Below are 57671 nucleotides of genomic sequence, written 5' to 3'. Positions count from 1 at the left end.
GAGGCGATACCCTGGAGTTGTTCGAGACGATCACCAGCTTGGGCGGTGCCAGTCATCCTTCGACGATATCGGTCTTGAACACTTCGGACACCAGGGCGTCCACAGCAATGAAGATGCCACTGCTCGGCTGCTCGGCCTCCTCGATATGCACCTGGGTGACCCGGCTTTCCCAGAAGGCGGTCTTCGGATCCGCCGGGTAGAAGCGCAGGCTCAAGTCGCCGACCCGCATCGGCTCTGTGTCGTTAACTTGCGTAAGGGTGAACCCGAGGTCGCGGATGCATTGCTTGACCGGTTCGACAATGGTCGCCCCCACCACGAACCGGGCGGAACGTGGCAACAGGTTCAGCGACTGGATATCGAAATGATCGGAATGTTCGTGACTGAGGAAAATCAGGTCTACATCGGATAGTGCGGCGGCATCGACAGTACGCGGCGGATAGATCTCGATCCGGTGCTCGTCGACCAAACCGAAGTCTTCACATAACAGCGGGTCAATCAGGATCCTGGTGCTTCCATGTTCCACAAGCCACGTTTGATGGCCGATAAAGATCGCCCTCATTTCCGCCTCCCTGGAAGACAACTGAATACTCACTACCCAAAAAGTGAAAAAGCAAGAAAGGGCTTTCTTGCTTTTTCGGGGTCAGCTCAACGATGGTAGGCGCAGCTCGCCGCCTTGGTTTCGGAAGCACGGGTCTTGGACTTCTTGATGGCGTCGCTCAAGACCTGCAACTCTTCCTTGCTGAAGAGTACTTTTTCGCTGTCTTGATGGTTGGGCGCGGTCGCACCCTGCTGGATCTTCTGGTTCATGACTTGCTCCTTGTCTAAGTGTTTCCAGGTACGCCAAAAGAGTAATGGCAACCTGCAAAAGCCGAGTCGCTGATATGCAGCGACATGCCAACACTAGAGCCCCGATAGGGTGCCCGCAACGAAAAATAGGCGGAAACAGTATCTTTGGGAAACGTCCTACACGAAGGCGAAAAATTCTAATTTTTCGAGGCAAATACACATCACACATGCGTACCAACAAACCTTGTCTACGTTATTTCTCTTTTTACACAACCGACATTTCTTGTAGTACAGGGCCTAATCCCGTGGTAGGTCACTACCCCGCCAGACAGCCATCGTAACCTGTCTACGGAGCAATCCTTAAAATTCGCGAGCAGATTACGGTCGACGTACGAGCGGAGAGATTCACCGGGTTGGATGCGCAGCAGCATGACTGAAACGGCTCTTCCGCCGCCTCGGTGGGCGGTCGATCAGCATGGTTGCCAGTGGCCGGGGTCTGCCACCCCCGGCCGCTTGTGACAGTTTTAATCCTCTAAAACCAGGGTTGGATTTTGAGAATTAAAGCTGTCGCAGCCTCTGCGCAAAATTGAGGCTTCCAGGTCACCTTCAAAACCACGCAAAACTGTCGCAACCCCGCAAATCGCCACCTAAGCACCTTACGTTTGAGAAATAAAACTGTCGCAACATTCGATCGGGATGACCGTCTGTCACCAGTAAGGAGGCAGTGAGATCCTCGAGCGCTGGCGATAGCGCCTTCTACCCGACCGGCTTAAATCCTCTGCGACAGTTTTAATTCTCAAAAGCCACCTGATGCCCGCCTGTGGATAACTCACTCCACTGTTACAGATTTCGCCAGGTTACGCGGCTGGTCAACGTCCGTGCCTTTGAGCACAGCGACGTAGTACGACAGCAGTTGCAGCGGGATGGTGTAGAGGATCGGCGACAAGATGTCATGGATGTGCGGCATGTTGATAACGTGAGTGCCTTCGCCATTGGTCATCCCAGCCTGTTCGTCAGCAAAGACGATCAGCTCGCCGCCACGTGCACGAACTTCCTGCAGATTGGATTTGAGTTTCTCCAACAGCTCGTTATTCGGCGCTACGGTGACCACCGGCATGTCGTTGTCGACCAGCGCCAATGGGCCATGCTTCAGCTCGCCGGCCGGGTAGGCTTCGGCGTGGATGTAAGAGATTTCCTTGAGCTTGAGCGCACCTTCCATTGCCACTGGGTATTGCGCCCCACGGCCGAGGAACAGGGTGTGGTGCTTTTCGGCGAACAGCTCGGCGATTTTCTCGACTTTGCTGTCCATGGCCAGGGCTTCGCCCAAGCGAGTCGGTAAGCGACGCAGCTCTTCAACCAGCTCGGCTTCCATACCTTTGGCCAACGTGCCACGTACCTGGCCCAGGGATAGGGTCAGCAGCAACAGCCCGACCAACTGAGTGGTGAAGGCTTTGGTCGAGGCCACGCCAATTTCGCGACCGGCCTGGGTCAGCAGGGTCAGATCGGACTCACGTACCAGTGAGCTGATACCAACGTTGCAGATCGCCAGGCTGGCGAGGAAGCCCAGCTCTTTGGCGTTGCGCAGCGCCGCCAGAGTGTCAGCGGTTTCGCCGGACTGCGAAATGGTCACGAATAGGGTGTCCGGCTGCACGACTACCTTGCGGTAGCGGAATTCGCTGGCGACTTCGACCTGGCACGGAATCCCGGCCAGCTCTTCCAGCCAGTAACGGGCAACCATGCCGGCGTGATAGCTGGTGCCGCAGGCGACGATCTGCACGTTACGGACTTTGGCAAACAGCTCGGCCGCTTGTGGGCCGAAGGCCTGAACCAGCACCTGATTCTGGCTGAGACGGCCTTCCAGAGTGCGCTGCACCACGGACGGTTGCTCATGGATTTCCTTGAGCATGAAGTGGCGGAACGCGCCCTTTTCGGCGGCCTCGGCGCCATCACGGTATTGGACGGCTTCGCGTTCGACCGACTTACCGTTGACGTCCCAGATCTGCACGCTGTCGCGATGGATCTCGGCGATGTCGCCCTCTTCCAGGTACATGAAACGGTCGGTGACCTGACGCAACGCCAACTGATCGGAAGCCAGGAAGTTTTCGCCCAGACCCAGACCAATCACCAGCGGGCTGCCGCTACGTGCCGCCACCAGACGATCAGGTTGATGGGCACTGACTACCGCCAAACCATAAGCGCCGTGCAGCTCTTTAACGGTCGCTTTGAGTGCCACGGTCAAATCACGTAGATCTTTGAGTTTGTGGTTGAGCAGGTGGGCGATGACTTCGGTATCAGTGTCCGAAGTAAACACGTAACCCAGCGCTTTCAATTGCTCGCGCAGGGCTTCATGGTTCTCGATGATGCCGTTGTGCACCACCGCCAAATCACCGGAGAAATGCGGGTGGGCATTGCGCTCGCACGGCGCGCCGTGAGTCGCCCAGCGGGTGTGAGCGATACCAAGACGTCCCATCACCGGCTCACCGGCGAGGGCTTGTTCCAGTTCACTGACCTTGCCCGGGCGGCGAACGCGCTCAAGCTTGCCAGCATTGCTGAAAACCGCCACGCCCGCGCTGTCGTAGCCACGGTATTCCAGGCGCTTGAGGCCTTCGAGCAAAATGGCGGTGATATTCCGTTCAGCGACCGCGCCAACAATTCCACACATGCTATTTCTCCTGGCTGACTGCCGCGCAAATCAAGTTAATGCCGCGGGCCTGAATTTGTTCGCGTGCCTCAAGCGGCAAACGATCATCGGTAATAAGGGTATGGACGCTGCTCCATGGCAGCTCCAGATTAGGAATCTTGCGGCCGATCTTGTCGGCCTCGACCATCACGACCACTTCACGGGCCACTTCCGCCATCACCCGGCTGAGACCGAGCAGTTCGTTGAAGGTCGTGGTGCCACGGATCAGATCAATGCCATCGGCACCAATGAACAGCTGGTCGAAATCATAAGAGCGTAGTACCTGCTCCGCGACCTGCCCCTGGAAAGACTCGGAGTGCGGGTCCCAGGTTCCACCGGTCATCAGCAGCATCGGTTCATGCTCCAACTCGCTCAAGACGTTGGCAACGTGCAGGGAGTTGGTCATCACCACCAGACCTGGTTGTTGGCCGAGCTCCGGGATCATCGCGGCGGTGGTGCTGCCACTGTCGATGATGATCCGCGCATGCTCGCGAATCCGCGTAACGGCGGCGCGAGCGATGGCTTGTTTGAATTTTGAGACGGGCTGGCCGATGTCGCTGACCAACTCTTGCGGCATGGTGATCGCGCCACCGTAGCGGCGCAGCAACAGACCGTTGCTCTCAAGGGCCGCCAGATCCTTGCGAATCGTGACTTCCGAGGTTTCGAAACGTTTGGCCAACTCATCCACACTGACTTCGCCCTGCTCATTGACTAAGGCGAGGATATTGTGGCGACGTTGTGGTGTATTTCGTTTCGACATGGAGTTATAAGTTTCGTTTCGAAAGATAACGAAGGCAATCAAAACCTATTGGAAGAAAATCGTCAAGCAGGCGGAATAAAAAAGATCTGTGGATAAACCAAAAGATCGTCCGAGCGCGGCCCGAACCTCCGGCAGCTCCTACGAGATTTGCGTTCACCCAATATTGTGGACGGACCCAATCCAAGGAGCTCCCGAAGGCTGCGATCTGTTGCGGTATTCAGACCTGTGGATAACTCAGTCCTTCTTGATTTTCACCGGACGCTTCCAACCGTCAACATTGCGCTGACGGCCACGGGCAATCGCTAGTTGTGACTTATCCACATTTTGATTGATAGTCGAGCCGGCAGCGGTCGTTGCACCGTCAGAGATATCCACAGGCGCGACCAACGAATTGTTGGAACCGATGAACACGTCTTCGCCCAACACGGTCATCCACTTGTTGGCGCCATCGTAGTTGCAAGTAATAGTGCCAGCGCCAATATTGGTGCGAGCACCGACTTCAGCATCACCCAGATAGGTCAAATGACCAGCCTTCGCGCCTTCACCCAGATGGGCATTTTTCAGTTCGACAAAGTTACCCACATGGGCGCGGGCTTCCAGCACGGTCCCCGGACGCAGACGAGCAAACGGGCCGGCATCACTGCCCTCACCCATGACGGCACCTTCGATGTGACTGTTAGCTTTGATCACCACGCCTTTGCGCAAAGTGCTGTTTTTGATCACGCAGTTCGGGCCGATGACCACCTCGTCTTCGATGATTACCCGACCTTCGAGAATCACGTTGATGTCGATCAGCACATCACGACCGACACTGACTTCACCCCGCACATCAAAGCGCGCCGGATCACGCAGAGTCACGCCTAGCGCCATCAAACGACGGCCTTCACGCAATTGATAGTGACGCTCCAGCTCAGCGAGCTGCTTACGGTCGTTGGCGCCCTGCACTTCCATGGCGTCATGGGGTTGCTCGGTGGCGACAACCAGACCGTCCTTGACCGCCATCTCGATCACATCCGTCAGGTAGTACTCGCCCTGGACGTTGTTGTTCGACAAGCGGCCCAGCCAATCAGCCAAACGTGCACCAGGCACCACGAGAATCCCGGTGTTGCCTTCACAGATGGCCTTCTCGGCGTCAGTGGCGTCCTTGTGTTCGACGATGGCAGTGACTTTGCCATTGGCATCGCGGACGATCCGGCCGTAACCGGTAGGATCAGCCAGGGTTACGGTCAACAGACCGAGTTGTTCTGGGGTGGCTTTCTTCAGCAGACGCTGAAGCGTTTCAACTTCAATCAGCGGAACATCACCGTAGAGGATCAGTACGTTTTCAGCCGTCAGAAAAGGCAACGCCTGAGCTACGGCGTGGCCCGTGCCGAGTTGCTTGTCCTGCAGGACGAAGTTCAGGTCATCAGCCGCCAGGCGCTCACGCACTGCATCAGCACCATGACCGATCACCACGTGAATGCGCTGTGGATCAAGTTGCCGGGCACTGTGGATAACATGACCGAGCATGGAGTTGCCCGCTACGGGGTGAAGAACCTTCGGCAGCGCCGAACGCATGCGAGTGCCTTGACCGGCGGCGAGGATAACGATTTCGAGAGACATGACTGGCTACCAATCCTGGGTGGTCAGCGGTTGCGACCAAGAAGTGAATTGTGGAAAAAGAAAAAGGGTAGCCGAGGCTACCCTTTTTAATCAATCACACAAAAAGCTGATGGCTTAGCCGCCAAACTTCTTGCGGATCTGCTGGACGGTGCGCAGCTGAGCTGCAGCCTCGGCCAGACGTGCGGCAGCGGAACCGTAGTCGAACTCGGCGCCTCTTTCATGCAAGGCCTTCTCGGCAGCCTTTACGGCTTCCTGAGCGGAGGCTTCGTCCAGGTCGGCAGCACGTTGCACGGTGTCGGCAAGAACCTTGACCATGTTCGGCTGAACCTCGAGGTAACCACCGGAGATGTAAAACACCTCGGTTTCCCCACCCTGCTTGATCAAGCGGATCGGACCTGGCTTGAGTTCAGTAATCAGCGGAGCGTGACCTAGAGCGATACCAAGATCACCCAGGCTGCCGTGCGCGATCACCATCTCGACCAGACCGGAGAAAATTTCTCCTTCCGCGCTGACGATATCGCAATGGACTGTCATAGCCATCTGCTTGCCTCAACCTGATTAGCGCCCGTTGCCAGGCGCCTGGATTACAGTTTTTTGGCTTTCTCGATCGCTTCTTCGATGCCGCCGACCATGTAGAACGCTTGTTCTGGCAGGTGGTCGTAGTCACCGTTGAGGATGCCTTTGAAGCCAGCAATGGTGTCTTTCAGGGAAACGTATTTGCCCGAAGCACCCGTGAAGACTTCAGCCACGAAGAACGGTTGCGACAAGAAGCGCTGGATCTTACGAGCACGGTTTACCAACTGTTTGTCGGCTTCCGAAAGCTCGTCCATACCCAGGATCGCAATGATGTCCTTCAGCTCTTTATAGCGCTGCAACACATACTGTACGCCGCGAGCGGTGTCGTAGTGTTCCTGGCCGATAACCATCGGGTCCAGCTGACGCGAAGTCGAGTCCAGTGGATCGACCGCTGGGTAGATACCCAGGGAAGCGATGTCACGGGACAGTACGACGGTAGCGTCCAAGTGGGCGAAGGTCGTCGCAGGCGACGGGTCAGTCAAGTCATCCGCAGGTACGTATACCGCCTGGATCGAGGTGATCGAACCGTTTTTGGTCGAAGTGATGCGCTCTTGCAGAGTACCCATCTCTTCGGCCAGGGTCGGCTGGTAACCTACTGCAGAAGGCATACGGCCCAGCAGTGCGGATACTTCAGTACCGGCCAGGGTGTAACGGTAGATGTTGTCAACGAACAACAGTACATCGTTACCTTCGTCACGGAACTTCTCGGCCATGGTCAGGCCGGTCAGTGCTACGCGCAGACGGTTACCCGGCGGCTCGTTCATCTGACCGTAAACCAGTGCCACTTTGTCCAGAACGTTGGAGTCCTTCATCTCGTGGTAGAAGTCGTTACCCTCACGGGTACGCTCACCCACACCGGCGAACACGGAATAACCGCTGTGCTCGATGGCGATGTTACGGATCAGTTCCATCATGTTTACGGTTTTGCCTACACCGGCACCACCGAACAGACCGACTTTACCGCCTTTGGCGAACGGGCAAACCAGGTCGATAACCTTGATGCCGGTTTCCAGCAGGTCGTTGCCGCCCGCTTGTTCAGCGAAGGTTGGCGCAGGACGGTGAATGCCCCAGCGCTCTTCGGTGTCGATCGGACCAGCTTCGTCGATCGGGTTACCGAGGACGTCCATGATCCGGCCCAGGGTCGCTTTACCGACTGGTACGGAGATGGCAGCGCCAGAGTCAGTGACTTCCAGACCGCGCTTCAAGCCTTCGGTGGAACCCATCGCAATGGTACGAACCACGCCGTCGCCCAGCTGCTGCTGAACTTCCAGAGTGGTTTCAGCCGCGCTTACAACTTTCAGCGCGTTGTAGATGCTCGGTACGCTGTCGCGTGGAAATTCCACGTCGATCACGGCGCCGATGATTTGAACGATACGTCCGCTACTCATAGCTGGATCCTCTGAATATTTGAACCGTTAAACCGCGGCAGCGCCGCCGACGATTTCCGAGATCTCTTGGGTGATCGCAGCCTGACGCGCCTTGTTGTAGATCAGCTGCAAATCGCTGATCAAATCACCGGCGTTGTCGGTAGCGTTCTTCATCGCGATCATCCGCGCAGCTTGTTCAGCCGCGTTGTTCTCGACCACCGCCTGGTAGACCTGCGACTCCACGTAGCGAACCATCAAGCCGTCAAGCAGCTCTTTGGCGTCCGGTTCGTAGAGATAGTCCCAGTGGTGCTTGAGTTCTTGATCCGGGGTTGCCACCAGTGGAATCAACTGCTCCACGGTAGGCTGTTGCGTCATGGTGTTGATGAACTTGTTGGACACAACGCTCAGACGGTCGATACGGCCGTCCAGGTAGGCATCCAGCATCACCTTGACGCTGCCAATCAGATCATTGATCGATGGCTCTTCACCCAGGTGGCTGATAGCTGCTACGACGTTACCGCCGAAGTTGCGGAAGAAAGCCGCACCCTTGCTACCAACAACACACAGATCGATCTCGACGCCGTTTTCACGGTTTTTCGCCATGTCCTTGACCAAGGCCTTGAACAGGTTGGTGTTCAAGCCACCACACAGACCACGGTCACTGCTCACTACAACATAACCAACGCGCTTGATTTCACGGTCGATCATGAATGGGTGGCGATATTCCGGGTTAGCGTTGGCCAAATGACCAATAACCTGGCGGATGCGCTCCGCATAAGGACGGCTAGCAGCCATGCGCATTTGTGCCTTGCGCATTTTACTGACCGCCACTTTTTCCATGGCGCTGGTAATCTTTTGCGTGCTTTTGATGCTCGCAATCTTACTGCGAATCTCTTTTGCGCCTGCCATGTAACACCTATCAGGTTAGCAAGCGGGAGCCTTGCGGCTCCCGCTGCGGCTTACCAGGTTTGGGTGGCCTTGAACTTCTCGATACCGGCTTTCATGCCAGCGTCGATTTCGTCATTGAAGTCACCCTTCACGTTGATCTTCGCCATCAAATCGGCGTGATCGCGGTTGAAGAAAGCAATCAGCGCTTGTTCGAAGCTGCCGATCTTGGCGATTTCAACGTCAGTCAGGAACCCACGCTCAGCGGCATACAGCGACAGCGCCATGTCAGCGATCGACATTGGTGCGTATTGCTTCTGCTTCATCAGCTCGGTAACGCGCTGACCATGCTCAAGTTGCTTACGGGTCGCTTCGTCCAGGTCAGAAGCGAACTGGGCGAATGCCGCCAGTTCACGGTACTGAGCCAGAGCGGTACGGATACCACCGGAGAGCTTCTTAATGATCTTGGTCTGAGCGGCACCACCCACACGGGATACCGAAACACCGGCGTTCACAGCAGGACGGATCCCGGAGTTGAACATGGCCGATTCCAGGAAGATCTGACCGTCGGTGATGGAAATCACGTTGGTCGGAACGAACGCGGAAACGTCGCCAGCCTGGGTTTCGATGATCGGCAGTGCGGTCAGGGAACCGGTTTTGCCGGTCACTGCGCCGTTGGTGAACTTCTCTACATATTCTTCCGAAACGCGGGATGCGCGCTCCAGCAGACGGGAGTGGAGATAGAACACGTCGCCTGGGTAAGCTTCACGGCCTGGTGGACGGCGCAGCAGCAGGGAAATCTGGCGGTAAGCCACTGCTTGCTTGGACAGATCGTCATAAACGATCAGCGCGTCTTCACCGCGGTCGCGGAAGAATTCACCCATGGTGCAACCGGAGTACGGTGCCAGGAATTGTAGTGCAGCGGATTCGGAAGCACTGGCGGCCACGACGATGGTGTTAGCCAAGGCGCCGTTTTCTTCCAGCTTGCGAACCACGTTGGCGATGGTCGATTGTTTCTGACCGATTGCCACGTAGACGCAGAAGATGCCGCTGTCTTTCTGGTTGATGATCGCGTCGATCGCCAGAGCGGTTTTACCGATCTGACGGTCACCGATGATCAGCTCACGCTGGCCACGGCCGACTGGGATCATGGCATCGACAGCCTTGTAGCCAGTCTGTACAGGCTGGTCTACCGACTTACGCCAGATCACGCCTGGAGCAACTTTCTCGACCGCGTCGGTCTCGGTGTTGTTCAGCGGACCTTTGCCGTCAACTGGGTTACCCAATGCATCGACAACGCGACCCAGCAGTTCCTTACCAACCGGAACTTCGAGGATGCGGCCAGTGCACTTGGCGCTCATGCCTTCAGCCAGAGTCTGGTAAGAGCCCAATACAACGGCGCCTACAGAGTCTTGCTCCAGGTTGAGGGCCATACCGAAGACGCCGCCCGGAAACTCGATCATCTCGCCGTACATGACGTCGGCCAGACCGTGAATCCGCACGATACCGTCAGATACGCTGACGACAGTGCCTTCGTTACGGGCTTGGGAGGTCACATCGAGCTTGTCGATGCGGCCCTTGATAATTTCACTTATTTCGGAAGGATTGAGTTGCTGCATTGCTCTGCTGCCCCTTCAAACTCAAGATTTCAATGCTTCGGCAAGGCTCGCGAGTTTTCCGCGAACCGAGCCATCGATAACCAGGTCGCCGGCGCGAATGATGACACCACCGATAAGGGTGGCATCCTCCGCAACTTGCAGGCGCACTTCCCGGTCGAGTCGTGCACTGAGAACCTTGGCGAGTTTGTCTTGCTGTTCTTGGTTCAATGCAAAAGCACTGATGACTTCCACGTCCACCGATTTCTCTTGTTCGGCCTTGTACAGGTCAAACAGAGCGGCGATCTCCGGCAGAAGCGGGAGACGGTCGTTTTCGGCAACGACGTGAATGAAGTTCTGCACTTTCACATCAAACTTGTCGCCACACACGTCGATAAACGTGGCGGCCTTATCTGCGCTCGTCAGTCGCGGGGCCTTGAGCACGCGCTGCATAGTGTCGTCTTGCGACACTGCTGCAGCCAGGCCGAGCATGGCTGACCAAGAGGCCAGTTGCTGGTGGGCCTGGGCGTGCTCGAAGGCTGCCTTAGCGTAAGGTCGGGCCAACGTGGTCAATTCTGCCATGATCGCCCTCGCTTAAATTTCAGCAGCCAGTTTATTAACCAGCTCCGCGTGCGCGTTTTGATCGATTGTGGCGCCCAGGATCTTCTCTGCGCCATTGACTGCCAGGCTACCCAATCGGGCGCGCAGCGCGTCTTTGACGCCGTTCAGTTCCTGTTCGATCTCGGCCTGAGCCTGCGCCTTCACACGTTCAGCTTCGACGCGAGCCTGATCTCGGGCTTCGTCGACGATCTGAGAGCCGCGTTTCTTGGCTTGCTCAATGATTTCAGCTGCCTGAGCTTTCGCATCGCGCAGTTGTTGACCCGCTTTATCTTGGGCCAACTCCAGGTCGCGAGCTGCTCGGCTGGCAGCGTCCAGTCCATCCGCGATCTTCTTCTGACGTTCGTGCAAAGCCGCGATGACCGGAGGCCACACGAACTTCATGCAAAACAGTACAAAAATGAAGAACGCAACGGACTGGCCAATCAGGGTTGCATTAATATTCACGCCAACACCTCGCTCGTTCGTTGTCCATCACCCAAATCAACTCGAAAAACCGAGTGATTAGTGAGCGAGTTGACCAACGAAGGGGTTCGCGAAGGTGAAGAACAGAGCAATACCAACGCCGATCATGGTTACGGCGTCGAGCAGGCCGGCAACGATGAACATTTTAACTTGCAGCATTGGAACCATTTCTGGTTGACGCGCTGCGCCTTCCAGGAACTTGCCGCCCAACAGGCCGAAACCAATTGCGGTACCCAGTGCGCCCAGGCCGATCAACAGTGCAACAGCGATAGCGGTTAGACCAACTACAGTTTCCATCTTTCCTCCCGACTTTTACGTCGTATGGTTTAGGTTTTTTAGATTAAAGCGGTAAAACAAAATCGTTTGATACATCACGCTTGCAGCACCCTCTCACGTCAGCGAGAGGGTCATCAGACACGCCAGGCGGGTCTTAATGGTTCTCTTCGTGCGCCATCGACAGATAGACGATGCTCAGCATCATGAAGATAAACGCTTGCAGGGTGATGATCAGGATGTGGAATACAGCCCACGCCCATTGCAGCACCACGCCCAGGCCGCTAAGCCAGAGCAGGCCACTGCCGAACATGACAGCGATCAGGATAAACACCAGCTCGCCAGCGTACATGTTGCCGAACAGACGCAGTGCCAGAGAGATCGGTTTGGCGACCAGCGTCACGAATTCAAGCAGGAAGTTCACCGGAATCAGCAGGGCTTGAAGGAAAATATTCTTGCTGCCGAACGGGTGCAGGGTCAGTTCGCCGATAAAACCGCCGATACCCTTGACCTTGATGCTATAGAAAATGATCAACGCGAACACCGACAGGGACATGCCCATAGTCGCGTTCGGGTCAGTGGTCGCAACGGCGCGGAAGACCAGATGCTGGTCCCCGGAAATCATTGCAGCCAGTTTAGGAATCCAGTCGACCGGTACCAGGTCGATAGCGTTCATCAGGAATACCCAGACAAAAATCGTCAGGGCCAATGGCGCGATCAACGGATTACGGCCGTGAAAGGTGTCTTTCACGCTGCCGTCGACGAATTCGATCAGAACTTCAACGAAGTTTTGCAAAGCACCTGGCTGACCGGAAGTCGCCTTCTTCGCCGCCATGCGGAAAATCAGGACGAAAATCAGACCCAAAGCCACAGACCAGCCGAGAGTATCGACGTGGAATGCCCAGAAGCCCATTGCTTTGGCTTCTGCTGCGGTGTGGGCAAAGCCCCAGCCGCCGGTAGGTAGCTGACCGAAAGTCAGGTTCTGCAAGTGGTGCTGGATATAGCCCGAAGCGGTTTCTGCTGCCATGGTTGCCTCAAACGCCCTAAGGTCTCGAAAGTCTTGTTTTCATAAGCAGGGGAGCGAACCAGCTGACCAGTTGGGTCAGCACGAAGACGCCAAATACAGCTAGTGGCGCCAATGGCTTCACACCTGCAAACGTCAGTGCAAACAGCACAGCCGTCAAAATCAGTTTGCCCGCCTCGCCAGCATAAAAAGACCGGACGATGGCTTGAGCTGCTCGGGCGCCGGAAAACCGAAATGCCCTGTGAGCGAAATACACATTGGGCAGCAAGGCTATCAGTCCTCCGCAGAGTCCTGAGTACCCGGCTACGACTCCATGCCAGTACCAGAGCGCCAAAGCGGCCAGTACCAAAACGACAAATTGAGCCAATAACACCGGAAAAACTGCCAGGCGATGGAACGGCAAGCGGTTTGGCGTGCGGCTTTCCATCGTTATTGCTCCCCAAAGATCGGCTGCCATAAGTCAATAACTTGGCATAATTTGTGCCGACAAAATGCGCGCAGAGTATAGGGGCGGTTCTGCCCCTATTCAACTGCCAGGTAGTGATTTCTGACTGCACGCTACATATGGAATTGTTTCAGCGGATGTGTGCGAGAACGCCTTGCAACTCGTCGAGGGAGTTATAGCCAATGACCAACTGTCCTTTGCCCTTCTTTCCGTGGCGGATCTGCACCGCAGAGCCCAGGCGCTCGGCCAGACGCTGCTCGAGACGCGCAATATCCGGGTCAGGTTTTGTAGGTTCAGCTGGCTCTTGTTTGCCACTCAACCACTGGCGAACCAGTGCTTCAGTCTGGCGCACAGTCAGGCCACGTGCGACAACGTGTCGCGCCCCTTCAACCTGTTGATTTTCCGGCAAACCGAGCAATGCACGCGCATGACCCATTTCCAGGTCACCGTGGGACAGCATGGTCTTGATCACTTCAGGCAAAGCAATCAGGCGCAGCAAGTTGGCCACGGTCACGCGGGACTTGCCCACCGCCTCGGCCACTTGTTGCTGAGTCAGCTGGAATTCCTGCTGCAAGCGCTGCAGGGCGACCGCTTCCTCGATAGGGTTGAGGTCTTCGCGCTGGATGTTCTCGATCAGCGCCATGGCGATGGCGGTTTCATCCGGCACATCGCGGACCATCGCCGGGATGGTTTCCTGGCCAGCTTGCTGACTGGCACGCCAGCGGCGTTCGCCAGCAATGATTTCAAAGCGACCGCCACCGATTGGGCGAACCACGATCGGTTGCATCACACCCTGGGCCTTGATCGACTGCGCCAGTTCTTCCAGCGCCTGTGGATCCATGTCCCGACGCGGTTGGTATTTGCCGCGCTGGATCAGGTCCAGCGGCAAATGCTGCAACTCGCGCTGGTCGGCCTGCACCGCTTGTTCTTCAAGCGAAGTGACAGTCGGACCACTCAGCAGTGCATCCAGTCCACGTCCTAGACCTCGTTTCTTGACGGCCATGGGGATTCCTTAAGTTGGCTGGGCTGCAGCGGTGCGTGAGTTGCGACGTTGACGGCGAACCATCTCGCCCGCCAGGGCCAGATAGGCCTGCGCGCCACGGGATTGTTTGTCATACGCCAGTGCCGGCATGCCATAACTCGGGGCTTCGGCCAGGCGGATGTTGCGCGGAATGATCGTGTCATACAACTGATCGCCGAAGTGTTCCTTGAGCTGCGCCGAGACGTCGTTCATCAGGCTCAGGCGCGGGTCGTACATCGTCCGCAACAGGCCTTCGATTTTCAGGTTCGGGTTGAGCAGTTCAGCTATGCGCTTGATGTTATCCACAAGGTCACTCAGCCCTTCCAGGGCAAAGTACTCGCACTGCATCGGGATAATTACCCCATCAGCGGCGACCAATGCGTTCAGCGTCAACATCGACAACGACGGCGGGCAGTCGATCAGAATGTAGTCGTAATTCTCGCGAATCGGCGCCAAGGCGCTGCGCAGACGGCTTTCCTTCATCTGCATTTCCAGCAGAACGACTTCCGCCGCGGTCAGGTCGCGGTTAGCCGGCAACAGCTGGTAACCGCCGTGTTCGGAGAAATGCATGGCCTGGGCCAGATCGCATTCACCGATCAGCAGGTCATAGACCGAGTTTTCCAGGCCGTGTTTATCCACACCGCTACCCATGGTGGCGTTGCCCTGTGGATCGAGATCGATCAACAGCACCCGGCGCTTGGTCGCGACCAGGGATGCTGCGAGGTTGATGCAGGTGGTGGTTTTGCCCACGCCACCTTTCTGGTTCGCTATCGCGAATACCTTAGCCATTCTTGCTTGTGTTCCCAATCATGCCGTGCGGCGCAGTATCAGCAGATGGCGTTGGCCTTGGCAACCGGGTACGGCCAAGGCGTGTTCGCTATCGAGGTGGAAGTCTGCCGGCAATGCTACCAGCTCATCGGCGGGATGAACGCCCTTCATTGCCAGCCAACGGGTATCGCGATCGCCTAGGTGGCGGGTCCAGTTGCTGAAGTTTTCCATGCTGCTGAAGGCCCGGGAGACGATCCCGTTGAATGGCTGTTCAGGCTGGAAGGTTTCGACGCGACTGTGGATAACTTGCAGATTATCCAGTTTGAGTTCGAGTTTGACCTGGGTCAGGAAGCGGGTTTTCTTGCCGTTGCTGTCCAGGCAGGTCACTTGCGACTCCGGAAACAGGATCGCCAATGGAATACCCGGCATGCCACCGCCGCTGCCCACATCCAGCCAACGACCGTTTTCGATGAACGGCATCACGCTCAGGCTGTCGAGCAGATGGCGCGAAACCATTTCGTCAGGGTCGCGCACTGCAGTGAGGTTGTAAGCCTTGTTCCATTTGATCAACAGGGCCAGATAACCCAGCAGCAACTCATGCTGGGCTTCAGTCAGGTTGACACCGAGCTGGCGAGCACCTGTGGATAACTCTTCGGCGTGTTGCGAGGTGACCAACGAACTCAAGCGCTTTGCTCCAACTGACGGCCCGCGCCGCGTTTTTTCAAATGAATCATCAACAGCGAAATCGCTGCCGGGGTGACACCAGGAATACGCGATGCCTGGCCCAGGGTCTCTGGACGAGTTATCCCCAGCTTGCTTTGGATCTCTTTCGACAGACCTGAAATATTTGTGTAATCGATATCCACAGGCAGTTTCGTGTCTTCACTGGCCCGCAGGCGAGCGATTTCGTCTTGCTGACGGTCGATATAGCCCGCGTATTTGGTCTTGATCTCGACCTGTTCGGCAACTTGCGGATCTTCGGCGCCGTCGCCAGTGATCGCAATCAAGCCAGCGTAGTCGATTTCCGGACGCGTCAGCAGGTTCAACAGGTTGTATTCGTGAGTCAGTGGCGTGCCAAATTTTTCGGCAATTGCATCTCCCTGCTCAGTACCTGGGCGAACCCAAGTACTTTTCAGGCGCTGCTCTTCCAGATCAATGCTTTCGCGTTTTTTGCAGAATGCTGCCCAACGAGCGTCATCAACCAAGCCCAGCTCGCGGCCTTTTTCGGTGAGACGCAGGTCGGCGTTGTCTTCACGCAGAATCAGACGGTACTCGGCGCGGGAGGTGAACATCCGGTACGGTTCTTGGGTACCGAGGGTAATCAGGTCGTCAACCAACACCCCGATGTATGCCTCATCCCGGCGCGGGCACCAGCTGTCTTTGCCTTGCGCACGCAGTGCGGCGTTGGCTCCGGCCAGCAAACCTTGGGCACCGGCTTCTTCGTAACCGGTGGTGCCATTGATCTGCCCGGCAAAGAACAAGCCGCCGATCACCTTGGTTTCCAGGCTGTACTTCAAATCGCGCGGGTCGAAGTAATCGTATTCGATGGCATAGCCAGGGCGAACGATATGAGCGTTTTCCATCCCGCGAATCGATTGCACGATCTGTATCTGCACGTCAAACGGCAAGGAAGTAGAGATTCCGTTCGGGTACAACTCGTGGGTCGTCAGGCCTTCGGGTTCGATGAAGACCTGATGGCTTTCCTTGTCGGCAAAGCGATGGATCTTGTCTTCAATCGAAGGGCAATAACGCGGGCCGATACCTTCGATCACCCCGGAATACATCGGCGAACGGTCGAGGTTCGCGGCGATGATTTCGTGGGTTCGGGCGTTGGTATGGGTAATCCAGCAGCTGACTTGCGCCGGGTGCTGTTCTTTCGACCCCATGAACGACATTACTGGAATCGGCGTATCACCTGGTTGCTCGGTCATCACCGAGAAATCCACAGAACGGCCATCGATGCGCGGCGGGGTACCGGTTTTCAGGCGACCGACCCGTAAAGGCAGTTCGCGCAGACGCTGTGCCAAGGCAATCGAAGGTGGATCACCTGCACGGCCGCCGGAATAGTTCTGCATCCCAATGTGGATAAGTCCACCCAAGAAGGTCCCGGTAGTTAATACCACCGAGTCAGCAAGAATTCGCAGACCCATCTGGGTCACAACGCCGCGGACTTGATCTTGTTCAACGATCAGGTCATCGCAGGCTTGTTGAAATATCCACAGGTTGGGCTGGTTCTCGAGAATCTCGCGGACAGCCGCCTTGTATAAAACCCGGTCGGCTTGAGCACGCGTAGCACGCACGGCTGGGCCTTTGCGGCTGTTCAATACGCGAAATTGAATACCACCTTTATCGGTAGCCATGGCCATCGCGCCGCCGAGAGCATCGATCTCTTTGACCAAATGGCTTTTACCAATGCCGCCAATCGCGGGGTTGCAGCTCATTTGCCCGAGGGTTTCCACGTTATGCGTAAGCAGCAGGGTTTTTGCCCCCATGCGTGCAGACGCAAGTGCAGCCTCGGTACCGGCATGACCGCCGCCGATGACGATCACTTCAAAACGGGAAGGGAAATCCACCACGCACCTCGTGCCTGCTTCTATGGGTTATTCGGATAGACCGGCAAGTATAGGGACTTCGCCCTTCTTAAAGAACCCTTTGCACAAAATTTAACCAGCTGTGGATGAATCACAGATAATAGAAATTAAAAGAGAGAGATTTATTAAATCTTTGTTTTTATGTTTATTTCTACTGAGCCTGTTTTCTGTGGATAGATTCATACAGGCCTTTATTTTCAATATGTACAGAGGTTTAAAAGTCTGTGGTTAGGTGGCAATGAGGCCATTGGATAACCGGTGTAAGCCTGTGGGTAAAAGTGATGGTTGTCCACAGGCAGGGTTTTCCTCAGTTTTCAGGCCCTGTTATCAACTGGGCCTAAGGGCAGTTATTCACAGGGCTTAATCCACAGAAAATAGGTTATCAAGGCAAATAGCGTCCACGAAAAAGCCGCCGAAGCAGATGAATTCCGCTCAGCAGTTCAGGAAGACGTTAGAAATGATGATGACAGACAGGCGCGAATGGCCTGTCTGTGGAGAAAAGAAGGGTTATTTGCCGATACAGAAGCTGGAAAAGATACGGCCAAGCAGATCATCGGAACTGAATGCACCGGTAATCTCGCCCAATGACTGCTGCGCCTGACGCAAATCTTCGGCTAGCAGCTCACCAGCGCCGGCAAGGGTCAATTGCGCACGACCGTGCTCGAGTGAAGTACTCGCATGGCGCAAGGCTTCCAGGTGTCGCCGGCGAGCACTGAAGCTGCTTTCCGAGGTCTGCTCATAGCCCATGCAGGCTTTGAGGTGATCACGCAGCAACTCCAGGCCTTCGCCAGCGGACCTGGCGCTCAGACTGATAGTCACGTGGCCATCCTCACTGACATCCAGCGCGATCGCTTCACCCGTCAGATCAGCCTTATTGCGGATCAAGGTCACTTTTGCCGGATCCGGGCGGTTCTCCAGGAACTCCGGCCACAGCGAAAACGGATCAAGGGCTTCAGGGGCCGTAGCATCGACCACCAGCAAGATGCGATCAGCTTCACCAATAGCCTTGAGCGCTCGCTCGACGCCAATCTTTTCGACCTGGTCATCGGTGTCGCGCAACCCTGCCGTGTCGACCACATGCAACGGCATGCCATCGATGTGGATATGTTCGCGAAGGATATCCCGGGTGGTCCCGGCAATTTCTGTGACGATTGCCGCTTCTCGTCCAGCCAGCGCATTGAGCAGGCTGGATTTGCCGGCATTTGGCCGACCGGCGATCACGACCGTCATGCCATCACGCAGCAACGCGCCCTGCCCGGCTTCACGCAGCACGGAGGATAACTCGTCACGCACGGTATCAAGCATCTTCAACACATGGCCATCGGCAAGGAAGTCGATTTCCTCCTCCGGAAAGTCGATCGCTGCTTCGACGTAGATACGCAGGCTGATCAGCTGTTCGGTGAGGTTATGCACACGCTGTGAAAACGCCCCTTGTAACGATCGCAATGCATTGCGCGCGGCCTGTGTAGAACTGGCCTCAATCAGGTCAGCGATGGCTTCAGCCTGGGCCAGGTCGAGTTTATCGTTGAGAAACGCTCGCTCGCTGAATTCCCCCGGACGCGCCAGGCGACAGCCCAATTGCAGACAGCGCTGCAGCAACATGTCGAGCACGATAGGCCCGCCGTGGCCCTGAAGTTCGAGCACGTCTTCGCCAGTAAATGAATTCGGACCCGGGAAATACAGGGCAATCCCTTCATCGAGGACTTCATCCTGCTCACTAAAGAACGGACCGTAGTGGGCAAAACGCGGCTTCAGTTCACGGCCGCTGAAAGCCTTCGCAGCGATGCTTGCCAGCGGGCCGGAGATACGGACGATGCCCACACCGCCACGGCCCTGAGCGGTAGCGACGGCGGCGATGGTTTCACGAGGGACGCTCATAACCCAATATCCAGACAAAAGTGACAGATAGCAAAACGCCCCACTAGGGGGCGTTTTGAGTGGTTATCAACAGAGTAAGTTACGCAGCGGCTTTTTTGGTAGCTGCTTCGATCTTACGTGTGATGTACCACTGTTGTGTGATCGACAGGCAGTTGTTGACCACCCAGTACAGCACCAGACCAGCCGGGAACCACAGGAAGAAGAAGGTGAAGATGATAGGCATCAACTTCATCACCTTGGCCTGCATCGGATCCGGAGGAGTCGGGTTCAACTGCTGCTGGATGAACATGGTTGCGCCCATGATGATCGGCAGAATGAAGAACGGATCCTTGATCGACAGGTCAGTAATCCACAGCATGAAGGGTGCCTGACGCATTTCCACGCTTTCCAGGAGAACCCAGTACAGCGAGAGGAAAACGGGCATTTGCACAAGAATCGGCAAGCATCCGCCCAGCGGGTTGATCTTCTCTTTCTTGTACAACTCCATCATCGACTGCGACATTTTCTGCCGGTCATCGCCATGTTGCTCTTTCAGAGCCGCCAATTTTGGCGCTACTGCACGCATGCGTGCCATGGATTTGTAACTGGCTGCCGACAGCGGGAAGAAGAGCCCTTTGATCAGCATGGTCAGGAAGATGATCGACCAGCCCCAGTTACCGACCAGCGCGTGGATATGTTGCAGCAACCAGAAGATTGGCTGGGCAATGAACCACAGAATGCCGTAGTCGACAGTCAGTTCCAGACCTGGGGACAACTCTTTCAGTACTGCCTGGCTTTTCGGACCCGCGTAAAGCGTAGCGGTTGTTTCAGCCTTGGCACCTGGCGCAACGGTCAACGCCGGGCCAGTGAAACCAATGATGTAGTTACCTTTGCTGTCTTTACGGGTCTGGACGATGTTGTTTTCGCCTTTCGCCGGAATCCACGCGGTCACGAAGTAGTGTTGCAACCAGGCAACCCAACCACCTTGAACGGTTTCTTTCAGCGAGCCCTTGTCCATGTCCTTCATCGACACTTTTTTGTACGGCTCGGAACTTGTCCACAGGGCTGCGCCTAGGTAAGTCGCGGTGCCAGTAGCAGTGCTGGAAGAAGGATCGGTGCTGTTGTCACGCTTCAATTGCGCGAACATTGCACCGGACCAAGGCTGAGCGCTTTGGTTGTCGATGATGTACGAAACGGCTACATCGTACAGACCGCGCTTCAAGGTGAAGCGCTTGATGTAATTGACGCCGCCAGCACTGTACTTCAGGTCGACGACCAGTTGGTCCTGACCGTCGGCCAGTTGATAAGTCTTCTTCTCGGACGAGAACACCGGACGTCCCGATGGACTGGCATCCGGACCGTTGGTGCCGATCAGGCCGCTTTGTGCCAGATAGGTCCGCTCGCCGCCGTTATCGAACAGCTGGAACGGAATTTCCGGGTGATCCTGACGACGTGGATACAGTGGCAGCGTCAGCTGGGCGATATCACCACCTTGTGGATCGATAGCCAGGTTGAGCACATCCGTTTTGATCTGGATGAGGTCTTTGTTTGCAGCCACCGGAGTTTCGGCGGGTGCACTGGTATCGCTTGCCGCGCGTGGAATGTCGTCACTAACAGAAGCGTTATTGCCAGTCGCCGTTTCCGGTAGGCCCGGAGCGGTAGTGCTGGCGGCAACATTCTGAGTCGGCAGGGCAGCCTGGCCATAGTCCTGGTTCCATTTAAGAACCATAACGTAGGACACGATTGCCAGGGCGACGATCAGGATCGTGCGTTTAATATCCATGATTACTCGGCCATCGAAGAAGAACGGGAGGTAGGGATAGATGGAACCGGGTCATAACCACCGGGATTCCACGGATGACAGCGACCTAAACGACGAAAGGCCAGCCAGCCACCGCGCAGAAGGCCATGATTTTCTATGGCTTCATACGCGTAGCAGGAACAACTGGGGTAGAAACGACAGTGACTGGCCATCAGGGGACTAATGGCATAGCGATAAAACTGGATCGGAACGAGTGCCAGTTTACGCATCGGGACTGTCTACCCCTACAGTTTCGGTTTTGACTGCTGGTACTGGCGTGCTGCGTGCCAGACGCTTCCAGAGTTTGCCGAAATGCTGAATCAATTCGGGGTTTTCTACGTCACCCAAACCTTTGCGCGCGACGATAACGATGTCCCAACCGACCAGAGAATCCTGGTGGAGGCGAAACGATTCACGCATCAGACGTTTGAGGCGATTGCGCTCAACGGAGAGCTTTACGCTCTTTTTCCCGATCACTAACCCCAAACGGGGATGATCAAGATCGTTGTTTCGCGCAAGGAGCAGGAGATTTTTCCCCGGAACCTTGCCGGTGGGGGAGTCAAAGACTGCCTTGAAATGCCGGGGTGTAAGCAGACGCTTTTCCCGACTGAAGTCCTGACTCACCACCAGTACCGGATTATCAAACTGCCAGACGCGCACGACCTTTGGCGCGGCGACGCGACAGGACTGCACGGCCGTTTTTGGTAGCCATGCGAGCACGGAAGCCGTGAGTACGGGCGCGTTTGATGGTGCTTGGTTGGAAAGTACGTTTCATGTCGTGTTACCTGGTTCGTCCACAACGGGCCGGAATGGCCCCCGTTTTAAGAGACCGGCGATTCTAGAGAAAGCAAGCCTCTAGGTCAATTTCCAACCAGCTTTTCCTTCAATTAGATATCTGAGGGGTTCTGCTGTCTGACAGAGGACGACTAGATATAAAAATAAAGAAGGGAATTATTTAAAGCTCTTCTGTAAAGCTTATAAAAGCTAGGGGCGCGATCTTCTGTGGATAAGTACCTTTAGCCCTTATACACCGTGATGTACAGAGAATGACAACCATGGTGAGAAACGGTGTTCTGCCTGTGCTGTGCTATCGGATAAGCTGTGTGTGGAATGCCATGTTATCCACAGGCAGGTTATCCACCGAGTTTACCCCCCACTTGTACAACGAGCTTAGGCAGGCTTATCCACAGAGCTTATGCACATACCATTGGTCGTGTTTTTTTAGGTTAAGGCGTTGATTCTTCGTGCCCTGTCAGCAACCTACATGTGGATAAGTGTGCGGCTGGCCGCTACAATGGCGGCTGTTTTTGCCTCACCGGCTTTCAACTTAGGGGATATCCGTGTCAGTGGAACTTTGGCAGCAGTGCGTGGAGCTTCTGCGCGATGAGCTGCCTGCCCAGCAATTCAACACTTGGATCCGTCCACTACAGGTCGAAGCCGAAGGCGACGAGTTGCGTGTCTACGCACCCAATCGTTTTGTTCTCGATTGGGTTAACGAAAAGTATCTGGGCCGCGTGCTCGAACTACTTGATGAGCATGGCAATGGCCCGGCGCCTGCGCTTTCCTTATTAATAGGTAGCAAACGCAGCTCGGCACCTCGTGCTGCGCCTAACGCACCTTTGGCTGCTGCGGCTTCTCAAGCCCAGGCTGCGTCGACACCTGTGGCCAATGCCCCAGCGCCGACTGCACAAGCCAAACGGACTACGCAAAAGGTTGCCCAGGTCAGTGAAGAACCTTCTCGCGACAGCTTCGACCCAATGGCCGGCGCCAGCTCGCAACAAGCTCCGGTACGCTCCGAGCAGCGCACCGTGCAGGTTGAAGGCGCGCTAAAGCACACCAGTTACCTGAACCGCACCTTCACCTTCGAGAACTTCGTCGAAGGTAAGTCCAACCAATTGGCTCGGGCTGCCGCCTGGCAGGTCGCGGACAATCCAAAGCACGGCTACAACCCGCTCTTCCTTTATGGTGGGGTTGGTCTGGGTAAAACTCACTTGATGCACGCTGTGGGTAACCATCTATTAAAGAAGAACCCGAATGCCAAGGTCGTGTACCTGCATTCCGAGCGCTTTGTCGCGGACATGGTCAAAGCGTTGCAACTCAATGCGATCAATGAGTTCAAGCGCTTCTACCGTTCGGTCGATGCGCTGCTGATCGATGACATCCAGTTCTTCGCCCGTAAGGAACGTTCCCAGGAAGAGTTCTTCCATACGTTCAACGCGCTGCTTGAAGGTGGCCAGCAGGTCATTCTTACCAGTGACCGTTACCCTAAAGAAATTGAAGGTCTTGAAGAGCGCTTGAAGTCGCGCTTCGGCTGGGGTTTGACGGTTGCCGTGGAACCGCCGGAACTGGAAACCCGCGTTGCGATCTTGATGAAGAAAGCAGATCAGGCAAAAGTTGATCTGCCTCATGACGCTGCGTTCTTTATTGCCCAGCGTATTCGCTCCAACGTACGTGAGTTGGAGGGTGCACTTAAACGTGTTATCGCCCACTCACACTTCATGGGCCGCGACATCACCATCGAGTTGATTCGCGAATCCCTGAAAGACCTGCTGGCGTTGCAAGACAAGCTTGTATCTGTGGATAACATTCAGCGCACTGTCGCCGAGTACTACAAGATCAAGATTTCCGACCTGCTGTCCAAGCGTCGTTCACGCTCGGTCGCACGTCCACGTCAGGTAGCGATGGCATTGTCCAAAGAGCTGACCAATCACAGTCTGCCGGAAATCGGCGATGTGTTCGGTGGCCGAGATCACACCACGGTCTTGCACGCATGCCGCAAGATCAACGAGCTCAAGGAATCCGACGCGGACATCCGCGAGGACTACAAGAACCTGCTGCGTACACTGACCACTTGATGAACACCAGCGCAGCTTATTAAGGCAAGGGACTAGACCATGCATTTCACCATTCAACGCGAAGCCCTGTTGAAACCCCTGCAACTGGTCGCAGGCGTCGTTGAGCGCCGACAGACCTTGCCGGTGCTTTCCAACGTGCTGTTGGTTGTCGAAGGCCAGCAATTGTCGCTGACCGGTACTGACCTGGAAGTCGAGCTGGTCGGTCGCGTGCAACTTGAAGAGCCTGCGGAGCCTGGCGAAATCACCGTTCCGGCGCGCAAGCTGATGGACATCTGCAAGAGCCTGCCAAACGACGCCTTGATCGATATCAAGGTCGACGAGCAGAAGCTTGTAGTGAAAGCCGGCCGTAGCCGTTTCACCCTGTCCACCTTGCCGGCCAATGACTTTCCAACTGTCGAGGAAGGCCCGGGTTCGCTGACCTGCACGCTAGCGCAAAGCAAACTGCGTCGTTTGATTGAACGTACCAGCTTCGCCATGGCTCAGCAGGACGTGCGCTACTACCTCAACGGTATGCTGCTCGAAGTGTCTGCCGGCATCATCCGCGCTGTGGCCACCGACGGTCACCGTCTGGCTATGTGCTCGATGCAAGCCGATATCGGTCAGCCGGATCGCCATCAGGTCATCGTGCCACGCAAAGGTATTCTGGAACTGGCCCGCTTGCTGACAGAACCGGATGGTCAGGTAAGCATTGTTTTGGGTCAGCATCACATCCGTGCAACCACCGGTGAGTTCACCTTCACTTCCAAGCTGGTTGACGGCAAGTTCCCGGACTACGAGCGAGTTCTGCCTAAAGGCGGCGACAAGCTGGTACTGGGAGATCGTCAGGCGCTGCGTGAAGCATTCAGCCGTACCGCGATTCTCTCCAATGAGAAGTACCGTGGTATTCGTCTGCAGTTGGCCAACGGCCTGTTAAAGATCCAGGCGAATAACCCGGAGCAGGAAGAAGCCGAAGAAGAAGTCGGCGTGGAATACAACGGCGGCTCGCTGGAGATCGGCTTCAACGTGAGCTACCTGCTCGACGTGTTGGGCGTGATGACTACTGAACAAGTACGCTTGATTCTGTCCGACTCCAATAGCAGTGCGTTGGTGCAAGAATCCGATAACGACGATTCGGCTTACGTTGTTATGCCGATGCGCCTGTAATCATGTTCAGCGCAAGCTAGATGTCCCTCAGTCGCGTCTCGGTCACTGCGGTGCGCAATTTGCACCCAGTGACTATCTCCCCTTCCCCCCGCATTAACATCCTTTACGGCGCCAACGGCAGCGGCAAAACCAGTGTTCTGGAAGCCATTCACCTGCTGGGGCTTGCCCGTTCGTTTCGCAGTGCTCGTCTGTTACCGGTTATTCAATACGAGCAATTGGCGTGCACCGTGTTTGGCCAGGTTGAATTGGCAGAGGGTGGTCATAGCAGTCTGGGGATTTCTCGAGACCGCCAAGGGGAGTTTCAAATTCGTATCGACGGGCAGAACGCCCGCAGCGCCGCGCAGCTGGCTGAAATACTGCCACTGCAATTGATCAACCCGGACAGCTTTCGGCTGTTGGAAGGCGCTCCAAAAATCCGCCGACAGTTTCTGGACTGGGGTGTGTTCCACGTGGAACCACGTTTCATGTCCACCTGGCAGCGGCTGCAGAAGGCCCTTCGGCAGCGAAACTCATGGCTGCGGCATGGTACACTTGACGCCGTTTCACAAGCGGTTTGGGACAGGGAACTGTGCCAAGCCAGCGCTGAAATTGATGAATACCGCCGCGCTTACATCAAAGCCTTGAAACCAGTCTTTGAACAGACCTTGAGCGAACTGGTTGAGCTCGAGGGCTTAACGCTTAGCTATTACCGTGGCTGGGATAAGGAGCGAGAGCTGAGTGCAGTGCTCGCTACATCCCTTCACCGGGATCAGCAAATGGGACACACCCAGGCCGGACCACAACGCGCTGATTTGCGTCTTAGATTGGGCGCACATAACGCCGCGGACATATTGTCCCGCGGTCAGCAGAAGTTGGTGGTCTGTGCGTTGCGGATTGCCCAAGGGCATTTGGTCAGCCAAGCCCGGCGTGGCCAGTGTATTTATCTTGTGGATGATTTGCCGTCCGAACTGGACGAGCAGCACCGCCGCGCACTTTGCCGCTTGTTGGAAGACTTACGCTGCCAGGTGTTCATCACCTGTGTAGACCACGAATTATTGAGGGAAGGCTGGCAGACGGAAACGCCAGTCGCCCTGTTCCACGTGGAACAGGGCCGTATCACCCAGACCCACGACCATCGGGAGTGAAGGCATGAGCGAAGAACATACGTACGACTCAACCAGCATTAAAGTGCTGAAAGGCCTAGATGCCGTACGCAAACGTCCCGGTATGTACATTGGTGACACCGACGATGGCAGCGGTCTGCACCACATGGTGTTCGAGGTGGTCGATAACTCGATCGACGAAGCTTTGGCCGGCCATTGCGACGACATCAGTATCATTATCCACCCGGATGAATCCATCACCGTACGCGACAACGGTCGCGGTATTCCGGTAGACGTGCATAAAGAAGAAGGCGTTTCGGCAGCCGAGGTCATCATGACCGTGCTGCACGCTGGCGGTAAGTTCGATGACAACTCCTACAAAGTATCCGGTGGCTTGCACGGTGTAGGCGTGTCAGTAGTGAACGCTCTTTCCGAGTTGCTGGTGCTGACAGTTCGTCGCAGCGGCAAGATCTGGGAACAGACCTACGTCCACGGTGTTCCTCAAGAACCGATGAAAATCGTCGGTGAGACTGAATCTACCGGCACGCAGATTCACTTTAAACCTTCTGACCTGACCTTCAAGAATATCCACTTCAGCTGGGATATCCTGGCCAAGCGGATTCGTGAATTGTCCTTCCTCAACTCCGGTGTTGGTATCGTCCTCAAGGACGAGCGCAGCGGTAAGGAAGAGCTGTTCAAGTACGAAGGTGGTCTGCGCGCGTTCGTTGAATATCTGAACACCAACAAGACTCCGGTCAACCAGGTGTTCCACTTCAACATCCAGCGTGAAGATGGCATCGGCGTAGAAGTCGCCCTGCAGTGGAACGACAGCTTCAACGAGAACCTGTTGTGCTTCACCAACAACATTCCGCAGCGTGATGGCGGTACTCACCTGGTGGGCTTCCGTTCGGCACTGACGCGTAACCTGAACACCTACATCGAAGCGGAAGGTCTGGCGAAGAAGCACAAAGTCGCGACTACCGGTGACGATGCCCGTGAAGGGTTGACTGCGATTATTTCGGTCAAGGTGCCGGATCCGAAGTTCAGCTCCCAGACCAAAGACAAGCTGGTTTCTTCTGAAGTGAAGACTGCTGTCGAACAGGAAATGGGTAAGCACTTCTCCGACTTCCTGCTGGAAAACCCTAACGAAGCCAAACTGGTTGTCGGCAAGATGATCGACGCTGCACGCGCTCGTGAAGCAGCGCGTAAAGCCCGTGAAATGACCCGTCGTAAAGGCGCGCTGGATATTGCCGGTCTGCCGGGCAAACTGGCTGACTGCCAAGAGAAAGACCCTGCCCTCTCCGAACTGTACCTGGTGGAAGGTGACTCTGCTGGCGGTTCCGCCAAGCAGGGACGTAACCGCAAGACTCAAGCGATTCTGCCTCTGAAAGGTAAAATCCTCAACGTTGAGAAAGCCCGCTTCGACAAGATGATCTCCTCGCAAGAGGTCGGCACCTTGATCACTGCGCTGGGCTGCGGTATCGGTCGCGACGAGTACAACATCGAGAAGCTGCGTTATCACAACATCATCATCATGACCGATGCTGACGTCGACGGTTCGCACATCCGTACGTTGCTGCTGACCTTCTTCTTCCGTCAGTTGCCTGAGCTGATCGAGCGTGGCTACATCTACATCGCTCAGCCACCGCTGTACAAAGTGAAGAAAGGCAAGCAAGAGCAATACATCAAAGACGACGACGCCATGGAAGAGTACATGACGCAGTCGGCCCTTGAAGATGCGAGCCTGCACCTGAACGAAGAAGCTCCGGGTATTTCCGGTGAAGCGCTTGAGCGTCTGGTGAATGACTTCCGCATGGTGATGAAGACTCTCAAGCGTTTGTCGCGCCTGTATCCACAGGAACTGACCGAGCACTTCATCTACCTGCCTGCCGTCAGCATGGAGCAGCTGTCCGATCACGCAGCGATGCAGGATTGGCTGGCCCAGTATGAAGTTCGTCTGCGTACCGTGGAGAAATCCGGCCTGGTCTACAAAGCCAGCCTGCGTGAAGACCGCGAACGTAACGTCTGGCTGCCAGAGGTCGAACTGATCTCCCACGGTCTGTCGAACTACATCACCTTCAACCGCGACTTCTTCGGCAGCAATGATTACAAGACAGTCGTTACTCTTGGCGCTCAATTGAGCACCTTGCTGGACGAAGGTGCTTATATTCAACGCGGCGAGCGCAAGAAAGCCGTCACCGAGTTCAAGGAAGCGTTGGACTGGTTGATGGCCGAGAGCACCAAGCGTCACACCATCCAGCGCTACAAAGGTCTCGGTGAGATGAACCCGGACCAACTGTGGGAAACCACCATGGACCCAAGCGTGCGCCGGATGCTGAAAGTGACGATCGAAGATGCCATCGGTGCGGACCAGATCTTCAACACCCTGATGGGTGATGCGGTCGAGCCACGTCGTGAGTTCATCGAAGCTAACGCTTTGGCAGTGTCCAACCTGGACTTCTGATCAGATTGCGATGGGCACATTAAAAGTCGCAAATGTGCGAGTTGTTGTCGCGACAAAGACTAACTACCCCAGCCTAGCGCTGGGGTTTTCGTTACAGGGTCACTGGGTTCTTGCTCGAAAAAATGGCCTAATGTGATGGCCTGTCTACGGTGAGTGATTGTTTAGGCTGTGTCAGAGTAAATGTCGTGAGACGAGCTTCAGCCTATGGAAGGAACCCTTGTTTCACGATTGAGGTACGAGGAGAGATTTTGCATGCGTCTGAAAACTGTCACCTTAAAAAACTTTCGATGCTTTGAAAGTTTGCAGCTGGATTTACACCCTAGACTAACTGTTTTAGTTGGTAAAAACGGCGGAGGAAAAACAGCAATTCTCGATGCAATAGCTGTAGGACTTACACCAGTGCTGCGCTATCTGTCTTCAGCCAACCAGCGCCTCACCGGAACCGGTATCAAGGATACTGATTTCAGTATTGAGGCATGGGACTCACGCGCAGGCAAAGAGCGCTGGGGAGCAAGCGACTATGCGCAGGTAATGGTCGAAACCACATCCGGTTTGAAATGGGACACTTGGCGTCCATCATCGGCAGGTAAAGAGCCTGAAGCGAAGATTGGCGAAAGCGAACTTTCTAAAGCTATGGCTGCAGTCTCCGACAGCTTCAAAACCGAAACCCCTGAGCTGTTGCCTGTATTTGCCTACTACGGCGCGCAACGTGGGTACATTGAAATTCCTGAACGGCTCCGACCGAGCAAGCAGAACTACGGCCATCCAACATCAGCTCTTTACGATGCACTCGATTCTCACAGTGATTTCCGTGAAATGCTCATGTGGTTTGACCTGGAAGAATCTTCAGAGCTTAGAGCCAATAAAGGAAACCGAGGAGAGGACTTCGAAGAAAGCGTCGCACTCGCTTCCGTGCGCACCGCTATAAATCAGGTTCTAGGTGGCGATTTCAGTAATCCGCGATTTAATAAAATTCATAAGTTCATTGTGGATGCTGCGGAAGGTCCATCCCCGCTGCAAGTTTTACAGCTGAGCCAAGGCTACAAAAGTATGCTGGCATTGGCTATGGATTTTGCTCGCCGCATGGCGATAGCAAACAGTCATTTGGACGCAATTCTCGACCTGAAAACAGGGCAGACTTTAGAACCATTCAGTTCCATTTTTAGTGAGCTGGAAAAGATAGATCCGGATTGGGTGACGAACGACTTGATGCAAGGCATCATTTCTGGATTTGATGTCCCGACATTGGTCGCACCTGGAATTATGTTGATTGATGAAATAGACCTCCATCTACACCCGGAATGGCAGCAGCGGGTATTGAGCGACCTGATGAGGGCTTTTCCTACAACTCAGTTCATAGTCACCACGCACAGCCCGCAGGTACTGTCTACGGCACCTTCGGAATGTATACGTATCTTGGCGGATAGAGAAGTTTTTGCGGCTCCTCCAGGTACTGAAGGAGCTGAGCCCGAGCGGTTGCTCAAACAAGTGCTGGGATTGAAGGAAGTTCGGCCACCTAACAAAGCTACCCAAGATCTAAAGGAATATATTGCTCTGGTCGAAGACGACCAATGGGCAAGTCCCCGGGCTCTAGAGTTACGCAAGCTGCTGGATGATCGTTATCAGGGGAACGAGCCAGGGTTATTGGAGGCTGACCTACTAATTGAAAACCGCAAGTGGGAGCTTGGAGGGTGAAGCGGGTTGTCAGACAGAGTGAGCCAGAACTCTTAAAGAATTACGCTATTGCCTTCCCCAATAGCACTTGGCAAGAAATGAGGAGTGATGCTCATTTTAACGGCCCCGAAGCCTATGATGCATGTCGAGCACAAATAATTTCTGATCAAGGTGGAATCTGCGCCTTCTGCGAAATTGATATTCGAGATAATGATCCGTTGAAATGTCGGATTGAACATTTTCACCCAAAATCAGATGTAACTCCGGCTCACAATTGGGCATTAGACTGGAGCAATATGCTGGGTGTATGTGCGGGCGGTTCATATGCCTACACAAGTGCACCCTGGTATTTACCCCCCATACGTGAAAACCTCAGCTGTGACTCCCATAAAGATCAGATGATTCAGTCAGGAAAGCTTTTGGAAAAGTGCGAGGGCTGGATACTCAATCCTGCGCAGATCCAAGCCCTCCCTACCCTATTCCGAATTGAGAAAAGCACTGGGAAGTTGTGGCCGAACCTCCAAGCTTGCGATCGGGGCGTGGAGGGTCTAGCTAATCATCATCCAGACCTGCATACCTTGGTGAAGCACACCATAGAAATGCTCAACTTGAACTGCGACCGCCTTAACCAAGCAAGGCTTGCTGTAGTACATGACATAGAGCGCAATAAAAAGAAGCAGCGGCTGGCAGGACATTCTCCAGAGCAAGGACTACATAACCTCGTGCTCTACTACATGCGTCGCCATTGGCCGGGATTTTTTACCACCATTTTTTTATGTCTTGGAAACGCGGCTGAGGCCCATCTGACGGAAATGAATTATCAGGGTTGAAAGGGCAAGCGCCGATAGTGTGAGCTGTTGTTGAGCGTTCCATGGCGTTGTGCAGATAGGCACCCAGTCTCTTGATACAGGCATCAACTGGTAAACTGAAATACTTGTTTGCCTGCGGGCGCTAATGAGGCCCTATGAGAGACATTGACCTGCTGGAGAATCTGCGGGCTGAGAACGCCCGGCTGGTTGCGCTGCTGGAAGCCAACGCTATCGATTGGCGTCCAGCTGCTGAGCCGATCAAAATGCCAATTCCGTTGGCTGAGCTATCAGTACAGCACCTAGGCACCGATGCCAAACTTGCGCTTTTTCGACGGTTATTTCGGGGGCGGAGTGACGTGTACCCGATCCGCTGGGAGAGTAAGGGCGGTAAGTCTGGTTACTCGCCTGCCTGTGCCAACGAGTGGCGAATCGGCATATGCGAGAAGCCTCGCATTAAATGCGGTGATTGCACTCATCGCCAACTGATTCCGCTGACCGACCAAGTGCTTTATCGACATCTCGCGGGAGAGATTGTCATTGGCGTATACCCCTTGCTGCCTGACGACACTTGCTACTTTCTCGCGGTGGATTTTGACGAGGCGGAGTGGCGGGAAGACGCCCGAGCTTTTGTTCAGTCATGTCACAAATTGAGTGTGCCGGTAGCATTGGAGATTTCACGGTCGGGTAACGGAGCACATGCATGGATTTTCTTCGAGAGGAATGTCCCTGCTTATGATGCGCGTCGTCTCGGGACGGCAATCATCAGTCATACCTGTGCACGTACCCGCCAGTTGAAGCTCAGCTCTTATGATCGACTCTTTCCGAACCAGGATCGAATGCCTAAAGGCGGTTTTGGCAACCTGATTGCGCTGCCTTTGCAGAAAAGAGTCCGCGCTCAAAATAACAGCGTCTTTGTGGATGACTCACTCGAACCTTACATCGACCAATGGGCGTTTCTGGCCACCATTCAACCGATGTCTACGGACGATATTGAGCCGGCTATAGTGCGAGCTACCGGTAACCGTCATCCACTGGACGTCACCTTCGTTGCCGAAGAAGATCAGCAGGAACCATGGAAACTCCAAGAGCCGAAACAACAGAGGTTAGCCTGTCCCCTGCCTGAGTCTGTGAACATTACTCTGGCTAATCTGGTTTATTTCGACAAATCGGAATTGCCACAACCACTGGCCAACAAGCTAATCAGGCTAGCGGCATTTCAGAACCCTGAATTCTATAAAGCGCAGGCAATGCGCCTGCCCGTCTGGAACAAGCCTCGCATCATTGGTTGTGCGGAAAATTTCCCCAAACACATTGCGCTGCCTCGCGGATGTCTTGATGCCGCCCTAGAGCTTCTGAGCGATAACGGTATTGCCGCTGTCCTCCAGGATGAACGTTTTGGGGGTGAACCCATTGATGTCAGTTTTGCTGGCACTTTGCGTCAGGATCAAGAGGCAGCTCTAGCCGCAATACTTAAACACGACGCCGGCATACTGTGTGCACCCACGGCGTTTGGTAAAACCGTAACGGCTGCCGCGCTGATTGCTCGGCGTGGCGTGAATACTTTAGTGCTGGTGCACCGCACCGAGTTACTACGACAGTGGCAGGAACGTTTGCAGGTTTTTCTTGATGCCGATAAAGGCGTTGTTGGCACCATAGGCGGAGGGAAAGCCAAACCGACTGGGATCATTGATATTGCCGTAATGCAGTCGATGTCGCGGCAGGGTGAAGTCAGCGAGAAAGTAAAAAACTACGGACAAATCATCGTTGACGAGTGTCATCACCTTTCGGCGTTTTCGTTCGAAGCGATACTGAAGAGTGCGAGTGCTAAGTACGTGCTCGGCCTGACCGCGACGCCGGTGCGTCGTGATGGACAGCAACCCATCATCTTTATGCAGTGTGGGCCAATTCGGCACACCGCAGCGAGACCGGACAGCGCACCAGATGATCTGATGATAATGCCTCGACTGTTGCCGAGTCCGATCATAATGGCAGCGGAATCAGGTATTCAGGATGTATTTCGGCATCTCTCCGACGATGCCGAGCGAACTGCCAAGATCATTTCTGAGGTCGAAATGGCATTCCGGCAGGGTCGAAAAATACTGGTGCTGACGGAGCGGACCGATCACTTGAGCGCTATAGAAGTTGGATTGGTCGGGCGCGTGCAGAATCTTTTCACGCTACATGGGCGGATTTCGAAAAAGCAGCGCATTGCACTAATGAGCGAGCTGGCAGCATTACCCCCTGAGGCGCCCCGGGTGCTGTTGGCTACTGGCAAATTGGTAGGTGAAGGCTTTGACCACCCACCGTTAGATACCCTTATCTTGGCAATGCCGATTTCTTGGAAGGGCACACTTCAGCAGTACGCAGGACGGCTGCATCGTGAGCATGCGAACAAGGCTGATGTACGCGTTATCGACTTTGTAGACGCAGGGCACCCAGCTTTGCTGAGGATGTGGGATAAACGTCAAATCGGTTATAGAGCAATGGGGTACCGATTTTCGGACTCATCCAGCTCAATGGACCTATTCTAGAGTGTCTTGATTGCACTGAGGAGGAGCACAAGGCACCACATTCAGTCTTCAGTTGCCCTTGCTCGAAGAATGATCTTCAACCTGTTTTCAACAGACAAAAAAACCGGCGATAAAAGCCGGTTTTTTTATCGTCATAAAAAACTTATGCACGTTTTTCGTCATTTTATGAGCTTATAAAATATGTATATAAATCATAAGCCTACAGCGAAAATAAGACGGTTTTGAACAAATTGGTACACAGGTTATCCACAGAATCTCAGACAGCCACTTTTTCCGGTTCAGCGGTGATAGGCGGCAGCGAACCCATGTCCCGTTGAGTCTGCTCGTTCCAGGCTGCAACCCGGTCATTGAGTGCGGCAATAGCTCGCGGCCCGGTGCCTTCGGCATACATCGGCACACCAATGACCACGGTGATGGTGCCAGCCTTTTTGGCCCAGCCAGTCTTCGGCCAGAATTTGCCGGCATTATGGGCAATCGGCAGAACCGGCAATTCAGCGTTGACCGCCAACGCGGTACCGCCGCGCGAGAACTTGCCGACCTGACCAAACGGGACTCGCGTACCCTCCGGGAAGATCAGTACCCAGACGCCGTCCTTGAGCAGCTCGTCGCCCTTCTTCGCCACATGCTTGAGCGCAGCCTTGGGGTTGTCACGGTCGATGGCGATCGGACGCAACATGGCCATCGCCCAACCGAAGAACGGCACATAGAGCAGTTCGCGCTTGAGCACCTGGCTCAATGGCTGGAAGTAAGCCGAAAGGAAGAACGTCTCCCAAGTACTCTGGTGGTTCGACAGAATTACGCAGGGCTGTTCAGGCACGTTCTCGGCGCCTTGCACTTCAAAGCGAATATCGAGGAATACTTTGCTCAACCACAGCGCACACCGGCACCAGTACACGTTGATAAAACGATAACGTGCCTTGAACGGTAAAAAAGGCGCAATAAAAAAGCTGAGGCTGCACCAGAGCAACGAGGTGGTGCCCAGCAGCAGGTAAAAGAAAAAAGTTCTGATGGCCTGCAGGATCGACATAGCGGCATTTGCCTATTAAAAGCGCACCCCTGAACTGTCCTTGGTCAGGATGTCAGAAGAGCTCTATTTGTGGATAAGTTCAGTCGCGCACAAGTTCAGCGGCAACCGCCGCCAGATCGTCAAAAATCAAGGTGCCCACCGGTAGGGTTTTGCCCAGCGTCTTTTCGCCTTTACCGGTTTTCACCAAAACTGGCTGAGAGTCGACGGCTTTTGCAGCTTCCAGGTCACTGAGAGTGTCGCCGACAAACCATAGGTTGGTCAGCTCCACGTTGTAATGAGCGGCGATGGTTTTCAGCATGCCGGGTTTTGGCTTGCGGCAATCGCACCCATCATCCGGTCCGTGAGGGCAATAGACGACGAGTCCGAGCTCGCCACCCTGCTCGGCCACCAGTGAGCGCAAGCGCTCATGCATGGCGTCCAGGGTCGCGACATCGTAGTAGCCGCGAGCAATACCGGACTGGTTGGTAGCGACTGCTACTGTCCAGCCGGCTTTGCTCAACTGCGCGATGGCTTCGATCGAGCCGGGAAGTGGAATCCACTCCGCAACCGTCTTGATGTAAGCGTCGGAGTCGTAATTGATCACCCCGTCCCGATCGAGAATCAGCAGTTTCAAACTCCGCCCCTTAAACAATTAGCCCAGCAGCGAAATATCCGCGACACCGAGGAACAGCCCACGCAGACGCGCCAGCAACGCATAACGGTTGGCACGCACCTTGGCATCTTCGGCATTGACCATCACCGCTTCAAAGAACGCATCGACCGGCTCACGCAACGCTGCCAGACGTGCCAGCGACTCACTGTACTGACGCGCCGCAGCCATCGGCTGGACCGCCTGATCAGCCTGCTGGATCGCCGAGTACAGCGAGAACTCGTTGGCGTTGTCGAAGTACTTGGCTTCTACGATGCTCGGGATCGAGCCTTCGGCCTTACTCAGCAGGTTCGATACGCGCTTGTTCACCGCCGCCAGCGCCGCCGCTTCCGGCAACTTGCGGAAAGCCTCAACGGCTTGCACGCGTTGATCGAAGTCCAGTGCCGAACCCGGTTTCAGGGCGCGCACCGATAGATAGGTGCCCACATCCACGCCTTCGTCTTCGTAACGAGCACGCAGACGGTCGAAGATGAACTCCAGCACCAGATCGGCCAGACCGGCCGCTTTGACCTTGGAACCGAATGCATTGACGGCGAACGCCACCGCTTCGGTCAGGTCGAGGTCGAGCTTCTTGTCGATCAGGATCCGCAACACGCCCAGCGCTGCACGACGCAGAGCGTACGGGTCTTTGCTCCCGGTCGGCAGCATGCCAATACCGAAGATGCCGACCAGGGTGTCGAGCTTGTCGGCGATCGCCACGGCGGCACCGGTGACGGTGGTCGGCAACTCAGCGCCAGCACCGCGCGGCATGTATTGCTCGTTCAGCGCCAAGGCAACGTCTTGCGGTTCGCCGTCGTTGAGGGCGTAGTAGTAACCGGCGACACCTTGCATCTCCGGGAACTCACCGACCATCTCGGTCGCCAGGTCGCACTTGGACAGCAGGCCGGCACGGGCTGCACGCGATGCGTCGCCGCCAATGCGTTGAGCGATGAACGCAGCGAGTTTCGAAATCCGCTCGGCTTTATCGAACACGCTGCCCAGTTTTTCCTGGAACACTACGTTCTGCAGGCGCAAGTTGAAGCTTTCGAGCGTCTGCTTCTTGTCTTGCTTGAAGAAGAACTCGGCGTCAGTCAGACGTGGGCGAACGACTTTCTCGTTACCCGAGATGATCTGCTGCGGGTCTTTGCTTTCGATGTTGGCCACAGTGATGAAGCGTGGCAGCAACTTGCCGTCGGCATCCAGCAGGCAGAAATACTTCTGGTTGTCCTGCATGGTGGTGATCAGGGCTTCCTGCGGTACGTCGAGGAAACGCTCTTCGAACGAGCAGACCAGCGGCACTGGCCACTCCACCAGCGCGGTCACTTCTTCGAGCAGGCTCGGCGGAACGATCGCAGTACCTTCCTGCAGCGTTGCCAACTCGGCAGTGCGCTTGCTGATCAGCTCGCGACGCTCATTGGAGTCCGCCAGCACGTAAGCGCCGCGCAAGTCTTGCAAGTAGTTGGCCGGCGAGGTGATGCGCACGCTTTCAGGGTGATGGAAGCGGTGACCACGGGAGTCGCGACCGGCCTTCTGGGCAAGGATGGTGCAGTCGATGACCTGGTCACCGAGCAGCATCACCAGCCACTGAGTCGGGCGAACGAATTCTTCTTTGCGAGCGCCCCAGCGCATGCGCTTGGGAATCGGCAGATCGTTCAGGGAATCTTCGACGATGGTCGGCAGCAGGCTGGCGGTGGCCTTGCCTTCAATGCGCTGGCTGTAGCGCAGTTTTGCCCCACTCTGATCGATTTCGCTCAGGTCAACGCCGCACTTTTTGGCGAAGCCCAGGGCGGCCTGAGTCGGGTTGCCTTCGGCATCGAATGCGGCCTGACGTGGCGGGCCGTCGAGGTTGATGCTGCGATCCGGTTGCTGGGTGGCCAGCGCCGTGATCAGCACGGCCAGACGACGCGGCGCGGCGAAAACCTGTTTAGCTTCGTAGTTCAGGCCAGCGGCTTGCAGGCCTTTGTCGATACCGGCAAGAAACGCCTCAGCCAGAGTATTCAGGGCTTTGGGTGGCAGTTCTTCGGTGCCCAGTTCAACCAGAAAATCTTGAGCACTCATTGTGCAGCCTCCAGCTTAGCCAACACTTCATCACGCAAATCCGGGGTTGCCATCGGGAAGCCCAGCTTGGCCCGGGCCAACAGGTAAGCCTGAGCCACGGAACGAGCCAGGGTGCGCACACGCAGGATGTACTGCTGACGTGCGGTGACCGAAATCGCCCGACGTGCATCCAGCAAGTTGAAGGTGTGCGAGGCCTTGAGGACCATTTCGTAGCTTGGCAGCGGCAACGGCTGATCCAGTTCGATCAGGCGCTTGGCTTCGCTTTCATAGAAGTCGAACAGTTCGAACAGCTTCTCGACGTTGGCGTGCTCGAAGTTGTAGGTCGACTGCTCCACTTCATTCTGGTGGAACACGTCGCCATAGGTCACTTTGCCGAACGGGCCGTCAGCCCAGACCAGGTCGTAGACCGAGTCGACGCCTTGCAGGTACATGGCCAGACGTTCCAGGCCATAGGTGATCTCACCGGTCACCGGGTAGCACTCGATGCCGCCAGCCTGCTGGAAGTAAGTGAACTGAGTCACTTCCATGCCGTTGAGCCAGACTTCCCAGCCCAGACCCCAGGCGCCCAGGGTCGGCGATTCCCAGTTGTCTTCGACGAAACGGATGTCGTGCACCAATGGGTCGAGACCGACGTGCTTGAGGGAGCCCAGGTACAGTTCCTGGAAGTTGTCCGGGTTTGGCTTCAACACCACCTGGAACTGGTAGTAGTGCTGCAGACGGTTCGGGTTTTCGCCGTAGCGGCCGTCAGTCGGGCGACGACTGGGCTGCACATAAGCGGCGTTCCAGGTTTCCGGGCCGATGGCGCGAAGAAACGTGGCGGTATGAAAAGTGCCGGCGCCTACTTCCATATCGTAGGGCTGAAGTACCACACAACCTTGCTCGGCCCAGTATTGCTGGAGGGCGAGGATCAAGTCTTGGAAGGTACGCACGGCTGGCGTAGGCTGGCTCACGAAATTCACCTGTTTCTTGGGCTGCGATTTAAAGAGCGGGAGTATACCCGATTCGTTTGCGCGCACGCCCCCTGGAGCCTTATGCCACGCTGCTTTTGGTGTTCCGAAGATCCGCTATACATGGCTTATCACGATCAGGAGTGGGGCGTACCGCTACGCGATGCGCAGCGCTTGTTCGAGTTGCTTTTGCTCGAAGGGTTCCAGGCCGGGCTGTCATGGATCACCGTTCTGAAGAAACGCGAGCGTTATCGTGAGGTGCTGTTTGGCTTCGACATACAGCGCGTGGCGCAGATGAGCGATGCCGAAATCGACGATTTGATGCTCGATCCCGGGATCATCCGCAATCGCCTGAAACTCAACGCTGCCCGGCGCAACGCTCAGGCCTGGCTGGCGCTGGAAGACCCGGTGGCACTGCTTTGGTCGTTCGTTGGCGGCAAGGCCAAGGTCAATCATTTCAAGGATCGCAGTGAGGTGCCGGCGGTGACGCCAGAGGCCGAGGCGATGAGTAAAGGCTTGAAGAAAGCCGGTTTTACGTTTGTCGGGCCAACCATCTGTTATGCCTTGATGCAGGCGTCCGGGATGGTTATGGATCACACCACTGATTGTGATCGCTACGCCATCTTGCGCAGTGGGCGGTTAGAATAGCCGGCTCGCGACAAGGTTCATGACGTCGGTTTAGAAGATCAGGAGTGACCTGTGGATAAGTTTAAAGGCGCCTTGCTGGTAGGCGCTCTGCGGTTGTTTGCGTTATTGCCTTGGCGGGCGGTGCAAGCAGTAGGCACGGCGATTGGCTGGGTGATGTGGAAAACCCCCAACCGTTCCCGCGACGTAGTGCGGATCAACCTGGCGAAATGCTTTCCCGAGATGGACTTCGCGACACGCGAGCGTATGGTTGGGCAAAGCCTGATGGATATTGGCAAGTCGTTAACCGAAAGTGCCTGCGCCTGGATCTGGCCGGCCCAACGCTCCATCGACCTGGTGCGTGAAGTAGAAGGCCTCGACGTGCTGAAAGACGCGCTGGCCTCTGGTAAGGGCGTGGTCGGTATCACCAGCCACCTTGGCAATTGGGAAGTGTTGAACCACTTCTACTGCAGCCAGTGCAAACCGATCATTTTCTATCGCCCGCCCAAGCTCAAGGCTGTGGACGACTTGCTGCGAAAGCAGCGGGTGCAATTGGGCAACCGCGTCGCGGCGTCTACCAAAGAAGGCATCCTCAGTGTCATCAAGGAAGTGCGCAAAGGTGGTGCGGTAGGTATCCCGGCTGACCCGGAACCGTCCGAATCCGCCGGGATTTTCGTGCCGTTCTTCGCGACCAAGGCGCTGACCAGCAAATTCGTACCGAACATGCTCGCGGGCGGCAAAGCGGTCGGCGTGTTCCTGCATGCCCTGCGCCTGCCTGACGGTTCGGGTTACAAAGTGATCCTCGAAGCCGCGCCAGAAGCCATGTACAGCACCGATACCGAGACTTCCTGCGCGGCGATGAGCCAGGTCGTCGAGAAATACGTGCGGGCTTATCCGAGCCAGTACATGTGGAGCATGAAGCGCTTCAAGAAGCGTCCGCCGGGTGAAGAGCGCTGGTATTGAGTCGATTGGCATGATCTGTGGATAACCTTGGGCTCAGGGTTATCCACAACCGTTCATTCTAGGGCGCAGAGATGTCCGAACACCGCAAATCATTCCGCATCAAGATCATTCACGAAAGCTTCGGCGAATGCCTTGGCCAGACCCGCAACCTCTCGCCCACAGGTGTCTACGTCAAGCATACGACCTTATCGGCGTTGCCCAAGGGCGCGGTGGTCTACGGTCAGGTGCAAGGCCTGCCGGTAGTTGCGCCGCGGGTGCGTATGGAAGTGGTGCAGGTCGACGCCGAAGGCATAGGACTGCGTTATCTATGAGTTGACTGTTTTTTGATCAGCGCGCCTGGCGCTCGAGTTTCTTCAGAAACACCGTCATTTCCTTTTCAGCCTGCTTGTCGCCATGACCACGAGCAGCTTCCAGGCCCTGCTCCCAGGCTTGGCGTGCGGCCGGGTAATCGGCCAGCGCCAGATGCGCCTTGCCGAGCAACTTCCAGGCCGCGGAATATTTCGGATCGAATTCGACACAGCGCTGGAAATGCTCGGCCGCCTTGGCGTTCTCCCCAAGATCCAGATAACCCTTGCCCAGACCGAAGCGCAGCAGCGAGTTATCCACACCCTTGGCGAGCATTTTTTCCAGGGATTCGATCATCGGTGAAGTCCTTGTGAGGGGTGTCAGGGATCAATATGTCTTAATGAGACCGCTTTCGCGAGCAAGCCCGCTCCCACAGTAGATCTTCAGGGGACACATATTTTGTGTACGACAAAGTTCCAGTGTGGGAGCGGGCTTGCTCGCGAAGAGGCCTGCTCGGTTAACGCAGATCCCGGATCAGAAAAAGCTCAACCCCACATGAAACAGCTTCTCCACATCGCGAATATGTTTTTTATCCACAAGGAAGAGAATCACGTGGTCGCCGGTCTGGATCACCGTGTCATCGTGGGCGATGATGACTTCTTCGTCACGGATAATTGCGCCGATAGTGGTGCCCGGCGGCAAGCCGATGTCTTCGATGGCGCGGCCGATCACTTTGCTCGATTTGGCGTCGCCATGGGCAATCGCCTCGATGGCTTCCGCTGCACCACGGCGCAACGAGTGAACACTGACGATATCTCCGCGACGCACGTGGGCCAGCAAGGTGCCGATGGTCGCCAACTGAGGACTGATGGCGATATCGATGTCACCGCCCTGAATCAGATCGACATAGGCCGGGTTGTTGATGATGGTCATCACCTTTTTCGCACCCAGGCGTTTGGCCAGTAGCGAGGACATGATGTTGGCTTCGTCATCGTTGGTCAGCGCCAGGAAGATATCGGCGTCGGCGATATTCTCTTCCAGCAGCAAGTCGCGGTCTGATGCGCTGCCCTGCAACACCACAGTGCTGTCGAGGGTGTCCGAGAGGTGGCGGCAGCGTGCCGGGTTCATCTCGATGATTTTTACCTGATATCGGCTTTCGATGGCTTCAGCCAAGCGCTCACCGATCTGCCCGCCACCTGCAATCACGATGCGTTTGTAGCTTTCATCGAGGCGGCGCATTTCGCTCATTACCGCACGAATATTCGCTTTGGCGGCGATGAAAAATACTTCGTCATCGGCCTCAATGACCGTATCGCCTTGGGGCAGGATCGGCCGGTCACGACGGAAGATGGCTGCAACGCGGGTTTCGACATTCGGCATGTGCTCGCGCAACTGCCGCAGTTGTTGACCCACCAGCGGCCCGCCGTAGTAGGCCTTGACCGCCACCAGCTGCGCCTTGCCTTCAGCGAAGTCGATCACCTGCAAAGCACCAGGATGTTCGATCAGGCGCTTGATGTAGTTGGTGACAACCTGTTCCGGACTGATCAGCACATCGACCGGAATCGCATCGTTGTCGAAGAGGCCGGCGCGCGTCAGGTAAGCCGCTTCGCGCACTCGGGCGATTTTGGTCGGGGTGTGAAACAGGGTGTGAGCGACTTGGCAGGCGACCATGTTGGTTTCGTCACTGCTGGTCACCGCGATCAGCATGTCGGCATCATCGGCACCGGCCTGGCGCAGCACCGTCGGGAACGAACCGCGGCCTTGAACGGTGCGGATATCGAGGCGGTCGCCGAGATCGCGCAGGCGTTCGCCGTCGGTGTCGACCACGGTGATGTCGTTGGCTTCGCTGGCCAAGTGTTCCGCCAGCGTGCCGCCGACCTGCCCTGCGCCGAGGATGATGATTTTCATCCAGTCACTCCTTTGATATCCGGTTAACCGCCCGCGGCGGCGATCTTGATCAACTTGGCGTAGTAGAAGCCGTCGTGGCCACCCTCCTGCGCCAGCAACTGGCGCCCGTGAGGTTGCTTGATACCGGCCGCGGGCTGGCGCTCGCCCTTCTGTGTCAGTTGTCCGGCGATGTCCAACTCGCGGGCGCCCGGGGTGCGGGCGAGGAAGGCCTCGATGACTTCGGTGTTCTCGGTCGGCAAGGTCGAACAAGTGGCGTAGAGCAGGATGCCGCCGACTTCGAGAGTTGGCCACATGGCGTCCAGCAGTTCGCCTTGCAGCACGGCCAGGGCGGCGATGTCGTCAGGTTGGCGCGTGAGTTTGATGTCTGGGTGGCGGCGGATCACCCCGGTGGCCGAGCACGGCGCGTCCAGCAGAATCCGCTGGAACGGCTTGCCATCCCACCATTTGGCGGTGTCGCGACCATCGGCGGCAATCAGCTCGGCACTCAGGCCAAGACGCTCAAGGTTCTCTTGCACTCGCACCAGCCGCTTGGCTTCCAGATCCACCGCCACCACGCCGGCGAGTGCAGGTTCGACCTCCATGATGTGGCAGGTCTTGCCCCCCGGCGCGCAGCAGGCGTCGAGCACTCGTTGGCCGGGCGCCAGGTCCAGCAGGTCGGCGGCCAGTTGCGCGGCTTCATCCTGCACACTGATCCAGCCTTCGGCGAAGCCTGGCAGGTTGCGTACGTCGCCCGGCTCGTCGAGCACGATGCCGTCTTGGCTGTAGATGCAAGCCTTGCCAGCCACACCGGCGTCGCTCAGCAGCTTGAGGTAAGCATCGCGAGAATGGTGGCGGCGATTGACCCGCAGAATCATCGGAGGGTGGGCGTTGTTCGCCGCGCAAATGGCTTCCCACTGCTCTGGCCAGAAGGCTTTGAGGGATTTTTGCAGCCAGCGCGGGTGGGCGGTGCGCACCACCGGGTCGTGTTCAAGCTCGCTCAGCAACGCTTCGCTTTCACGCTGGGCGCGGCGCAGTACGGCATTGATCAGGGCTTTGGCCCAAGGCTTTTTAAGTTTCTCGGCGCAACCGACGGTTTCGCCGATGGCGGCGTGGGCTGGCACGCGGGTGTAGAGCAGTTGGTAGAGGCCGACCAACAGCAGCGCCTCGACATCAGTGTCGGCAGCTTTGAAGGGTTTTTGCAGAAGCTTTGCAGCCAACGCCGACAGTCGCGGCTGCCAGCGAGCGGTGCCAAAGGCCAGGTCCTGAGTGAAACCGCGATCGCGAAGCTCAACCTTATCAAGCTGTGTTGGCAGGGAACTGTTGAGCGAGGCTTTGCCGTTGAGTACGGCAGTCAGGGCTTTGGCGGCGGCCAGACGCGGGTTCATTGGGCGTCTGCCAATTGGCCGAGCACGGTGCCGACGGCGAATTTTTCGCGACGGCTGTTGAACAGGTCGCTGAAGTTCAGCGCTTTGCCACCGGGTAATTGCAGGCGGGTCAGGCACAAGGCCTGCTCACCGCAAGCGACGATCAGACCGTCCTTGCTGGCGCTGAGCACTTCACCCGGTGCACCTTGGCCATCGGTGAGGTTCGCAGCGAGGACTTTCAGGGCTTCGCCATTGAGCGTGCTGTGGCAGATCGGCCATGGATTGAACGCGCGAACCAGACGTTCCAGCTCGACCGCCGGACGGTTCCAGTCGATGCGCGCTTCGTCCTTATTCAATTTGTGGGCGTAGGTGGCGAGGCTGTTGTCCTGTACTTCACCTTCGAGGGTACCAGCAGCGAGACCTGCGATGGCCTGAATCACGGCCGGAGGTCCCATCTCGGCAAGACGGTCATGCAGACTGCCGCCAGTGTCGTCGGCGCTGATCGGGGTGGTGACCTTGAGCAGCATCGGCCCGGTGTCCAGGCCCGCCTCCATACGCATCACGGTCACGCCGCTTTCGATATCACCGGCTTCGACGGCGCGCTGGATCGGCGCCGCACCGCGCCAGCGCGGTAACAATGACGCGTGGCTGTTGATGCAGCCAAGACGCGGGATATCCAGCACCACTTGCGGCAGGATCAGGCCGTACGCCACCACCACCAGCAAGTCCGGCTTGAGTGCCGCGAGTTCAGCCTGGGCCGCTGCATCGCGCAAGGTCGGCGGCTGCAAAACGACGATGTTGTGCTGCTCGGCAAGCTGCTTGACCGGGCTCGGCATCAGTTTTTGCCCACGACCCGCCGGACGGTCCGGCTGGGTGTAGACCGCAACGATCTCATAAGGGCTGTCGAGCAAGGCCTTGAGGTGTTCGGCGGCAAATTCGGGGGTGCCGGCAAAAACGATGCGCAGTGGCTCAGTCATTGGGGATTCTCGGTTGAAAGCACGCGAAAAAGAAAAAGGCTTGCCGCTGCAAGCCTTTGGGGGAAGGGATCAAGCGTTCTGGCGATGCAGCTTTTCCAGCTTCTTCTTGATCCGGTCGCGTTTGAGCGTGGACAGGTAATCAACGAACAACTTGCCATTGAGGTGATCGCATTCGTGCTGAATGCACACCGCCAGCAGGCCTTCGGCGATGAGCTCAAAAGGTTGGCCATCACGGTCTAGCGCGTTGATCTTCACGCGCTGCGGGCGATCGACGTTTTCGTAGAAGCCCGGTACCGAAAGGCAGCCTTCCTGATACTGGCCCATCTCGTCGGTCAGGACTTCAACCTCGGGGTTGATGAACACCCGTGGCTCGCTGCGGTCTTCGGAGTGGTCCATGACCACGACGCGTTTGTGCACGTTGACCTGGGTCGCAGCCAGGCCGATGCCGGGTGCTTCATACATTGTTTCAAACATGTCATCGACCAACTGGCGCACTTCGTCGTCCACTACGGCCACAGGTTTGGCGATAGTGCGCAGGCGTGGGTCAGGGAATTCGAGGATGTCTAAAATGGCCATAAGCGTAATTGCTGCACGTGTGAGGTAAAGTCAAAGTCGGTTGCCTGTAGGTCCGCAGACTCAGGCAACCGTTGTAAAACGTTCTCCTGGAAGGGAGCGAGCCACGGGAGCTCTAGCGTTTCACGCGAACGTACATAATAAAGGGATTCACTGCATGAGGAAATCACTACTCGCCCTGCTGCTACTGGCTTCGGCCAGCATCGCGCAGGCGCAAGTGCAACTCAAGGACGGTTTTCCACAGCATTACACCGTGATGGCGGGCGACACACTCTGGGATATTTCCGGGAAATTCCTCCGAGAACCCTGGAAGTGGCCGGAAATCTGGCAGGTCAACCCACAAATCGAAAACCCCAATCTCATCTACCCCGGGGACTCGCTGTCACTGGTCTACGTTAACGGCCAGCCACGCTTGACCCTCAATCGTGGGGCTTCCCGTGGCACCATCAAACTGTCACCGCGAATCCGCAGCACGCCGGTGGCCGACGCCATTCCGAGCATTGCGCTGCACTCGATCAACAGCTTTTTGCTGAGCAATCGCATCGTCGACAAGGTCGAGGATTTCGACAAAGCGCCGTACATCGTCGCTGGCGATGCCGAGCGGGTACTCAGTGGTACGGGTGACCGAATCTACGCCCGCGGCAAATTCGACCCGACTCAATCGGCCTACGGCATCTTCCGTCAGGGCAAGGTTTACACCGACCCGCAGAACAAGGAGTTCCTGGGGATCAACGCCGACGATATCGGCGGTGGTGAAATCATTGCCACTGAAGGTGACGTCGCCACGCTGGCCCTGCAACGCACCACTCAAGAGGTGCGCCTCGGCGACCGGTTGTTCAGCGGCGAGGAACGGGCGATCAATTCGAACTTTATGCCCAGCTCGCCCCAAGGTGAGATCAACGGCGTCATCATCGACGTACCACGCGGTGTAACGCAGATTGGCGTGCTCGACGTGGTGACCCTGAACAAGGGCCGTCGTGACGGTTTGGCCGAAGGCAACGTGCTGGCGGTGATGAAAACCGGGGAAACGGTCCGTGATCGCGTGACGGGCACCCAGGTGAAAATTCCCGATGAGCACGCCGGGTTGCTGATGGTGTTCCGCACCTATGAAAAGCTCAGCTACGGCTTGGTACTCAATGCATCGCGCTCTTTGGCGGTGATGGACAAGGTAAAAAATCCTTAAAAAAACGGTAACTCTGAACAAGTTACCAACAGACTTATCCACAGCTTATTCCTGTTTGAACAGGACTTATAACGATCAAGGATGATCCTATGTCGCCATCTGCTATTACGCCGGTTTCTCCTGCGGAACTGGAAGCCCGTTTGCGTTTACATCGTCTGCCGGAACTCGGTCCCCGACGTTTTCAAAAGCTGCTCGAAGCCTTTGGTTCAGCCTCGGCAGCCATCAGCGCGCCGGCCAGTGCCTGGCGTGCATTGGGCCTGCCTGCCGCTTGCGCTGAGGCCCGACGCAGTCCCGAAATTCGTGATGGTGCCAGTCATGCATTGGCCTGGCTTGAGCCTCCTGGCCAGCATTTACTGATGTGGGACCAGCCCGGCTACCCTGCTCTGCTGGCCGAGCTGTACGATGCCCCGCCGCTATTATTCGTTGCCGGCGATCCGGGAATTCTGGAAAAACCACAGTTGGCGATGGTCGGCAGCCGTCGTGCTTCCCGGCCTGGAATGGATACTGCCGCGGCGTTTTCCCGCAGCCTTGCTGGTGCCGGTTTTGTCATCACCAGCGGCTTGGCGCTGGGCATCGACGGTGCCGCGCATCAAGCGGCTCTGGACGTGGGCGGGCAAACTGTCGGCGTGCTGGGCACGGGGTTGGAAAATTTTTATCCACAGCGCAACCGTCAGCTGGCCGAGGCGATGATTGCCCAAGGCAGCGCGGTGGTTTCCGAGTTCCCACTGGATGCCGGGCCGCACGCCAGCAACTTCCCTCGGCGCAATCGAATCATCAGCGGTTTGTCCCTGGGCGTGCTGGTAGTCGAGGCCAGCGTTGCCAGCGGCTCGTTGATCACTGCTCGCCTTGCGGCTGAACAGGGTCGCGAGGTGTATGCGATTCCTGGGTCGATCCATCATCCTGGTGCCCGCGGTTGTCATCAGTTGATCCGCGATGGCGCGGTGCTGGTCGAGACCATCGAACATATCCTCGAAGCCCTGCGTGGCTGGCAACGACTGCCGCCCGCCACAACGACTGCGCCAGCGCAGGCCGATCATCCTTTGTTGTCCTTGCTGCACGCGGCACCACATACCAGTGAAGCCTTGGCTGGCGCCAGTGGTTGGGCCCTGCCTAAGGTTTTAGCGGCGCTGACGGAGCTTGAAATGGACGGCCGGGCTGTCTGCGAAAGCGGACGCTGGTTTGCGCGTGTAAGCTAGGTTTTATAAGGAAGATCGGTAAACTGCGCAGAGCCTTATTCCGGAGAGTTTTTCATGGTCAACAGTTGGCGTGTGCAACAAGCCGCGCGAGGCATTCGCGCCGGGGCGGTGATTGCCTATCCAACCGAAGCGGTCTGGGGCCTGGGTTGCGACCCGTGGGACGAGGAAGCGGTGGAGCGCCTGTTGCTGATCAAGGGCCGCTCTGTGGACAAGGGCTTGATCCTGGTCGCCGATAACATTCGTCAGTTCGACTTCCTGTTCGAAGACTTCCCGGAGCTGTGGATGGACCGCATGGCCAGCACCTGGCCGGGGCCGAACACCTGGCTGGTGCCGCATCAAAATCTGTTGCCCCAGTGGATTACCGGTGTGCATGAAACGGTGGCGCTGCGGGTCAGTGATCACCCGCAGGTACGGGATTTGTGTGCGTTGGTGGGGCCGTTGGTGTCGACCTCGGCCAACCCACAGGGCCGGGCGGCGGCGCGTACGCGGATTCGCGTCGAGCAGTATTTCCGCGGGCAGATCGACATGGTGCTGGGCGGTAATCTTGGCGGGCGCAAGAACCCGAGCCTGATTCGTGATCTGGCGACCGGCAAGATTGTTCGCCCGGATTAAGAATGAGGTGAACCCATCGTCGGAACGCCGCCCGGAGCCGGCTCGCTCCCACTTTAGATCTTCAGTAAACACAGACTTTGTGTTCGACAACGATCCACTGTGGGAGCGAGCCTGCTCGCGATGGCGTCCGTCAGGGCAACAAAATCGTCGACCCGGTCGTACGCCGCGCCGACAACTCGGTCTGGGCCTTGGCCGCTTCCGCCAGTGGATAACGCTGGCTGATATCAACCTTGATCTTGCCGCTGATGATCATCCCGAACAGCTCATCGGCCATGGTTTGCAGATTTTCGGCGTTGTTGGCGTAGGTCGCCAGCGTTGGCCGGGTCACGTACAGCGAGCCCTTTGCCGCCAGAATCCCCAGATTCACGCCATCCACAGCGCCCGAAGCGTTACCGAAGCTCACCACCAGGCCGCGCGGCGCGACGCTGTCCAGAGAGGTGAGCCAGGTGTCTTTGCCGACGCCGTCGTAAACCACCGAGCATTTTTTGCCGTCAGTCAATTCCAGCACTCGTTGTGCGACGTTTTCCTTGCTGTAGTCGATGGTCTCCCAAGCGCCGAGGGATTTGGCGAGGGCGGCTTTTTCAGGCGAGCTGACCGTGCCGATCAACTTCACGCCGAGCGCCCTGGCCCATTGACAGGCCAAGGAACCAACACCACCGGCCGCCGCGTGAAACAGGATGGTTTCGCCACCTTTCAGGTCATAGGTTTGACGCAGCAGGTACTGCACGGTCAGACCTTTGAGCATCACGCCCGCAGCTTGTTCGAAGCTGATGGCGTCTGGCAGATGCACCAGATTGCTCGCCGGTAGTACGTGCACATCGCTGTAAGCGCCCAGTGGACCGCTGCCATAGGCCACGCGGTCGCCGACTTTGAATTGAGATACTTCGCTGCCGACCGCCTCGACCACGCCCGCGCCTTCGGCACCCAGGCCCGATGGCAATGACGGCGGCGCATAGAGACCACTGCGGAAATAGGTGTCGATGAAATTCAGGCCGATAGCCTTGTTGCTGACGCGTACCTGTTGCGGACCCGGTGCTGCCGGTTGGTAGTCCACATACTCGAGTACTTCGGGGCCGCCATGGGCACGGAACTGGATACGTTTGGCCATCTGCAATCTCCTTAAGTCTTTTCGCGAAAGGTCCCTATCGGACTCCTAAGCTTGACCTTCGTCAACTGCGGAGGGGCAAGTTGCGGTGTTATGCTACGCACCCATTTGCGCCGGCCTCCCGCTCCATTTGAAGTGCCGCGTAGCTTTGCCCGATTCAAGGTGATGCCATGACTACCCGCACCGAGGCCGTAAAAGCCTACCTGCTCGACCTGCAAGACCGCATTTGCGCCGCTCTGGAAGCTGAAGACGGCAGCACTCGCTTCGTCGAAGACACCTGGACCCGGCCTGCCGGTGGTGGCGGTCGCACACGGGTGATCGAGAACGGTCAGGTCATCGAGAAAGGTGGCGTCAGCTTTTCCCATGTGTTCGGCAGCGGTTTACCGCCATCCGCCAGCGCCCATCGGCCTGAACTGGCCGGGCGCGGTTTTGAAGCCCTCGGCGTGTCGCTGGTGATTCACCCACACAACCCTCATGTGCCGACGTCCCACGCCAACGTGCGATTTTTCATCGCCGAAAAAGAGGGCGAAGAGCCGGTCTGGTGGTTCGGCGGCGGCTTCGACCTGACCCCGTATTACGGCAACGAAGAAGACTGCGTGCACTGGCACCGCGTCGCCGAACAGGCCTGTGCGCCGTTTGGGCCGGACGTTTACTCGCGTTACAAAGCCTGGTGCGACAGCTATTTCTACATCAAGCATCGCAACGAGCCGCGGGGCATCGGTGGGCTGTTCTTCGATGACCTGAACGAGTGGGACTTCGACACTAGCTTCGCCTTCATGCGCGCCATTGGTGACGCCTATATCAAGGCGTACCTGCCGATCGTCCAGCGCCGCAAAGCCGACGCGTACACCGAAAAACAACGTGAATTCCAGGAATTTCGCCGTGGTCGCTACGTCGAGTTCAACCTGGTTTATGACCGTGGCACGCTGTTCGGCCTGCAATCGGGCGGACGTACCGAGTCGATCCTGATGTCACTGCCACCGCAAGTGCGCTGGAGCTACGATTGGAAGGCCGAGCCTGGTAGCGAAGAAGCGCGCCTGACTGAATACTTCCTGCAAGATCGCGATTGGTTGGCTTAACCCCTGAGGAATTCTGATGGACCGTTACGTCGTATTCGGTAACCCGATTGGCCACAGCAAATCGCCGATGATCCATCGTCTGTTTGCCGAGCAGACCGCTCAGAAGCTGGATTACAACACTTTGCTGGCGCCGCTCGACGACTTTTCCGGCTGCGCCAAGGCATTTTTCCTCGAGGGTCGCGGCGCCAACGTCACCGTGCCGTTCAAGGAAGACGCTTATCGCCTGGCCAACAGCCTGACAGCGAGGGCGAAGCGGGCCGGCGCGGTCAACACCTTAAGCAAACTTGCTGACGGCAGCTTACTGGGGGACAACACTGACGGCGCCGGGCTGGTGCGGGATCTGACCGTCAACGCCGGGTTCAGCCTGAAGGGCAAACGCATTTTGCTGCTGGGTGCCGGCGGTGCGGTGCGCGGTGCGCTGGAGCCTTTGCTGGCCGAGCAGCCTTCGTCAGTGATTATCGCCAACCGCACGGTGGAAAAAGCCGAGCTGCTGGCTGAGTTGTTCGCCGACCTCGGCCCGGTGTCCGCCAGCGGTTTCGACTGGCTGCAAGAGCCGGTGGACCTGATCATCAATGCTACGTCGGCCAGCCTGTCAGGCGATGTACCGCCGATTGCCAGCAGCCTGATCGAGCCGGGCAAGACCTTTTGCTACGACATGATGTACAGCAAAGAACCGACCTCGTTTTGCCGCTGGGCCAGTCAACACGGCGCTGCGGTGGCAATGGATGGCTTGGGGATGTTGGCGGAACAGGCGGCCGAAGCTTTCTACCTATGGCGCGGCGTGCGCCCCGACACCGCATCGGTGCTGGCGGAGTTACGTAGGCAGCTTGCTGCGTAGGAGCGAGGCTTGCCCGCGATAGAGACGCCGCGGTGTATCAGATGCACTGCGTTATCGTTCATCGCGGGCAAGCCTCGCTCCTACAGGTATGCGTTGCCTAATCTTCGAATCTGATCGGGCATTTCTCCGGCCCTTCCAGCTTCCTCAACTCTTCCACCACCTGCGGCCGTGCCCGTCGCAGGGTCAGGCTGCGATCCTGCTGCAGCAACCGCCGCGCTTCCTGATGGAGCATTTCCACCCCGGAATAGTCGATGAAGTTGATCTGCTGCGCATCGATCACCACCCGTGAGCCATGCAGGCGTTGCAGGCGCACCTGCAGGTAATGGCTGGCTCCGAAGAAGATCGAACCACCGACCCGCAGAACATCTTCGTCACCGTCGCGCCACTGCTGCACGCTCGGCTGCGAGGTGCGTTTGAGGTAGAAGAACAGCGACGCCAGGACCCCGGCGTAAATCGCGGTCTGCAATTCCAATAGCAAGGTTGCGACGCAGGTCAGCACCATGACCACGAATTCGGCGTGGCTGACCCGGAACAACGACCGAATACCGCGATGATCCACCAACCCCCAACTGATCAACAAAATGCTCCCGGCCATGCTCGGGATCGGGATATGCGCGATCAACGCCGCGCCGGTGACGGCGAACAACGCCACCCATAACGCGGAAAACACCCCGGCCAACGGCGAGCAAGCGCCTGCTTCGTAGCTCAGACCAGAACGGGTGAACGAGCCGGCCGACAGAGAACCCGAGAAAAACCCGCCGACTATGTTCGATAGACCTTGAGCTCGAACTTCCTGATTTGCGTCGAGAAGCTGCTGCGAACGTGCCGACAACGAGCGGGCAATCGACAGACTGGTGACCAAGCCGAGCATCCCCACCGCTACCGCGCTGGGTAGCAGGCGCAGCACCAAGTCCAAATCCACCGGCAGTGGGCTGAAAGGCGGCAGCTTGCCGACGAACGAACTCACCAACGTCACATGGCCGAACATTGCCGGCCACAACCAGACCACCAAGCCGCTCAAGGCCAGAGTGATCAGCAATGTCGGCCAGCGTGGAACCAGGAGTTTCAGAATGATGCCCAACACCAACGTGCCAAGGCCCAGAACCAATGAAGGTCGATCCAGAGCGCCGATATGGCTGATCAGCGATATCAGACTGTTCAGTGCTGTGGCCTGATTCGGTAGGTCGAGCCCCAGCAAATTGGGCAATTGCCCAAGAGCGATGACTACCGCAGCGCCAAGGGTGAAGCCCAGCACCACCGAATGGGAAACGAAATTCACCAGCGCGCCGAAGCGCAGCATGCCCAGCAACCACTGGAAAACCCCAGCGAGGAATGTCAGCAACAGGATCAGCGTGATGTAGTCCTGCGAACCGGGTACGGCCAAAGGACTGACGCTGGCATACAGCACAATGGAAATCGCCGCCGTCGGGCCGCAAATCAGGTGCCAGGACGAGCCCCAGAGGCAGGCGATCAACACTGGAATGATCGCCGCGTACAACCCGTACTCAGGCGGCAGACCGGCGATCAGTGCGTAGGCGATGGATTGCGGCAACGCCAGAATCGCCCCGCTCAGGCCAACGATCAGGTCGCGGCCAACGCTGGCGCGGGTTTGCTGTGGCAACCAGCTCAGGAAGGGGAAGAGTTTATGGCGATTGGGCCAGGCCATGGGTCCTCTCGGTCAGAGATATGCAAAAGGCGTCAGGGTGAGGTTTCAGATGCTGTTGCGCAAGATCGAAAATCGATTCGCGGGCAAGCCCGCCCCCACAAGTTCTCGGTGAGCCCTGTGGGAGCGGGCTTGCCCGCAAAGGGGTCGTAAAGGTCTTACAGCTTCGCCTTCACTGCCACCAACGCATCCTTCCCATCCACGGTCTTCACCCCGTCCAGCCACTTTTCCAGCATTGTCGGGTTGGCCTTGATCCAGGCTTTGGCGGCGTCGGCGTTGCTGACTTTCTTGTTCACCACCTCGGCCATGATGCTGTTCTCCATTTCCTGGGTGAAACTCAGGTTGGTCAGCAGTTTGCCAACGTTCGGGCAGGCCTGTGCATAACCTTTGCGGGTCAGGGTGTAGACGCTGCCGGTGTCGCCGAAATATTTCTCGCCGCCCTTCAGATAGTGCATTTTCAGTTGCACGTTCATCGGGTGCGGAGTCCAGCCGAGGAAGGTCACGAAACGCTGCTTTTTCACTGCCCGGGACACTTCAGCCAGCATGGCTTGCTCGCTGGACTCGATCAGCTTCCACTGGCCCAGTTCGAAGTCGTTTTTCTTGATGATGTCTTGCAACGAGATATTCGCCGGCGCCCCAGAGCCAATGCCGTAGATTTTCTTGTCGACCTTCTCAGGGAATTGGTCGGCGTATTTATTCAGGTCGGAAAAGTTATGCACACCTGCGTCCCAGACGTAGTCCGGCACTGCCAGCGTGAATTCGGTGCCGTCCAGGTTCTTCGCCAGTTGAGTGACATCGCCATTGGCCACGAACTTATCGTAGAAGCCCTGCTGCGCCGGCATCCAGTTGCCGAGAAACACATCCACCTGACCGTCCTTGAGCCCGCCAAAGGTAATCGGCACCGCCAACGTGTCGACCTTGGCCTTGTAGCCCATGCCGTCCAACAGGAAACCGGTGATGGCGTTGGTCGCGGCGATGTCGCTCCAGCCAGGGTCGGCCATTTTCACTGTGTCGCAGCTCTGCTCGGCATAGGCCGAAACACTGCTCAGAGCCAATAGCCCTGCGGTCAGTACTGTGGATAACGTTTGCATGGCCTTCCCCTTACATTATTGGTTTTGGCAGGGTTGTGGATAACGCGCTTTGCGCTCCAGATCGTCGAGGTCGATATGGTTGCGCATGTACTGCTGACTGGCGTCTACCAGCGGCTGGTGATCCCAGCTCTTCAGCTTCCCGATGGCCAGCGACTCGGCGACAAAGCGCCGGCGACGCTGGCTGGCGAGCACTTGTTGATGGATCGCCGGGATGTCCCATTTCGCCCGCGCTTCTGCGAGAAATTCGTCGAAAATTTGCTGATGTTGCAGCGAATGGCTGAGTTCTTCCTGTTCACGCGGGTCGTTGTGCACGTCGAAGAGTAGGCACGGGTCGTCTTCGCTGTAGATGAATTTCCAGGCGCCGCGACGAATCATCATCAGCGGGCTGATAGTGCCTTCGGCCATGTACTCGCCAAAGACTTCGTCGTGACCGGCCTGACCTTGCAGGTGCGGGACCAGCGAGCGCCCGTCGAGTGGCAAGCCGGGTTCCAGCTCGCCGCCGGCAAGCTCCACCAGGGTCGGCAGCAAATCGGCGGTCGATACCGCGGCGCTGACCCGCCCGGCGGCGAACTGCCCCGGGGCACTGACCAGCAGCGGCACACGGGCGGCCATTTCGAACCAGTGCATTTTGTACCAGAGCCCACGCTCGCCGAGCATGTCGCCATGGTCACCGGAGAACACGATGATGGTGTCGTCGATCAACCCGGTATCTTCGAGTGTTTGCAGGAGTTTGCCGACGTTGCTGTCGATATAGCTGCACGCGCCGAAATAGGCCCGGCGGGCGTCGCGGATTTTATCCACAGGCAGCGGCTTGCCCCACAGGTCGTAGACCTTGAGCAGACGCTGGGAGTGTGGATCGAGATCGGTCTGCTCTGGCGTTTCCGGCAGCGGAATGTCTTCGTCGCGGTACAGGTCCCAGAACGCTTTGGGGATGGTGTACGGGTCGTGGGGGTGGGTCATCGAGACCGTCAGGCAGAACGGCTGGTCGCCATCCTCGCGGACGTGATCGAACAGGTATTGCTGGGCTTTGAATACCACCTCCTCATCAAAATCCAGCTGATTGGTGCGCACACACGGGCCGGCCTGCAGCACCGATGACATGTTGTGATACCAGCTCGGGCGCACGTCCGGCTCATCCCAGTTAACCGACCAGCCGTAGTCGGCCGGGTAGATATCGCTGGTCAGGCGTTCTTCATAACCGTGCAACTGATCCGGGCCGCAAAAGTGCATCTTGCCCGACAGCGCGGTGCGGTAGCCGAGGCGACGCAGGTAGTGGGCATACGTCGGCACATCTGCGGGGAAGTCGGCGGCGTTGTCGTAGGCGCCGATCTTGCTCGGTAACTGCCCGCTGACCAGGGTAAAGCGCGAAGGTGCACAGAGCGGGCTGTTGCAGTAAGCGGCGTCGAACACCACGCCTTCAGCGGCGAGGCGGCTCAAATTGGGCAATTTGATGGGCGATGGGCCGTAGAACGGCAACATTGGCGCGGCCATTTGATCGGCCATGATGAAAAGAATGTTCTTGCGCTTCATGTGATCGCGGCATTCCATAGTGAATATTTATGCGAAAGTGCTGTGATTGAGAATGGAGCCCACGAATCTGGTGGTAAAGCCCATGCACGGCAATGACTAGGATAAGCACAGCTTATGTATGACGCTCTTGGCGATTTGTCCCTGGACCTGTTTCGTGCTTTCGAAGCGGCGGCCCGTCATCGCAGCTTTACCGCAGCGGCAGTGGAACTCGGCACGACCCAACCGGCCGTCAGCCAGCAGATCAAGCGGCTTGAGGCGCAACTGGGCACACGGTTGTTCGACCGGATCTATCGCGGTATCGAACTGACCGAGGCCGGGACAATTCTGTTCGAACAGGTGCAGGCTGGATTGCAGAGCATTGACGCCGGGTTGAGCGCGATCAGCGCCCAGCATCAGCATGAGGTGTTGCAGGTCGCGACCGACTTCGCCTTCGCCGCCTACTGGCTGATGCCGCGGCTGCACCGCTTCCACGAAGCCAACCCGCAGATTGATGTCAGCCTGGTCACCAGCGAGCGCAGCCACAACATGCTGCGCACTGACATCGACGTAGCGATACTGTTCGGCGACGGCCGCTTCAAACAGGGTGAAAGCCATTGGTTGTTCAGTGAAGAAGTGTTCCCTGTGTGCAGCCCGCGACTATTGAAGGATCGTGCGATACCTTTGCCTGCGAATGCGTTGCTGGAGTTTGCGCTGCTGCATTTGCGCGGTGAAAACAGTAGTCACTGGTTTGACTGGAGTGGTGTGTTTCGCGAGTTGGGCATTGCTTCGGCGCCAGCGCCTGGGCCATTGCGCTTTGACAACTACACGCTGTTGATTCAAGCCGCGATTGCCGGCCAAGGCGTGGCCATCGGCTGGCGGCACCTTGTGGATAACTTGTTGGAGCAGGGTTGGCTCTGTCGGCCGATCGCCGAAACGGCTATCTCAAGCTTCGGCTATTACGTAGTGTTGCCCCAGCGCAAACGGCGCGGGCCGCTGATCCAGCGGTTCGTCGATTGGTTGATGGCAGAGCAGGCCAGCAGCGCCGAATCGCTGACGGGCGTCGCCCTGGCGTCTATTGCGGTGTAGTGCCCGTTGCCACGAAGTTCACGTGTTCGCGGATGTGCAGGTTCAGGTGCAGCTCATCGGCAATACCGACCGCGACGCGATTCAGTCGCTCAACCACCTCGACCAGACCTGGTTCAAGACTGCTGCTGACCTGACTGAAATGCTCGATGGTCAGCCCGTAAACAGCTTGTGGCGCATTCACCAGCGTCCACCGCAAGCCGCTGCTTTTCAGGGCGTCGAGTATTTCTTCGGCGGCATATTGTTGCAGACGTTCTTGCACTTGCAGCTCATCCAGTACCGCAAAGTCGCCGACCAGGAACAGCCGTTGGATACTCGACCCCTGCATCCCGGCAATCAACGCGTCGACCGCACGGACTTGCTCGACAGCTCCGGGAACGAAGGTTTTCTCGATGTGTTCACTGTCCTTCGGCAGACCGGGCGCATCCAGCAGGCAGATCACTGCGGAACAGCCTGCGACGCTCTGCTTGACCCGTTCGGCATCGAACAGATTTCCGGATTTGGTGCGTAAACCCGGGCGCGGCGCCAGTGCCGTCAGGTCATCGAGAATAGCGATGACCTCGTGTTGACGCCGCAGCATTTCAGCCATCAGCGCACTGCCGAGGCTACTCATGGCACCATAGAGCACCAGTTTGACCACCGGGGTTTCGGCGTTTTTCATGGCTGAGCTTCCTTCTTTCCTGCTTAGTATAGGTTGTGACCTATGGGCAGCCGGAAGGGTTCGACTTTGTCGCGAGGGTTCCAGATGCAACGTATCAAGGGCTACCACGCCCATGTCTATTTCGACGCCAGCACCATCGATCAGGCCCGGGCCTTGTGTGAGCAAGCGGCGCAGTTGTTTCCGCTGAAAATGGGGCGTGTGCATGAACGGCCAGTCGGCCCGCACCCGGACTGGAGTTGCCAGCTGGCCTTCGACCCCGAATACATTGGCGTCGTCCTGCCGTGGCTGGCGCTTAATCGCAAAGGGTTGGTGGTGTTTTTACACCCCGATACCGGCGATGACCTGGCGGACCATACCGAGCATGCGATCTGGATGGGGGCGGTACGGCCGCTGGATTTGTCTGTTTTTTGAGCAGTCCGAAATTTTCGGTGATGGTGAGGGCCTCATCGCGAGCAAGCCCGCTCCCACATCTATGGTTACCCCCTTTTCTGCAATACTGTTTTTGATGCGTGGCTGGCGTGCTTTCATCTATCCGGCGTCTGAGTGGGGTGGTGGCCCCGCGCCTCGATGAGAATCGATGCCCGACGATCCTAATTACTAGAACGGCCTTTCAGCCGTATGGGAGCTCAGGGTTGTCGTCAGGCCG

At 56.8% G+C, this 57671-nt stretch carries 55 protein-coding genes (1 of these 55 running past the window's edge); 17 read left to right on the top strand and 38 right to left on the bottom strand.

Features of this window, described 5'->3' with window-relative positions:
• The 24 genes from ACZYSM_RS23745 to rpmH all read right to left on the bottom strand — a co-directional run.
• On the bottom strand, positions 1-34 hold the start of the coding sequence (locus tag ACZYSM_RS23745; RefSeq protein WP_489075195.1) for a hypothetical protein. Its footprint begins 914 nt before the window's first position; 34 of the gene's 948 nt are visible here — the first part of the coding sequence; the start codon lies at positions 32-34; the stop codon falls past the left edge of the window.
• Between the two features lie 18 nt (positions 35-52).
• On the bottom strand, positions 53-559 hold the full coding sequence (locus tag ACZYSM_RS23740; RefSeq protein WP_489075193.1) for an MBL fold metallo-hydrolase: 507 nt from the start codon (positions 557-559) through the stop codon (positions 53-55).
• Positions 560-645: 86 nt separating this feature from the next.
• Positions 646-807: a hypothetical protein gene (locus tag ACZYSM_RS23735; RefSeq protein ID WP_489075191.1), complete on the bottom strand. Its 162-nt coding sequence runs from the start codon at positions 805-807 to the stop codon at positions 646-648.
• Between the two features lie 808 nt (positions 808-1615).
• Positions 1616-3448, bottom strand: a complete 1833-nt coding sequence (glmS, locus tag ACZYSM_RS23730; protein ID WP_489075189.1) for a glutamine--fructose-6-phosphate transaminase (isomerizing) — start codon at positions 3446-3448, stop codon at positions 1616-1618.
• Between the two features lies 1 nt (position 3449).
• Positions 3450-4226: a DeoR/GlpR family DNA-binding transcription regulator gene (locus tag ACZYSM_RS23725; RefSeq protein WP_489075187.1), complete on the bottom strand. Its 777-nt coding sequence runs from the start codon at positions 4224-4226 to the stop codon at positions 3450-3452.
• Positions 4227-4460: 234 nt separating this feature from the next.
• A complete protein-coding gene (glmU, locus tag ACZYSM_RS23720; protein ID WP_489075185.1) occupies positions 4461-5828 on the bottom strand; it encodes a bifunctional UDP-N-acetylglucosamine diphosphorylase/glucosamine-1-phosphate N-acetyltransferase GlmU in 1368 nt (455 codons plus the stop codon).
• A 114-nt stretch (positions 5829-5942) separates the two neighbouring features.
• Positions 5943-6368: a F0F1 ATP synthase subunit epsilon gene (locus ACZYSM_RS23715; protein ID WP_489075183.1), complete on the bottom strand. Its 426-nt coding sequence runs from the start codon at positions 6366-6368 to the stop codon at positions 5943-5945.
• Between the two features lie 44 nt (positions 6369-6412).
• Positions 6413-7792: a F0F1 ATP synthase subunit beta gene (gene atpD / locus ACZYSM_RS23710; protein WP_489075181.1), complete on the bottom strand. Its 1380-nt coding sequence runs from the start codon at positions 7790-7792 to the stop codon at positions 6413-6415.
• Positions 7793-7819: 27 nt separating this feature from the next.
• Entirely contained in the window at positions 7820-8680 is an 861-nt protein-coding gene (atpG, locus tag ACZYSM_RS23705) for a F0F1 ATP synthase subunit gamma (RefSeq protein ID WP_054048164.1), read from the bottom strand.
• Between the two features lie 50 nt (positions 8681-8730).
• On the bottom strand, positions 8731-10275 hold the full coding sequence (gene atpA / locus ACZYSM_RS23700) for a F0F1 ATP synthase subunit alpha (protein ID WP_489075178.1): 1545 nt from the start codon (positions 10273-10275) through the stop codon (positions 8731-8733).
• A 21-nt stretch (positions 10276-10296) separates the two neighbouring features.
• Positions 10297-10833, bottom strand: a complete 537-nt coding sequence (locus ACZYSM_RS23695; RefSeq protein WP_489075176.1) for a F0F1 ATP synthase subunit delta — start codon at positions 10831-10833, stop codon at positions 10297-10299.
• 12 nt (positions 10834-10845) lie between these two features.
• Positions 10846-11316 (bottom strand): F0F1 ATP synthase subunit B, encoded by a 471-nt coding sequence (locus tag ACZYSM_RS23690; RefSeq protein WP_489075174.1) that lies wholly within the window; start codon positions 11314-11316, stop codon positions 10846-10848.
• Positions 11317-11373: 57 nt separating this feature from the next.
• Positions 11374-11631, bottom strand: a complete 258-nt coding sequence (gene atpE, locus ACZYSM_RS23685; protein ID WP_019694395.1) for a F0F1 ATP synthase subunit C — start codon at positions 11629-11631, stop codon at positions 11374-11376.
• A gap of 133 nt (positions 11632-11764) precedes the next feature.
• Complete coding sequence (gene atpB, locus ACZYSM_RS23680) at positions 11765-12634, bottom strand: F0F1 ATP synthase subunit A (protein WP_489075171.1); 870 nt, start codon at positions 12632-12634, stop codon at positions 11765-11767.
• A gap of 16 nt (positions 12635-12650) precedes the next feature.
• Positions 12651-13058: a F0F1 ATP synthase subunit I gene (locus ACZYSM_RS23675; RefSeq protein WP_111448179.1), complete on the bottom strand. Its 408-nt coding sequence runs from the start codon at positions 13056-13058 to the stop codon at positions 12651-12653.
• A 148-nt stretch (positions 13059-13206) separates the two neighbouring features.
• Positions 13207-14079 (bottom strand): ParB/RepB/Spo0J family partition protein, encoded by an 873-nt coding sequence (locus tag ACZYSM_RS23670; protein ID WP_489075169.1) that lies wholly within the window; start codon positions 14077-14079, stop codon positions 13207-13209.
• A 9-nt stretch (positions 14080-14088) separates the two neighbouring features.
• A complete protein-coding gene (locus tag ACZYSM_RS23665; RefSeq protein ID WP_489075167.1) occupies positions 14089-14886 on the bottom strand; it encodes a ParA family protein in 798 nt (265 codons plus the stop codon).
• 18 nt (positions 14887-14904) lie between these two features.
• Positions 14905-15549, bottom strand: a complete 645-nt coding sequence (gene rsmG, locus ACZYSM_RS23660; protein ID WP_489075165.1) for a 16S rRNA (guanine(527)-N(7))-methyltransferase RsmG — start codon at positions 15547-15549, stop codon at positions 14905-14907.
• Complete coding sequence (gene mnmG / locus ACZYSM_RS23655; RefSeq protein ID WP_489075163.1) at positions 15546-17438, bottom strand: tRNA uridine-5-carboxymethylaminomethyl(34) synthesis enzyme MnmG; 1893 nt, start codon at positions 17436-17438, stop codon at positions 15546-15548. Before mnmG ends, rsmG begins: the two co-directional genes overlap by 4 nt.
• A 525-nt stretch (positions 17439-17963) precedes the next feature.
• Positions 17964-19334, bottom strand: coding sequence for a tRNA uridine-5-carboxymethylaminomethyl(34) synthesis GTPase MnmE (mnmE, locus tag ACZYSM_RS23650; protein WP_489075161.1), 1371 nt, complete (start codon positions 19332-19334; stop codon positions 17964-17966).
• A gap of 79 nt (positions 19335-19413) precedes the next feature.
• Positions 19414-21096, bottom strand: coding sequence for a membrane protein insertase YidC (gene yidC / locus ACZYSM_RS23645; protein ID WP_489075159.1), 1683 nt, complete (start codon positions 21094-21096; stop codon positions 19414-19416).
• Between the two features lie 2 nt (positions 21097-21098).
• Positions 21099-21344 (bottom strand): membrane protein insertion efficiency factor YidD, encoded by a 246-nt coding sequence (yidD, locus tag ACZYSM_RS23640; protein WP_074872215.1) that lies wholly within the window; start codon positions 21342-21344, stop codon positions 21099-21101.
• Positions 21337-21738 (bottom strand): ribonuclease P protein component, encoded by a 402-nt coding sequence (gene rnpA, locus ACZYSM_RS23635; protein ID WP_027926203.1) that lies wholly within the window; start codon positions 21736-21738, stop codon positions 21337-21339. The genes yidD and rnpA overlap by 8 nt, the downstream gene beginning before the upstream one ends.
• A gap of 16 nt (positions 21739-21754) precedes the next feature.
• Entirely contained in the window at positions 21755-21889 is a 135-nt protein-coding gene (rpmH, locus tag ACZYSM_RS23630) for a 50S ribosomal protein L34 (protein WP_003213577.1), read from the bottom strand.
• 565 nt (positions 21890-22454) lie between these two features.
• Here rpmH and dnaA point away from each other — a divergent pair.
• From dnaA to ACZYSM_RS23595, 7 genes are all read left to right on the top strand, one after another.
• Entirely contained in the window at positions 22455-23969 is a 1515-nt protein-coding gene (gene dnaA, locus ACZYSM_RS23625) for a chromosomal replication initiator protein DnaA (RefSeq protein WP_489075156.1), read from the top strand.
• Positions 23970-24008: 39 nt separating this feature from the next.
• The gene (gene dnaN, locus ACZYSM_RS23620) at positions 24009-25112 is read left to right on the top strand and encodes a DNA polymerase III subunit beta (RefSeq protein ID WP_489075154.1); all 1104 of its coding nucleotides are present in this window, start codon (positions 24009-24011) and stop codon (positions 25110-25112) included.
• Between the two features lie 20 nt (positions 25113-25132).
• On the top strand, positions 25133-26236 hold the full coding sequence (gene recF, locus ACZYSM_RS23615; RefSeq protein ID WP_489075152.1) for a DNA replication/repair protein RecF: 1104 nt from the start codon (positions 25133-25135) through the stop codon (positions 26234-26236).
• A 4-nt stretch (positions 26237-26240) separates the two neighbouring features.
• The gene (gyrB, locus tag ACZYSM_RS23610; RefSeq protein WP_489075150.1) at positions 26241-28658 is read left to right on the top strand and encodes a DNA topoisomerase (ATP-hydrolyzing) subunit B; all 2418 of its coding nucleotides are present in this window, start codon (positions 26241-26243) and stop codon (positions 28656-28658) included.
• Positions 28659-28910: 252 nt separating this feature from the next.
• Positions 28911-30353 carry an AAA family ATPase gene (locus ACZYSM_RS23605; RefSeq protein ID WP_489075148.1) on the top strand — a complete coding sequence of 481 codons (1443 nt, stop codon included), beginning with the start codon at positions 28911-28913 and terminating at the stop codon, positions 30351-30353.
• A complete protein-coding gene (locus ACZYSM_RS23600; protein WP_489075146.1) occupies positions 30350-31162 on the top strand; it encodes a retron system putative HNH endonuclease in 813 nt (270 codons plus the stop codon). Before ACZYSM_RS23605 ends, ACZYSM_RS23600 begins: the two co-directional genes overlap by 4 nt.
• A gap of 134 nt (positions 31163-31296) precedes the next feature.
• Positions 31297-33672, top strand: coding sequence for a TOTE conflict system archaeo-eukaryotic primase domain-containing protein (locus ACZYSM_RS23595; protein WP_489075144.1), 2376 nt, complete (start codon positions 31297-31299; stop codon positions 33670-33672).
• A gap of 256 nt (positions 33673-33928) precedes the next feature.
• Here the strand turns inward: ACZYSM_RS23595 and ACZYSM_RS23590 are convergent, their stop codons facing one another.
• From ACZYSM_RS23590 to glyQ, 4 genes are all read right to left on the bottom strand, one after another.
• Positions 33929-34699: a lysophospholipid acyltransferase family protein gene (locus ACZYSM_RS23590; RefSeq protein WP_489075142.1), complete on the bottom strand. Its 771-nt coding sequence runs from the start codon at positions 34697-34699 to the stop codon at positions 33929-33931.
• A gap of 79 nt (positions 34700-34778) precedes the next feature.
• Positions 34779-35312, bottom strand: a complete 534-nt coding sequence (gene gmhB / locus ACZYSM_RS23585; RefSeq protein ID WP_489075140.1) for a D-glycero-beta-D-manno-heptose 1,7-bisphosphate 7-phosphatase — start codon at positions 35310-35312, stop codon at positions 34779-34781.
• 18 nt (positions 35313-35330) lie between these two features.
• A complete protein-coding gene (glyS, locus tag ACZYSM_RS23580; protein ID WP_489075138.1) occupies positions 35331-37385 on the bottom strand; it encodes a glycine--tRNA ligase subunit beta in 2055 nt (684 codons plus the stop codon).
• Positions 37382-38335 carry a glycine--tRNA ligase subunit alpha gene (gene glyQ / locus ACZYSM_RS23575; RefSeq protein ID WP_003213601.1) on the bottom strand — a complete coding sequence of 318 codons (954 nt, stop codon included), beginning with the start codon at positions 38333-38335 and terminating at the stop codon, positions 37382-37384. Before glyQ ends, glyS begins: the two co-directional genes overlap by 4 nt.
• An 81-nt stretch (positions 38336-38416) precedes the next feature.
• Here glyQ and ACZYSM_RS23570 point away from each other — a divergent pair, with 81 nt between their 5' ends.
• The 3 genes from ACZYSM_RS23570 to ACZYSM_RS23560 all read left to right on the top strand — a co-directional run bounded on the left by ACZYSM_RS23570 (position 38417) and on the right by ACZYSM_RS23560 (position 40230).
• Positions 38417-38980 (top strand): DNA-3-methyladenine glycosylase I, encoded by a 564-nt coding sequence (locus tag ACZYSM_RS23570; protein WP_489075136.1) that lies wholly within the window; start codon positions 38417-38419, stop codon positions 38978-38980.
• A gap of 51 nt (positions 38981-39031) precedes the next feature.
• Positions 39032-39919, top strand: coding sequence for a lysophospholipid acyltransferase (locus tag ACZYSM_RS23565; RefSeq protein WP_489075134.1), 888 nt, complete (start codon positions 39032-39034; stop codon positions 39917-39919).
• A 71-nt stretch (positions 39920-39990) separates the two neighbouring features.
• Positions 39991-40230: a PilZ domain-containing protein gene (locus tag ACZYSM_RS23560; protein ID WP_489075132.1), complete on the top strand. Its 240-nt coding sequence runs from the start codon at positions 39991-39993 to the stop codon at positions 40228-40230.
• A gap of 16 nt (positions 40231-40246) precedes the next feature.
• Here the strand turns inward: ACZYSM_RS23560 and ACZYSM_RS23555 are convergent, their stop codons facing one another.
• The 5 genes from ACZYSM_RS23555 to def all read right to left on the bottom strand — a co-directional run bounded on the left by ACZYSM_RS23555 (position 40247) and on the right by def (position 45008).
• Entirely contained in the window at positions 40247-40561 is a 315-nt protein-coding gene (locus tag ACZYSM_RS23555; RefSeq protein ID WP_489075130.1) for a tetratricopeptide repeat protein, read from the bottom strand.
• Between the two features lie 177 nt (positions 40562-40738).
• Complete coding sequence (gene trkA, locus ACZYSM_RS23550) at positions 40739-42112, bottom strand: Trk system potassium transporter TrkA (RefSeq protein ID WP_489075128.1); 1374 nt, start codon at positions 42110-42112, stop codon at positions 40739-40741.
• Positions 42113-42135: 23 nt separating this feature from the next.
• Entirely contained in the window at positions 42136-43476 is a 1341-nt protein-coding gene (gene rsmB / locus ACZYSM_RS23545; RefSeq protein ID WP_489075126.1) for a 16S rRNA (cytosine(967)-C(5))-methyltransferase RsmB, read from the bottom strand.
• The gene (gene fmt, locus ACZYSM_RS23540; RefSeq protein WP_489075124.1) at positions 43473-44432 is read right to left on the bottom strand and encodes a methionyl-tRNA formyltransferase; all 960 of its coding nucleotides are present in this window, start codon (positions 44430-44432) and stop codon (positions 43473-43475) included. Before fmt ends, rsmB begins: the two co-directional genes overlap by 4 nt.
• A gap of 69 nt (positions 44433-44501) precedes the next feature.
• Positions 44502-45008: a peptide deformylase gene (gene def / locus ACZYSM_RS23535; RefSeq protein WP_489075122.1), complete on the bottom strand. Its 507-nt coding sequence runs from the start codon at positions 45006-45008 to the stop codon at positions 44502-44504.
• A 154-nt stretch (positions 45009-45162) separates the two neighbouring features.
• On the opposite strand from def, the gene ACZYSM_RS23530 reads away from it, so the two are divergent.
• The 3 genes from ACZYSM_RS23530 (at position 45163) to tsaC (ending at position 47996) form a co-directional block, all read left to right on the top strand.
• Entirely contained in the window at positions 45163-46188 is a 1026-nt protein-coding gene (locus ACZYSM_RS23530; protein WP_489075120.1) for a LysM peptidoglycan-binding domain-containing protein, read from the top strand.
• Between the two features lie 89 nt (positions 46189-46277).
• Positions 46278-47384, top strand: a complete 1107-nt coding sequence (dprA, locus tag ACZYSM_RS23525; protein WP_489075117.1) for a DNA-processing protein DprA — start codon at positions 46278-46280, stop codon at positions 47382-47384.
• A 54-nt stretch (positions 47385-47438) separates the two neighbouring features.
• Complete coding sequence (tsaC, locus tag ACZYSM_RS23520) at positions 47439-47996, top strand: L-threonylcarbamoyladenylate synthase type 1 TsaC (protein ID WP_489075115.1); 558 nt, start codon at positions 47439-47441, stop codon at positions 47994-47996.
• A 130-nt stretch (positions 47997-48126) separates the two neighbouring features.
• Here the strand turns inward: tsaC and ACZYSM_RS23515 are convergent, their stop codons facing one another.
• Entirely contained in the window at positions 48127-49104 is a 978-nt protein-coding gene (locus tag ACZYSM_RS23515; RefSeq protein ID WP_489075113.1) for an NADPH:quinone reductase, read from the bottom strand.
• Positions 49105-49271: 167 nt separating this feature from the next.
• Between ACZYSM_RS23515 and hemF the strand changes: the two genes are divergently transcribed.
• Positions 49272-50180, top strand: a complete 909-nt coding sequence (gene hemF / locus ACZYSM_RS23510; protein ID WP_489075111.1) for an oxygen-dependent coproporphyrinogen oxidase — start codon at positions 49272-49274, stop codon at positions 50178-50180.
• Positions 50181-50196: 16 nt separating this feature from the next.
• A complete protein-coding gene (gene aroE, locus ACZYSM_RS23505) occupies positions 50197-51018 on the top strand; it encodes a shikimate dehydrogenase (RefSeq protein ID WP_489075109.1) in 822 nt (273 codons plus the stop codon).
• A gap of 97 nt (positions 51019-51115) precedes the next feature.
• Here aroE and ACZYSM_RS23500 read toward each other — a convergent pair whose 3' ends face one another.
• From ACZYSM_RS23500 to betC, 3 genes are all read right to left on the bottom strand, one after another.
• Entirely contained in the window at positions 51116-52684 is a 1569-nt protein-coding gene (locus ACZYSM_RS23500; protein ID WP_489075107.1) for a SulP family inorganic anion transporter, read from the bottom strand.
• 155 nt (positions 52685-52839) lie between these two features.
• Entirely contained in the window at positions 52840-53772 is a 933-nt protein-coding gene (choX, locus tag ACZYSM_RS23495; RefSeq protein WP_489075105.1) for a choline ABC transporter substrate-binding protein, read from the bottom strand.
• Positions 53773-53787: 15 nt separating this feature from the next.
• Positions 53788-55302 (bottom strand): choline-sulfatase, encoded by a 1515-nt coding sequence (gene betC / locus ACZYSM_RS23490; RefSeq protein ID WP_489075103.1) that lies wholly within the window; start codon positions 55300-55302, stop codon positions 53788-53790.
• A 114-nt stretch (positions 55303-55416) separates the two neighbouring features.
• Here betC and ACZYSM_RS23485 point away from each other — a divergent pair, with 114 nt between their 5' ends.
• Positions 55417-56367 carry a choline sulfate utilization transcriptional regulator gene (locus ACZYSM_RS23485; protein WP_489075101.1) on the top strand — a complete coding sequence of 317 codons (951 nt, stop codon included), beginning with the start codon at positions 55417-55419 and terminating at the stop codon, positions 56365-56367.
• Here the strand turns inward: ACZYSM_RS23485 and ACZYSM_RS23480 are convergent.
• On the bottom strand, positions 56354-57025 hold the full coding sequence (locus ACZYSM_RS23480) for an NAD(P)-dependent oxidoreductase (RefSeq protein ID WP_489075099.1): 672 nt from the start codon (positions 57023-57025) through the stop codon (positions 56354-56356). The two genes, ACZYSM_RS23485 and ACZYSM_RS23480, sit on opposite strands and share 14 nt — an antisense overlap.
• Positions 57026-57109: 84 nt before the next feature.
• Between ACZYSM_RS23480 and ACZYSM_RS23475 the strand changes: the two genes are divergently transcribed.
• Complete coding sequence (locus tag ACZYSM_RS23475) at positions 57110-57436, top strand: DOPA 4,5-dioxygenase family protein (RefSeq protein WP_489075097.1); 327 nt, start codon at positions 57110-57112, stop codon at positions 57434-57436.
• Positions 57437-57671: the final 235 nt, after the last annotated feature.

The organism is Pseudomonas sp. F220, from assembly GCF_057813935.1.
The sequence above is the reverse complement of the archived record's forward strand: the minus strand, read 5'-3'. Positions and strand labels throughout refer to the sequence as shown.

What these genes read in the sequence shown, in the direction of transcription:
- ACZYSM_RS23740 (WP_489075193.1), bottom strand. Translation starts at nt 559, where the DNA reads ATGAGGGCGATCTTTATCGGCCATCAAACGTGGCTTGTGGAACATGGA.
- ACZYSM_RS23735 (WP_489075191.1), bottom strand. Translation starts at nt 807, where the DNA reads ATGAACCAGAAGATCCAGCAGGGTGCGACCGCGCCCAACCATCAAGAC.
- glmS (WP_489075189.1), bottom strand. Translation starts at nt 3,448, where the DNA reads ATGTGTGGAATTGTTGGCGCGGTCGCTGAACGGAATATCACCGCCATT.
- ACZYSM_RS23725 (WP_489075187.1), bottom strand. Translation starts at nt 4,226, where the DNA reads ATGTCGAAACGAAATACACCACAACGTCGCCACAATATCCTCGCCTTA.
- glmU (WP_489075185.1), bottom strand. Translation starts at nt 5,828, where the DNA reads ATGTCTCTCGAAATCGTTATCCTCGCCGCCGGTCAAGGCACTCGCATG.
- ACZYSM_RS23715 (WP_489075183.1), bottom strand. Translation starts at nt 6,368, where the DNA reads ATGGCTATGACAGTCCATTGCGATATCGTCAGCGCGGAAGGAGAAATT.
- atpD (WP_489075181.1), bottom strand. Translation starts at nt 7,792, where the DNA reads ATGAGTAGCGGACGTATCGTTCAAATCATCGGCGCCGTGATCGACGTG.
- atpG (WP_054048164.1), bottom strand. Translation starts at nt 8,680, where the DNA reads ATGGCAGGCGCAAAAGAGATTCGCAGTAAGATTGCGAGCATCAAAAGC.
- atpA (WP_489075178.1), bottom strand. Translation starts at nt 10,275, where the DNA reads ATGCAGCAACTCAATCCTTCCGAAATAAGTGAAATTATCAAGGGCCGC.
- ACZYSM_RS23695 (WP_489075176.1), bottom strand. Translation starts at nt 10,833, where the DNA reads ATGGCAGAATTGACCACGTTGGCCCGACCTTACGCTAAGGCAGCCTTC.
- atpE (WP_019694395.1), bottom strand. Translation starts at nt 11,631, where the DNA reads ATGGAAACTGTAGTTGGTCTAACCGCTATCGCTGTTGCACTGTTGATC.
- atpB (WP_489075171.1), bottom strand. Translation starts at nt 12,634, where the DNA reads ATGGCAGCAGAAACCGCTTCGGGCTATATCCAGCACCACTTGCAGAAC.
- ACZYSM_RS23675 (WP_111448179.1), bottom strand. Translation starts at nt 13,058, where the DNA reads ATGGAAAGCCGCACGCCAAACCGCTTGCCGTTCCATCGCCTGGCAGTT.
- ACZYSM_RS23670 (WP_489075169.1), bottom strand. Translation starts at nt 14,079, where the DNA reads ATGGCCGTCAAGAAACGAGGTCTAGGACGTGGACTGGATGCACTGCTG.
- ACZYSM_RS23665 (WP_489075167.1), bottom strand. Translation starts at nt 14,886, where the DNA reads ATGGCTAAGGTATTCGCGATAGCGAACCAGAAAGGTGGCGTGGGCAAA.
- mnmE (WP_489075161.1), bottom strand. Translation starts at nt 19,334, where the DNA reads ATGAGCGTCCCTCGTGAAACCATCGCCGCCGTCGCTACCGCTCAGGGC.
- yidC (WP_489075159.1), bottom strand. Translation starts at nt 21,096, where the DNA reads ATGGATATTAAACGCACGATCCTGATCGTCGCCCTGGCAATCGTGTCC.
- yidD (WP_074872215.1), bottom strand. Translation starts at nt 21,344, where the DNA reads ATGCGTAAACTGGCACTCGTTCCGATCCAGTTTTATCGCTATGCCATT.
- rpmH (WP_003213577.1), bottom strand. Translation starts at nt 21,889, where the DNA reads ATGAAACGTACTTTCCAACCAAGCACCATCAAACGCGCCCGTACTCAC.
- dnaN (WP_489075154.1), top strand. Translation starts at nt 24,009, where the DNA reads ATGCATTTCACCATTCAACGCGAAGCCCTGTTGAAACCCCTGCAACTG.
- recF (WP_489075152.1), top strand. Translation starts at nt 25,133, where the DNA reads ATGTCCCTCAGTCGCGTCTCGGTCACTGCGGTGCGCAATTTGCACCCA.
- gyrB (WP_489075150.1), top strand. Translation starts at nt 26,241, where the DNA reads ATGAGCGAAGAACATACGTACGACTCAACCAGCATTAAAGTGCTGAAA.
- ACZYSM_RS23605 (WP_489075148.1), top strand. Translation starts at nt 28,911, where the DNA reads ATGCGTCTGAAAACTGTCACCTTAAAAAACTTTCGATGCTTTGAAAGT.
- ACZYSM_RS23595 (WP_489075144.1), top strand. Translation starts at nt 31,297, where the DNA reads ATGAGAGACATTGACCTGCTGGAGAATCTGCGGGCTGAGAACGCCCGG.
- ACZYSM_RS23590 (WP_489075142.1), bottom strand. Translation starts at nt 34,699, where the DNA reads ATGTCGATCCTGCAGGCCATCAGAACTTTTTTCTTTTACCTGCTGCTG.
- glyS (WP_489075138.1), bottom strand. Translation starts at nt 37,385, where the DNA reads ATGAGTGCTCAAGATTTTCTGGTTGAACTGGGCACCGAAGAACTGCCA.
- ACZYSM_RS23570 (WP_489075136.1), top strand. Translation starts at nt 38,417, where the DNA reads ATGCCACGCTGCTTTTGGTGTTCCGAAGATCCGCTATACATGGCTTAT.
- ACZYSM_RS23560 (WP_489075132.1), top strand. Translation starts at nt 39,991, where the DNA reads ATGTCCGAACACCGCAAATCATTCCGCATCAAGATCATTCACGAAAGC.
- ACZYSM_RS23555 (WP_489075130.1), bottom strand. Translation starts at nt 40,561, where the DNA reads ATGATCGAATCCCTGGAAAAAATGCTCGCCAAGGGTGTGGATAACTCG.
- trkA (WP_489075128.1), bottom strand. Translation starts at nt 42,112, where the DNA reads ATGAAAATCATCATCCTCGGCGCAGGGCAGGTCGGCGGCACGCTGGCG.
- rsmB (WP_489075126.1), bottom strand. Translation starts at nt 43,476, where the DNA reads ATGAACCCGCGTCTGGCCGCCGCCAAAGCCCTGACTGCCGTACTCAAC.
- fmt (WP_489075124.1), bottom strand. Translation starts at nt 44,432, where the DNA reads ATGACTGAGCCACTGCGCATCGTTTTTGCCGGCACCCCCGAATTTGCC.
- def (WP_489075122.1), bottom strand. Translation starts at nt 45,008, where the DNA reads ATGGCCATTTTAGACATCCTCGAATTCCCTGACCCACGCCTGCGCACT.
- ACZYSM_RS23530 (WP_489075120.1), top strand. Translation starts at nt 45,163, where the DNA reads ATGAGGAAATCACTACTCGCCCTGCTGCTACTGGCTTCGGCCAGCATC.
- dprA (WP_489075117.1), top strand. Translation starts at nt 46,278, where the DNA reads ATGTCGCCATCTGCTATTACGCCGGTTTCTCCTGCGGAACTGGAAGCC.
- tsaC (WP_489075115.1), top strand. Translation starts at nt 47,439, where the DNA reads ATGGTCAACAGTTGGCGTGTGCAACAAGCCGCGCGAGGCATTCGCGCC.
- ACZYSM_RS23515 (WP_489075113.1), bottom strand. Translation starts at nt 49,104, where the DNA reads ATGGCCAAACGTATCCAGTTCCGTGCCCATGGCGGCCCCGAAGTACTC.
- hemF (WP_489075111.1), top strand. Translation starts at nt 49,272, where the DNA reads ATGACTACCCGCACCGAGGCCGTAAAAGCCTACCTGCTCGACCTGCAA.
- aroE (WP_489075109.1), top strand. Translation starts at nt 50,197, where the DNA reads ATGGACCGTTACGTCGTATTCGGTAACCCGATTGGCCACAGCAAATCG.
- ACZYSM_RS23500 (WP_489075107.1), bottom strand. Translation starts at nt 52,684, where the DNA reads ATGGCCTGGCCCAATCGCCATAAACTCTTCCCCTTCCTGAGCTGGTTG.
- choX (WP_489075105.1), bottom strand. Translation starts at nt 53,772, where the DNA reads ATGCAAACGTTATCCACAGTACTGACCGCAGGGCTATTGGCTCTGAGC.
- betC (WP_489075103.1), bottom strand. Translation starts at nt 55,302, where the DNA reads ATGAAGCGCAAGAACATTCTTTTCATCATGGCCGATCAAATGGCCGCG.
- ACZYSM_RS23485 (WP_489075101.1), top strand. Translation starts at nt 55,417, where the DNA reads ATGTATGACGCTCTTGGCGATTTGTCCCTGGACCTGTTTCGTGCTTTC.
- ACZYSM_RS23480 (WP_489075099.1), bottom strand. Translation starts at nt 57,025, where the DNA reads ATGAAAAACGCCGAAACCCCGGTGGTCAAACTGGTGCTCTATGGTGCC.
- ACZYSM_RS23475 (WP_489075097.1), top strand. Translation starts at nt 57,110, where the DNA reads ATGCAACGTATCAAGGGCTACCACGCCCATGTCTATTTCGACGCCAGC.